This window comes from Ensifer oleiphilus, from assembly GCF_013371465.1.
Taxonomy (GTDB): domain Bacteria; phylum Pseudomonadota; class Alphaproteobacteria; order Rhizobiales; family Rhizobiaceae; genus Ensifer; species Ensifer oleiphilus.
In genome coordinates, this window is sequence record NZ_JABWDU010000006.1 from 285,716 (window position 1) to 343,386 (window position 57,671).

Annotated in this window: 51 protein-coding genes (2 of these 51 running past the window's edge); 29 read left to right on the forward strand and 22 right to left on the reverse strand. The window is 62.7% G+C overall.

What is annotated here, in order from left to right; genetic code table 11:
• Both gltX and lysS read left to right on the forward strand, forming a co-directional pair.
• Positions 1–1,132, forward strand: partial view of a glutamate--tRNA ligase gene (gene gltX, locus HT585_RS22720; protein WP_176355060.1) — the 3' portion only. 326 nt of this gene lie to the left of the window's left edge; the window shows 1,132 of its 1,458 coding nt (coding positions 327–1,458); the start codon falls outside the window, past its left edge; the stop codon is at positions 1,130–1,132.
• 10 nt (positions 1,133–1,142) lie between these two features.
• A complete protein-coding gene (gene lysS, locus HT585_RS22725) occupies positions 1,143–2,639 on the forward strand; it encodes a lysine--tRNA ligase (protein ID WP_176355061.1) in 1,497 nt (498 codons plus the stop codon).
• A 106-nt stretch (positions 2,640–2,745) separates the two neighbouring features.
• Here the strand turns inward: lysS and HT585_RS22730 are convergent, their stop codons facing one another.
• On the reverse strand, positions 2,746–3,399 hold the full coding sequence (locus HT585_RS22730) for a hypothetical protein (protein WP_176355062.1): 654 nt from the start codon (positions 3,397–3,399) through the stop codon (positions 2,746–2,748).
• A 253-nt stretch (positions 3,400–3,652) separates the two neighbouring features.
• Between HT585_RS22730 and HT585_RS22735 the strand changes: the two genes are divergently transcribed.
• The 11 genes from HT585_RS22735 (at position 3,653) to mnhG (ending at position 16,605) form a co-directional block, all read left to right on the forward strand.
• Positions 3,653–4,606, forward strand: coding sequence for a nucleoside hydrolase (locus tag HT585_RS22735; RefSeq protein WP_176355063.1), 954 nt, complete (start codon positions 3,653–3,655; stop codon positions 4,604–4,606).
• A gap of 90 nt (positions 4,607–4,696) precedes the next feature.
• The gene (locus HT585_RS22740; protein ID WP_176355064.1) at positions 4,697–5,707 is read left to right on the forward strand and encodes a ligase-associated DNA damage response exonuclease; all 1,011 of its coding nucleotides are present in this window, start codon (positions 4,697–4,699) and stop codon (positions 5,705–5,707) included.
• Between the two features lie 3 nt (positions 5,708–5,710).
• The gene (locus tag HT585_RS22745; protein WP_176355065.1) at positions 5,711–7,324 is read left to right on the forward strand and encodes a cisplatin damage response ATP-dependent DNA ligase; all 1,614 of its coding nucleotides are present in this window, start codon (positions 5,711–5,713) and stop codon (positions 7,322–7,324) included.
• A gap of 68 nt (positions 7,325–7,392) precedes the next feature.
• A complete protein-coding gene (locus HT585_RS22750; protein ID WP_176355066.1) occupies positions 7,393–7,581 on the forward strand; it encodes a DUF3008 family protein in 189 nt (62 codons plus the stop codon).
• A gap of 103 nt (positions 7,582–7,684) precedes the next feature.
• Complete coding sequence (locus HT585_RS22755) at positions 7,685–10,354, forward strand: EAL domain-containing protein (RefSeq protein ID WP_176355067.1); 2,670 nt, start codon at positions 7,685–7,687, stop codon at positions 10,352–10,354.
• Positions 10,355–10,592: 238 nt separating this feature from the next.
• A complete protein-coding gene (locus tag HT585_RS22760; protein ID WP_176355068.1) occupies positions 10,593–13,499 on the forward strand; it encodes a monovalent cation/H+ antiporter subunit A in 2,907 nt (968 codons plus the stop codon).
• The gene (locus tag HT585_RS22765) at positions 13,499–13,846 is read left to right on the forward strand and encodes a Na+/H+ antiporter subunit C (protein ID WP_173423747.1); all 348 of its coding nucleotides are present in this window, start codon (positions 13,499–13,501) and stop codon (positions 13,844–13,846) included. The genes HT585_RS22760 and HT585_RS22765 overlap by 1 nt, the downstream gene beginning before the upstream one ends.
• Entirely contained in the window at positions 13,815–15,458 is a 1,644-nt protein-coding gene (locus tag HT585_RS22770; RefSeq protein WP_176355069.1) for a monovalent cation/H+ antiporter subunit D, read from the forward strand. Before HT585_RS22765 ends, HT585_RS22770 begins: the two co-directional genes overlap by 32 nt.
• Positions 15,459–15,461: 3 nt before the next feature.
• Positions 15,462–15,947 carry a Na+/H+ antiporter subunit E gene (locus HT585_RS22775; RefSeq protein WP_176355070.1) on the forward strand — a complete coding sequence of 162 codons (486 nt, stop codon included), beginning with the start codon at positions 15,462–15,464 and terminating at the stop codon, positions 15,945–15,947.
• On the forward strand, positions 15,944–16,225 hold the full coding sequence (locus HT585_RS22780; RefSeq protein ID WP_176355071.1) for a K+/H+ antiporter subunit F: 282 nt from the start codon (positions 15,944–15,946) through the stop codon (positions 16,223–16,225). Before HT585_RS22775 ends, HT585_RS22780 begins: the two co-directional genes overlap by 4 nt.
• Complete coding sequence (gene mnhG / locus HT585_RS22785) at positions 16,222–16,605, forward strand: monovalent cation/H(+) antiporter subunit G (protein ID WP_176355072.1); 384 nt, start codon at positions 16,222–16,224, stop codon at positions 16,603–16,605. The genes HT585_RS22780 and mnhG overlap by 4 nt, the downstream gene beginning before the upstream one ends.
• Positions 16,606–16,607: 2 nt before the next feature.
• On the opposite strand, the gene cobM is transcribed toward mnhG, so the two are convergent.
• Together cobM and cbiE are read right to left on the reverse strand one after the other, a co-directional pair.
• Positions 16,608–17,372 (reverse strand): precorrin-4 C(11)-methyltransferase, encoded by a 765-nt coding sequence (gene cobM, locus HT585_RS22790; RefSeq protein ID WP_176355073.1) that lies wholly within the window; start codon positions 17,370–17,372, stop codon positions 16,608–16,610.
• Between the two features lie 107 nt (positions 17,373–17,479).
• Positions 17,480–18,721 (reverse strand): precorrin-6y C5,15-methyltransferase (decarboxylating) subunit CbiE, encoded by a 1,242-nt coding sequence (gene cbiE / locus HT585_RS22795; protein WP_246707849.1) that lies wholly within the window; start codon positions 18,719–18,721, stop codon positions 17,480–17,482.
• On the opposite strand from cbiE, the gene HT585_RS22800 reads away from it, so the two are divergent.
• A complete protein-coding gene (locus HT585_RS22800; protein WP_176355075.1) occupies positions 18,690–19,475 on the forward strand; it encodes a cobalt-precorrin-6A reductase in 786 nt (261 codons plus the stop codon). The genes cbiE and HT585_RS22800 overlap by 32 nt on opposite strands.
• Here the strand turns inward: HT585_RS22800 and HT585_RS22805 are convergent.
• The 6 genes from HT585_RS22805 to ung all read right to left on the reverse strand — a co-directional run bounded on the left by HT585_RS22805 (position 19,454) and on the right by ung (position 24,714).
• Positions 19,454–20,218, reverse strand: coding sequence for a precorrin-3B C(17)-methyltransferase (locus HT585_RS22805; RefSeq protein ID WP_176355076.1), 765 nt, complete (start codon positions 20,216–20,218; stop codon positions 19,454–19,456). The two genes, HT585_RS22800 and HT585_RS22805, sit on opposite strands and share 22 nt — an antisense overlap.
• Positions 20,215–20,952: a precorrin-2 C(20)-methyltransferase gene (locus HT585_RS22810; RefSeq protein ID WP_176355077.1), complete on the reverse strand. Its 738-nt coding sequence runs from the start codon at positions 20,950–20,952 to the stop codon at positions 20,215–20,217. The genes HT585_RS22805 and HT585_RS22810 overlap by 4 nt, the downstream gene beginning before the upstream one ends.
• Positions 20,949–21,581, reverse strand: coding sequence for a precorrin-8X methylmutase (locus tag HT585_RS22815; RefSeq protein WP_176355078.1), 633 nt, complete (start codon positions 21,579–21,581; stop codon positions 20,949–20,951). The genes HT585_RS22810 and HT585_RS22815 overlap by 4 nt, the downstream gene beginning before the upstream one ends.
• Before the next feature lie 2 nt (positions 21,582–21,583).
• Complete coding sequence (cobG, locus tag HT585_RS22820) at positions 21,584–22,954, reverse strand: precorrin-3B synthase (protein WP_176355079.1); 1,371 nt, start codon at positions 22,952–22,954, stop codon at positions 21,584–21,586.
• 134 nt (positions 22,955–23,088) lie between these two features.
• Positions 23,089–23,859, reverse strand: a complete 771-nt coding sequence (cobF, locus tag HT585_RS22825; RefSeq protein ID WP_176355080.1) for a precorrin-6A synthase (deacetylating) — start codon at positions 23,857–23,859, stop codon at positions 23,089–23,091.
• A 144-nt stretch (positions 23,860–24,003) separates the two neighbouring features.
• Positions 24,004–24,714, reverse strand: coding sequence for a uracil-DNA glycosylase (gene ung, locus HT585_RS22830; RefSeq protein ID WP_425513775.1), 711 nt, complete (start codon positions 24,712–24,714; stop codon positions 24,004–24,006).
• Between the two features lie 205 nt (positions 24,715–24,919).
• Between ung and modA the strand changes: the two genes are divergently transcribed.
• The 3 genes from modA to modC all read left to right on the forward strand — a co-directional run bounded on the left by modA (position 24,920) and on the right by modC (position 27,598).
• Entirely contained in the window at positions 24,920–25,726 is an 807-nt protein-coding gene (modA, locus tag HT585_RS22835) for a molybdate ABC transporter substrate-binding protein (RefSeq protein ID WP_176355135.1), read from the forward strand.
• 100 nt (positions 25,727–25,826) lie between these two features.
• On the forward strand, positions 25,827–26,528 hold the full coding sequence (gene modB / locus HT585_RS22840; protein WP_176355082.1) for a molybdate ABC transporter permease subunit: 702 nt from the start codon (positions 25,827–25,829) through the stop codon (positions 26,526–26,528).
• On the forward strand, positions 26,525–27,598 hold the full coding sequence (gene modC / locus HT585_RS22845; protein ID WP_176355083.1) for a molybdenum ABC transporter ATP-binding protein: 1,074 nt from the start codon (positions 26,525–26,527) through the stop codon (positions 27,596–27,598). The genes modB and modC overlap by 4 nt, the downstream gene beginning before the upstream one ends.
• Here modC and HT585_RS22850 read toward each other — a convergent pair.
• Positions 27,573–27,965 carry a winged helix-turn-helix domain-containing protein gene (locus HT585_RS22850; RefSeq protein WP_176355084.1) on the reverse strand — a complete coding sequence of 131 codons (393 nt, stop codon included), beginning with the start codon at positions 27,963–27,965 and terminating at the stop codon, positions 27,573–27,575. The genes modC and HT585_RS22850 overlap by 26 nt on opposite strands.
• A 185-nt stretch (positions 27,966–28,150) precedes the next feature.
• On the opposite strand from HT585_RS22850, the gene HT585_RS22855 reads away from it, so the two are divergent.
• The 6 genes from HT585_RS22855 to HT585_RS22880 all read left to right on the forward strand — a co-directional run bounded on the left by HT585_RS22855 (position 28,151) and on the right by HT585_RS22880 (position 36,002).
• The gene (locus HT585_RS22855) at positions 28,151–29,482 is read left to right on the forward strand and encodes an NAD(P)/FAD-dependent oxidoreductase (RefSeq protein ID WP_176355085.1); all 1,332 of its coding nucleotides are present in this window, start codon (positions 28,151–28,153) and stop codon (positions 29,480–29,482) included.
• A 328-nt stretch (positions 29,483–29,810) separates the two neighbouring features.
• The gene (locus HT585_RS22860) at positions 29,811–31,043 is read left to right on the forward strand and encodes a 3-methyl-2-oxobutanoate dehydrogenase (2-methylpropanoyl-transferring) subunit alpha (protein WP_176355086.1); all 1,233 of its coding nucleotides are present in this window, start codon (positions 29,811–29,813) and stop codon (positions 31,041–31,043) included.
• A 1-nt stretch (position 31,044) separates the two neighbouring features.
• Complete coding sequence (locus tag HT585_RS22865; protein ID WP_176355087.1) at positions 31,045–32,058, forward strand: alpha-ketoacid dehydrogenase subunit beta; 1,014 nt, start codon at positions 31,045–31,047, stop codon at positions 32,056–32,058.
• Between the two features lie 2 nt (positions 32,059–32,060).
• Complete coding sequence (locus HT585_RS22870) at positions 32,061–33,353, forward strand: dihydrolipoamide acetyltransferase family protein (RefSeq protein ID WP_176355088.1); 1,293 nt, start codon at positions 32,061–32,063, stop codon at positions 33,351–33,353.
• Positions 33,354–33,360: 7 nt separating this feature from the next.
• The gene (gene lpdA / locus HT585_RS22875) at positions 33,361–34,755 is read left to right on the forward strand and encodes a dihydrolipoyl dehydrogenase (RefSeq protein ID WP_176355089.1); all 1,395 of its coding nucleotides are present in this window, start codon (positions 33,361–33,363) and stop codon (positions 34,753–34,755) included.
• A 65-nt stretch (positions 34,756–34,820) separates the two neighbouring features.
• Positions 34,821–36,002 (forward strand): acetyl-CoA C-acyltransferase, encoded by a 1,182-nt coding sequence (locus tag HT585_RS22880; RefSeq protein ID WP_176355090.1) that lies wholly within the window; start codon positions 34,821–34,823, stop codon positions 36,000–36,002.
• A 105-nt stretch (positions 36,003–36,107) separates the two neighbouring features.
• Here the strand turns inward: HT585_RS22880 and purU are convergent, their stop codons facing one another.
• From purU to hmgA, 5 genes are all read right to left on the reverse strand, one after another.
• Positions 36,108–36,992: a formyltetrahydrofolate deformylase gene (purU, locus tag HT585_RS22885; protein ID WP_077504882.1), complete on the reverse strand. Its 885-nt coding sequence runs from the start codon at positions 36,990–36,992 to the stop codon at positions 36,108–36,110.
• Between the two features lie 164 nt (positions 36,993–37,156).
• Positions 37,157–37,795, reverse strand: coding sequence for a maleylacetoacetate isomerase (maiA, locus tag HT585_RS22890; RefSeq protein WP_176355091.1), 639 nt, complete (start codon positions 37,793–37,795; stop codon positions 37,157–37,159).
• Between the two features lie 32 nt (positions 37,796–37,827).
• The gene (locus tag HT585_RS22895; protein ID WP_176355092.1) at positions 37,828–38,844 is read right to left on the reverse strand and encodes a fumarylacetoacetate hydrolase family protein; all 1,017 of its coding nucleotides are present in this window, start codon (positions 38,842–38,844) and stop codon (positions 37,828–37,830) included.
• Between the two features lie 12 nt (positions 38,845–38,856).
• Positions 38,857–39,726 (reverse strand): MBL fold metallo-hydrolase, encoded by an 870-nt coding sequence (locus HT585_RS22900; protein WP_176355093.1) that lies wholly within the window; start codon positions 39,724–39,726, stop codon positions 38,857–38,859.
• Positions 39,723–41,090, reverse strand: coding sequence for a homogentisate 1,2-dioxygenase (hmgA, locus tag HT585_RS22905; RefSeq protein WP_176355094.1), 1,368 nt, complete (start codon positions 41,088–41,090; stop codon positions 39,723–39,725). Before hmgA ends, HT585_RS22900 begins: the two co-directional genes overlap by 4 nt.
• Before the next feature lie 282 nt (positions 41,091–41,372).
• Here hmgA and HT585_RS22910 point away from each other — a divergent pair, with 282 nt between their 5' ends.
• Positions 41,373–41,840 (forward strand): MarR family winged helix-turn-helix transcriptional regulator, encoded by a 468-nt coding sequence (locus HT585_RS22910; RefSeq protein WP_176355095.1) that lies wholly within the window; start codon positions 41,373–41,375, stop codon positions 41,838–41,840.
• 24 nt (positions 41,841–41,864) lie between these two features.
• Here the strand turns inward: HT585_RS22910 and HT585_RS22915 are convergent, their stop codons facing one another.
• The gene (locus tag HT585_RS22915; protein ID WP_176355096.1) at positions 41,865–42,344 is read right to left on the reverse strand and encodes an Lrp/AsnC family transcriptional regulator; all 480 of its coding nucleotides are present in this window, start codon (positions 42,342–42,344) and stop codon (positions 41,865–41,867) included.
• A 150-nt stretch (positions 42,345–42,494) separates the two neighbouring features.
• On the opposite strand from HT585_RS22915, the gene hppD reads away from it, so the two are divergent.
• Positions 42,495–43,607 (forward strand): 4-hydroxyphenylpyruvate dioxygenase, encoded by a 1,113-nt coding sequence (gene hppD, locus HT585_RS22920; RefSeq protein WP_176355097.1) that lies wholly within the window; start codon positions 42,495–42,497, stop codon positions 43,605–43,607.
• A gap of 110 nt (positions 43,608–43,717) precedes the next feature.
• On the opposite strand, the gene HT585_RS22925 is transcribed toward hppD, so the two are convergent.
• From HT585_RS22925 to HT585_RS22950, 6 genes are all read right to left on the reverse strand, one after another.
• On the reverse strand, positions 43,718–44,686 hold the full coding sequence (locus HT585_RS22925; RefSeq protein WP_176355098.1) for a glycoside hydrolase family 26 protein: 969 nt from the start codon (positions 44,684–44,686) through the stop codon (positions 43,718–43,720).
• A gap of 1 nt (position 44,687) precedes the next feature.
• Positions 44,688–45,224 (reverse strand): DUF995 domain-containing protein, encoded by a 537-nt coding sequence (locus HT585_RS22930; RefSeq protein ID WP_176355099.1) that lies wholly within the window; start codon positions 45,222–45,224, stop codon positions 44,688–44,690.
• 59 nt (positions 45,225–45,283) lie between these two features.
• Entirely contained in the window at positions 45,284–47,242 is a 1,959-nt protein-coding gene (locus tag HT585_RS22935) for a glycosyltransferase family 2 protein (RefSeq protein WP_176355100.1), read from the reverse strand.
• Entirely contained in the window at positions 47,239–48,222 is a 984-nt protein-coding gene (galE, locus tag HT585_RS22940) for a UDP-glucose 4-epimerase GalE (RefSeq protein ID WP_176355101.1), read from the reverse strand. Before galE ends, HT585_RS22935 begins: the two co-directional genes overlap by 4 nt.
• Position 48,223: 1 nt before the next feature.
• Positions 48,224–49,264 (reverse strand): UDP-glucuronic acid decarboxylase family protein, encoded by a 1,041-nt coding sequence (locus tag HT585_RS22945; protein WP_176355102.1) that lies wholly within the window; start codon positions 49,262–49,264, stop codon positions 48,224–48,226.
• Between the two features lie 632 nt (positions 49,265–49,896).
• On the reverse strand, positions 49,897–50,697 hold the full coding sequence (locus HT585_RS22950) for a LuxR family transcriptional regulator (protein ID WP_077504893.1): 801 nt from the start codon (positions 50,695–50,697) through the stop codon (positions 49,897–49,899).
• 985 nt (positions 50,698–51,682) lie between these two features.
• On the opposite strand from HT585_RS22950, the gene HT585_RS22955 reads away from it, so the two are divergent.
• The 4 genes from HT585_RS22955 to HT585_RS22970 form a co-directional block, all read left to right on the forward strand.
• Positions 51,683–52,666, forward strand: coding sequence for a fibrinogen-binding protein (locus tag HT585_RS22955; RefSeq protein ID WP_176355103.1), 984 nt, complete (start codon positions 51,683–51,685; stop codon positions 52,664–52,666).
• Positions 52,667–52,823: 157 nt separating this feature from the next.
• Positions 52,824–54,980, forward strand: a complete 2,157-nt coding sequence (locus HT585_RS22960; protein ID WP_176355104.1) for a hypothetical protein — start codon at positions 52,824–52,826, stop codon at positions 54,978–54,980.
• A gap of 434 nt (positions 54,981–55,414) precedes the next feature.
• A complete protein-coding gene (locus HT585_RS22965) occupies positions 55,415–57,469 on the forward strand; it encodes a type I secretion system permease/ATPase (RefSeq protein WP_246707865.1) in 2,055 nt (684 codons plus the stop codon).
• Positions 57,470–57,471: 2 nt separating this feature from the next.
• Positions 57,472–57,671: the 5' portion of an HlyD family type I secretion periplasmic adaptor subunit gene (locus HT585_RS22970; RefSeq protein ID WP_176355105.1), read on the forward strand. It continues 1,150 nt past the right edge of the window; only the first 200 of its 1,350 coding nucleotides appear in the window; its start codon is at positions 57,472–57,474; its stop codon lies beyond the right edge, outside the window.

A 57,671-nucleotide genomic window follows, 5' to 3' on the forward strand; every position in this document is an offset into this window, starting at 1 on the left:
TTTCTGCACGCCCGAGCGGCTGGAGAAGATGCGCGAGGCACAGCGCGCCGCCGGCAAGCAGCCGAAATATGACGGCCACTGCCTGACGCTCTCAGCCGAAGAAGTGACCCGCCGCGTCGATGCCGGCGAGCCGCACGTCGTGCGCATGAAGATCCCGACCGAGGGTTCCTGCAAGTTCACGGACGGCGTCTACGGCGACGTCGAGATCCCGTGGGATTCGGTCGATATGCAGGTTCTGCTCAAGGCCGACGGCATGCCGACCTATCACATGGCGAACGTCGTCGACGACTATCTGATGAAGATCACCCACGTCGCGCGCGGCGAGGAGTGGCTGGCGTCGGTACCGAAGCACATCCTGATCTATCAGTATCTCGGCCTGACGCCGCCGGTGTTCATGCACCTGTCGCTGATGCGCAATGCCGACAAGTCGAAGCTGTCGAAGCGCAAGAACCCGACGTCGATCTCCTATTATTCGGCGCTCGGCTATCTGCCGGAAGCGTTGATGAACTTCCTCGGCCTGTTCTTCATCCAGATCGCCGAAGGCGAGGAACTGATGACGATGGCCGAGCTGGCCGAAAAGTTCGACCCGGACAACCTGTCGAAGTCGGGCGCGATCTTTGACATCCAGAAGCTCGACTGGCTGAACGGCCGCTGGATCCGCGAGAAGCTGAGCGACGACGAATTCCTCGGCCGGGTGCTGGCCTGGGCGTCGGAGAACGATCGCCTGAAGCAGGGCCTGAAGCTGTCGCAGTCGCGCATCTCCAAGCTCGGCGAACTGCCGGCTCTTGCCGACTTCCTGTTGAAGTCCGACCTCGGTCTCGAGCCCGCGGCCTTCGCCAAGATCAAGTCGAGCCCGGAAGAACTGGTCGAGATCTTCAACACGGTTCAGCCGGACCTGGAAAAGATCCTCGAATGGAACAAGGAAACGATCGAGGCGGAACTGCGCGCGATCGCCGACCGCATGGGCAAGAAGCTCAAGGTCGTGCTGGCACCGCTGTTTGTCGCGGTCTCCGGCTCGTCGCGGTCCCTACCGCTCTTCGACAGCATGGAACTGCTCGGCCGTTCGGTCGTGCGCCAGCGGCTGAAGGTTGCAGGCCAGGTCGCCGCCTCGATGGCCGGCAGCGGAAAGTAAGGACAGGACGATGAACGACAAGACCGAGACAACAGCCCTCTCCTCCGACGTGACGGAAGTGCGCGCGCAGAAGCTGAAGCTGCTGCGCGAACAGATCGGCGACGTCTATCCGGCGCATTTCCACCGCACGATGACCAATGCCGAACTGGCAGCGAAGTACGAGAACCTGGAGCTGGACACCGAGACGCAGGACGTGGTCACGGTCGCCGGCCGCGTCTACTCGTCGCGCAACTCCGGCATGTTCATGGACATCCATGACGCCTCCGGCAAGATCCAGATCTTCAGCCATAAGGACACCACGCCGGAAGACGCACGCGCATTGCTGCCGATGATCGACATCGGCGACATCATCGGCGTGACCGGCGTCGTGCGCCGCACCAAGCGCGGCGAGCTGACGATCAACGCGCAGGCGATCACCATGCTGACGAAGTCGCTGCTGCCGATGCCTGAGAAGTGGCATGGCCTCTCCGACATCGAGCTGCGCTACCGCAAGCGCCACCTCGACATCATGACCAATGAGGAATCCAAGCTCCGCTTCCAGCAGCGCAGCAAGATCGTCTCCGGTATCCGCCGCTTCATGGAAGACGACGGCTTCATGGAAGTCGAAACGCCGATGCTGCATTCGGTCTATGGCGGCGCCACGGCCGAGCCGTTCAAGACCCATCACAACACGCTGAAGCTCGACATGTACCTGCGCATCGCGCCGGAACTGTACCTGAAGCGCACGCTGGTATCGGGCCTGACCGACAAGGTATTCGAGATCAACCGCAACTTCCGCAATGAAGGCGTGTCGACGCGGCACAATCCCGAATTCACCATGATGGAGTGCTACTGGGCCTATGCCGACTACGAGGACATCATGGACCTTGTCGAGCGGCTGTTTACCAAGCTCGCTCTGTCGATCCACGGCTCGACCGAATTCATGTTCGGCGACAAGGAAATCTCCTTTAAGGGTCCGTTCCGTCGCGTGCCGATGCCGGATGCCGTCAAGGAAGCGACCGGCATCGATTTCCTGGCGATGAAGACCGACGAGGAAGCCCGCGCTGCCGCCAAGGCTGCCGGCTTCGAAGTCGAGAAGGACTGGACCTGGGGCGAGTGCCTCGCCTTCGTCTTCGAAGAGAAGGTCGAGCCGACGCTGATCCAGCCGTCGCACGTCACGCACTTCCCGAAGGACATCTCGCCCTTCGCCAAGGAAGTGCCGGGTGAGCCGCGCCTTGTCGAGCGCTTCGAGACCTATTGCAACACCTGGGAACTCGGCAACGCCTTCTCCGAACTCAACGATCCGGAAGAGCAGCGCGCCCGCATGGTCGAGCAGCTCGAGCAGGCGCATGCGCGCGGCGAAAAGTCCAAGCAGCTCGACGACGAGTTTCTTGACGCCATCGACCAGGGCATGCCGCCGGCCGGCGGCCTCGGCATCGGCGTCGACCGCCTGATCATGCTGCTCACCAACGCGCCGTCGATCCGCGACATCATCCTGTTTCCGGCGCGCCGCAACAAAGCCGACTGATCAGGCCCACAACGGCACAAAGCAAAAAGCCCGGCGCGATAGCGGCGGGCTTTTTCGTTGACGATGGTGAATGTCCGGCGACGCGTGCGATCGTCTCGACGGCCTCTCAGTGGCCGGCCGGCGCCTCGGCGCTGTCGACCTTGTGCTCTGCCGCTGCGGCCTCGGGCGCTGCCTCGCCCTCGACAGCAATTGCGTTCGGATCGATGCAGGGCGAACGATCCTCCATGCCGGCCATCATGTCACGGATATCGCCAACAGAGAGATCAACGGTGCTGCCGTGGAAGAAACCGGCCGAGTTGGCCTTGCCGTCATTGTAGGACGCGCGGAAAGGCTCGTCCATGCCCGGCACGCTTTGCGGACCCGGTGCGAAAAGAACTTGCGCCCCGATCGCGGCGCCACGCACCGCAGCCCGCTCTTCCGGCCCGGCGGCATCGAGAACGACCACCTGATAAAGATCGGCCTTCTCCGACTTGGACAGCGCACCGACCACGCGCAGCGCCGTGCGCATACGCGCCTCGCCATCGGCCCGGTCCGTCTTGATGTGCATGCGAACCCAGCGCTGGCCGTGATGGCCGAGCTTGACAGTTCTGACCAGCGTGCATTCGAGACCGGAGGTGGCAGGCTTCGACATCCGCTCCATCAACGCGTCGCGGCCGACATAGACGGCGGCAGCACCCGAGGCGGCCGACACGCCGAATGCAGCGGCAAGGATGACGACCAGCCTCTTCGATGGGCGCAACTTGCCGAGAATAGCCTTCACGAGAATGGCTCCGCTGTCATGACAGGAACTGAAACAATAGCCCGAAGGCGCCTGGCAAGGATAAGCGCTCGACCTTTCGGAAAGTTTAAGCGGGTTCGGCGGCTGGGTGATCGAAAAGAACACAGTTCATGTCGGAGGCTTCACCAGCTTTGCCGTCAGGCATGTCCGGCTGGGATCGATCACCGATTGACTTTCGCGGGCATCTTGCCTCCATTGCGACCCGTCAAACGCAAGAAAAAGAAAAGAAGAACACATGCACAAAGTTATCTTTGATACGGATCCGGGCATCGACGATGCGATGGCCCTGCTCTTCCTTCACCGCCACCCGGATATCGATCTCATCGGCATTACCACGGTCTTCGGCAACGCCTCCGTCGAGACGACGACGCGCAACGCGCTGTTTCTGAAGCGTGAGTGGGGCATAAAGGCGCCGGTGGCAAAAGGTCTCGACAAGACCTTCAATCCGGATCGGCCGCATGTCGGCTGGCCGACCTTCATCCACGGCGATGACGGCCTCGGCAATATCGACGTGCCCGAGACGATCGACCTCCCGGTCGATCCGCGTTCCGCGCACCGCTTCATCATCGACACAGTGCGCGCCAATCCCGGCGAAGTGACGCTGATTGCCGTCGGCCGCATGACCAACCTGGCGCTGGCGCTGCGCGAAGATCCGGACTTTGCGCCGTTGGTGCGCGAAGTGGTGATCATGGGCGGCGCCTTCGACGTCAACGGCAACATCACGCCGGCTGCCGAAGCCAATATCCATGGCGACCCCGAGGCGGCCGACGTCGTCATGACCGCGCCCTGGCCGGTCACGGTCGTCGGCCTCGACGTCACCACCAAGACGGTGATGACCAAGGCGATGCTCGCCGACATCGCCGAGCGCGGCGGAGCGCCGGCGAAGCTTCTCTCCGACATCTCGCAGTTCTATATCACCTTCTATGAGCAGCATGTGCCCGATGGCATGGTGGTGCATGACAGTTGCGCCTGCGCCTATGTCGTGGCGCCTGATCTGTTCAAGGTGCGTAGCGGCGTCATCCGTGTCGTCTGCGGCGGCATTGCCGATGGCCAGACGATCCAGAAGCCCGACAGCCGGCTGTTCCCGCCGAGCCCATGGGACAACCTGCCGAGCCAGAAGGCCTGCATCGACATCGATGCGGCAAAGGCCCTGAAGCTGATCGGCGACACGCTGGCACTGCACGACTGATGCCAGCCCGGACGGATCGGCATTGCCGACCGCTCGAAAACTTTGCACCCATGGCTGGCGGATCTGTTTTCGCCAGCTATCTCTAAGGGCATGAAACCAGACGCCCTGCTCTATCCCGCCCCGAAAGGTCTCTATTGCGAGATCGGGGATTTCTACATCGATCCGGTCCAGCCGGTCGATCGCGCCCTGATCACCCACGGTCATTCCGACCACGCCCGTGCCGGCCACGGCCAGGTGCTCGCCACCCGCGAAACCCTCGACATCATGCGTATCCGTTATGGCGAAGGCTTTTGCGGTACGAGCCAGGCCGTAGCGCTGGGCGAGACGATAATTGTCAATGGCGTCGAGGTGCGCTTTCACCCGGCGGGCCATGTGCTCGGCTCGGCGCAGATTTCGGTCATGGCCAAGGGCACGCGCATCGTCGTCTCGGGCGATTACAAACGCCGGCGCGACCCGACCTGCCTGGCCTTCGAACCGGTCCCCTGCGACGTCTTCATCACCGAGGCGACCTTCGGCCTGCCGGTCTTCCACCACCCTGACGACCGCGCCGAAATGCAGAAACTGCTGACGTCGCTGAAGCAATTCCCCGAGCGCACCCATGTGGTCGGCGCCTATGCGCTCGGCAAGGCGCAGCGGGTGATCGCGCTTCTGCGCGAGCAGGGTTACGACGAGCCAATCTACATCCATGGCGCCTTGCAGAAACTCTGCGACTACTATCGCAGCGAAGGCATCGACCTCGGCGAAATCCGCCCGGCAACGCTTGCCGCCGACGACAAGCAGGATTTTGCCGGCACCGTCGTCATCGGCCCGCCAGCGGCTTTCGCCGACCGCTGGGCGCGGCGCTTCGTCGATCCCCTTGCGATCTTCGCCTCAGGCTGGATGATGATCCGGCAGCGCGCAAAGCAGCGAGGGGTCGAATTGCCGCTGGTCATCTCCGATCATTGCGACTGGCCTGAACTGACGCAAACGATCCGCGAGATCGGCCCGGCGCAGGTCTGGGTCACCCATGGGCGCGAAGAGGCGCTGGTGCGCTGGTGCGAGCTTGAGGGCATCGCCGCGCGGCCCCTGCATCTCGTCGGCTACGATGACGAGGGGGAATGAGCGATGAAGGCCTTCGCCGAACTGCTGGATCGCCTCGTTCTGACGCCACAACGCAACGCCAAGATCCGGCTGCTTGCGGACTACTTCGTAACTGCGTCCGATCCGGACCGCGGCTACGCGCTCGCGGCCATCGCCGGCACGCTGTCGCTTGCCACCGTCAAGCCGGCGATGATCCGCGACCTCCTGCTCGAGCGCATGGACGAAGTGCTGTTTCGTTATTCCTACGATTATGTCGGCGACCTCGCCGAGACGGTATCGCTGGTCTGGGAACCGCCCTCAGGCGTCGTGCCGGACGACATTCCGCTCGGCGACGCCATCGAGAAGCTGCAGACGACCGGCCGCGCCGATGTGCGCAGCGTCGTCCGCGACATGCTCGACCGGCTCGACACTTCGGCGCGTTTCGCTTTCCTGAAGCTCGTGACCGGCGGCCTGCGCATCGGCGTCTCCGCCAAGCTTGCCAAGCAGGCGCTGGCCGAAATGGGCGGCAAGGACGTCACCGAGATCGAGACCCTCTGGCATGGGCTCGCGCCACCCTACCTGCCGCTGTTCCAATGGCTCACGGGTCAGGCGGAAAGGCCGGTGCTGTCGACGCCCGCCGTCTTCCACTCGGTGATGCTTGCCACGCCCATCGGCGAAGGCGACCTCGACGGGCTGGATCCCAAGGATTTTGCCGCCGAATGGAAATGGGACGGCATCCGTGTGCAACTCGCCAATATCGGCGGGACCAGGCGGCTCTATTCGCGTAGCGGCGACGAAATCTCGGGGGCTTTCCCCGACGTGCTTGAGGCCGCCGACTTTTCCGGCATCATCGACGGCGAACTTTTGGTCGGCGGAACCTCCCGCACCAACCGCGCAACCCGGACGTTTTCGGACCTGCAGCAGCGGCTCAACCGCAAGACCGTCAGCCGCAAGATGCTCGACGAATACCCCGCCTTCATCCGCGCCTATGACGTGCTCTTTTCGGGAGAAACCGACGTGCGGCCTGAAGGCTTCCTGGCGCGGCGGGCAATGCTCGGTGATCTCATGGAACGCGCCTCGCCGCAGCATTTCGACCTCTCGCCGCTCGTACCGTTTTCCTCCTGGGAGGAGCTCGACCAGTTGCGGTCCGATCCGCCCGATCCCGTCATCGAAGGCGTCATGCTGAAGCGGCTGGATTCGCCCTACACCGCCGGCCGGGCCAAGGGCCCCTGGTTCAAATGGAAGCGCGCACCCTACAATGTCGACGCCGTGCTGATGTATGCCCAGCGCGGCCACGGCAAGCGCTCCAGCTATTATTCGGACTTCACCTTCGGCGTCTGGACCGAGATCGATGGCAAGGAGACACTGGTGCCGGTGGGCAAGGCCTATTTCGGCTTCACCGATGCCGAGCTCGAAATCCTCGATCGCTTCGTCAGGGACAATACCACCGAGCGCTTCGGCCCGGTCAGGGCGGTGCGAGCGGAACCGGATTTTGGCTTCGTCGTCGAGGTCGCCTTCGAGGGCCTCAACCGCTCGACGCGGCACAAGTCCGGCGTTGCCATGCGCTTTCCTCGCATCGCGCGGCTAAGGCAGGACAAGCTCCCCCATGAGGCCGACCGACTGGAGACCTTGCAGGCGATGATCGAGAGTAAATCGTGATCGAAAACGGGGAACCCGCTGGCCTGGCCAACGTTTGACCTGTTCAAAAGCGCACGAGGAGATGCGACATGCCTGCAAAATCCAAGGCACAGCAGAAGGCGGCCGGTGCAGCCCTTGCCGCCAAACGTGGAGACATGAAGAAATCCGAACTCAAGGGTGCATCGCGCGAAATGGAGAAATCCATGACCGAACGCGAACTCGAAGACCTTGCCGAAACCAGACGCAAGAACCTGCCCGAGCGCAAGACGGAAAAATGAGCCTCGGCAGGCATAAAAGCCGGAACTAAAACAATAATTGTTAATACCAATTTGGGATCATCCCGGTCGTTTCTTATCCTTCTGATGCCGCCGGGGTGATCTTGTGCCTGCCAGACATGCCTTCGATCTCGGGAAAAAGAAACTCTCCGGGTTTCTGACGCCGAACTACCTTCCCGCGGTCATCGCCTCTCTCGTCGTTCTGGTGGCCGGCATCCTCGCAGACAACCAGAACCAGGTGGTCTCCGAAGCGCGTGTGCGCTCACAAGTCGCCGGCGAACTCAACCCGATCCGCTCCAAGCTCGAAGCCAGCATCAACGGCAATATCCAGCTCGTGCGCGGCCTGATCGGCACCATCGTCACCGAGCCGGGCATGGGTCAGCAGCGCTTCGCCGCGCTCTCCCGCAGCATTTTCACCGAACGCTCCCAGCTGCGCAGCATCGCCGCCGCACCCGACCTCATCGTGCGCATGGCCTTCCCCATGCAAGGCAACGAAAAGGCGATCGGGCTCGACTACCGCAAGAACGAGGCGCAGCGCGCCGCCGTCATGAAGGTCAGGGACACCGGCAAGATGGTTCTGGCGGGTCCCGTGGACCTGGTGCAGGGCGGGCGCGGGCTGATCGGTCGTTTTCCGGTCTCGATCGAAGCCGGCGGCGGCAGCAATCGCTTCTGGGGCATAGTGTCCGCCGTTATCGACGTCGATCGTCTCTATCATGACAGCGGCCTCTCCTCCCCTTCGCTCGGCATCGATATCGCCATCACCGGCCGCGACGGGACAGGCAGTGACGGCACGGCCTTCTACGGAAATGCCAGGATATTCGATCAGGCGCCGGTGGAGATGACGGTTTTGCTTCCTGGCGGTTCCTGGCACATCGCCGCGGTTCCCAAGGGCGGTTGGCCGCAAACGGCGCGCAATGCCTGGTTCATCCGCGCGCTGATTTTCGCCGGCGGCCTGATGATCGTCCTGCCGATGCTCTTGACCGGACGGTTGATGAGCGAGCGCCAGAACAACATCCGCGCCCTCAGACAGAGCAAGGCACAACTGCAGGAACTGTCGCATCGCCTGAAGATTGCCCTCGACACCTCGGAGATCGGCATCTGGGAACTCGACGTCGCCAGCGGCAAGCTGCTCTGGGACGAGCGCATGAAGGAACTCTACGGCAAGACGGGATCGATCCGCCAGGCCTATGACGACTGGAAGTCCAGCCTGCATCCCGACGATGTCGCTCATGCCGAGCAGGAGTTTGCCGAAGCACTTCGCTCGGGCGCCCCTTACAACTCCGAGTTTCGGGTGCGACTGCCGGATGACACCATCCGCCACATCCGTGCCATCGGCTCGACCTATGACGGCGCCGATGGGCGCAAGAAGATCGTCGGCGTCAACTGGGACGTCACGGCCGACATCCAGACCCGCGCCACGCTGTCGGAAGCCAAGCGGCAAGCCGAAGCGCATAGCGCCGAACTGGAAGCAGCTCGCCACCGCATGGAGTTCAATGCCCTGCACGATCCGCTGACCGGTTTGCCCAACCGCCGGTTCCTCGACCAGGTACTCGCCGACAGAAGCCATCACTTCGATGCCGAGGCGAGACTCAGCATTTTCCACATGGATCTCGATCGGTTCAAACAGATCAACGATACGCTCGGTCACGCCGCAGGCGACGAAATCCTGCGCCACGCCGCGGAGCTGCTGCGCACCAACGCGAACGAGAAGGACTTCGTCGCCCGCATCGGCGGTGACGAGTTCGTCATCGTCCGCCCGGAAGACAGCGCCGAGCCCGACGCGCGGCTCGCGTCCTGCATCATCGAGGCGATGAGCATTCCCGTTCGCTACAAGGACCAGGAATGCCGCATCGGCGTCAGTATCGGCATAGCCGCCCAGGCCAGGCCGACCGACGATCTATCCCAGATCCTCGTCAATGCCGATATTGCCCTCTACGAGGCCAAGCGCCGCGGTCGCAACCGGCACGAAACCTTCACCGGCGATCTGAAGACCGCCGTGTTCAAAACCAAGCAGACTGCCGACGAGATCCTTCGCGGCTTGGAACACAAGGAATTCATCGCGCATTTCCAGCCGCAGTTCTGTCCGAGCACCCTTGAGGTCATCGGCGTCGAAGCGCTCGCGCGCTGGGACCATCCGACCAAGGGGCTGCTGGGTCCGCACACCTTTCTCAAGACCGCCGAAGACATCAATGTCGTCGCCTCCATCGACCAGGCGATCCTGGAGCAGGCGCTGTTCCAGATTTACCGCTGGGAGGCCAACGGCATCCATATCCCGAAGGTTTCGGTCAACCTCTCCTATGCGCGTCTGCACGATGAGGGGCTGATCGACCGTCTCGAAAAATTGCAGATCCCACGCGGCCGCGTGTCCTTCGAGCTCCTGGAATCGATCTCCTTCGACGAGAGCGACATCACCGTGTTGTCGAACATTCGCCGGATCAAGGAACTCGGCATTGATATCGAGATCGACGATTTCGGCACCGGCTATGCCTCGATCCTCAGCCTCTTGAAGCTGACCCCAAGGCGCCTGAAGATCGATCGCCAGTTGATTCTGCCGATCCTGAATTCGCCGACCGAAAAGCGCCTTGTCGAATCGATCATCGATATCGGCACCTCGCTCGGCATCGAAGTGATCGCAGAGGGTGTCGAAACGCTCGAGCATGCCCGGATTCTGCAGGAGCTCGGCTGTCACGGCCTGCAGGGCTATGCCTTTGCCCGGCCGATGAGCGCCAACGATCTCGCCACCTTCATTTTCGAGCGCAGGTGGCAGGCGGCCTGACATCGCCTCTATCACCGCCGAGCTGGTCAAAAATGACGCAATCTCACATTTTTCCCACCATCGAGGCTTGGCAGCCCTCGGGAAAATCGTCATAAAAACATATGCCTGTTACCCCTATGCGGGACTATGACGGCATCGTCTGCGACCGTTGCGTCAGCGATGGTCCTTGAGGGGCTTCGGCACCCAATCTCCATTATGCCCAAGAGAAGGGAACGGTACGATCGAATACGCGGGGAAATTGCTTTCTGTCTTCATCCTAGCCCCGTTCGCGGGAAGCCTCATTGCAATCTTCTTTCCATCCGATCAACGCGGCGCAACGGCCTGGTTCGCAGGCGCGATCGCGCTTCTCTGCTTCCTGATTGCGGCCGGCCTCTACCCGTTCGTCACCTCCGGCGGCGTTCTTCGCTATGAACTGGCCTGGATGCCGGAACTCGGTCTCAACTTCACCTTGAGGATGGATGGTTTCGCCTGGCTGTTCACGGTGCTGGTGACCGCGATCGGCGTGCTCGTCGTGCTCTACGCCCGCTATTACATGGCGGCTGAAGATCCCGTCCCGCGCTTCTTTGCGCTGTTCCTCGCCTTCATGGGGTCGATGCTCGGCGTCGTCCTTTCCGGCAACCTGATCCTGCTTGCGGTTTTCTGGGAACTGACGAGCATCGTCTCGTTCCTGCTCATCGGCTATTGGCATCACAATGCCCACGCCCGCGACGGCGCGCGCATGGCGCTGACGATGACGGGCATGGGCGGGCTCTGCATGCTGGTCGGCCTGCTGATCATGGGCCGCATTGTCGGCAGCTACGATCTCGACGTCGTGCTCGCCTCCGGCGACACGATCCGCGAACACCCGCTCTATCTGGCGACATTGGTGCTGATCCTGCTCGGCGCCCTGACCAAGAGCGCGCAGTTCCCGTTCCATTTCTGGCTGCCGCACGCCATGGCGGCACCAACCCCGGTCTCGGCATACTTGCATTCGGCGACCATGGTGAAGGCAGGCGTGTTCCTGCTCGTGCGGTTCTGGCCGGTTATGGCCGGCACCGAGGCCTGGTTCTGGATCGTCGGGCTTGCCGGCCTGACGACGCTGCTACTCGGCGCCTATTTCGCGATCTTCCAACAGGACCTGAAAGGGCTTCTCGCCTATTCGACCATCAGTCATCTCGGGCTGATCACGGTGCTGCTCAGCCTCGGCAGCCCGCTGGCTGCCGTCGCCGCCGTCTTCCACATCGTCAATCACGCGACGTTCAAGGCATCGCTGTTCATGGCCGCCGGCATCATCGACCATGAGACCGGGACGCGCGACATGCGCAAACTCGGCGGGTTGATACGCTACATGCCGGGAACCGCCATGCTCGCCATGGTCGCGAGCGCCGCAATGGCCGGGGTACCGTTGCTGAACGGCTTCATCTCCAAGGAGATGTTCTTCGCCGAGGCGATCGAGACGCATCAGGCCAACCTGCTCGATACGATCACGCCCTACGTCGCCACCCTGGCCGGCATGTTCGCGGTGACCTACTCGCTGCGCTTCATCCACAGCGTCTTCTTCGGCAAGACCCCGGACGATCTGCCAAAAATCCCGCATGAACCGCCGCGCTGGATGCGTGCGCCGATCGAGTTCCTGGTTCTTGCCTGTCTCGTCGTCGGCATCATCCCGGCAATCACCATCGGCCCGTTCCTGCACACCGCCGTCGTGTCGATCCTCGGGACCAGCACCCCGCAATACAGCCTGTCGGTCTGGCACGGCTGGAACCTGCCGCTGATCATGAGCTTCGTGGCGCTTCTCGGCGGCATCGGCCTTTATTTCCTGATGAAGAACTATCTGGCGACCAGCACCGAGGGACCGCCGGTCTTCCGCCTGCTCCACGGCCAGCGCATCTTCGAGCGCGTGCTGGTGACACTCTCATGGAAATGGGCGCGCTGGCTCGAACAGCGGCTCGGCACGCGCCGGCTGCAGCCCCAGATGCGCTTCCTCGTCTTCGTCGCGATCATGGCCGGCGCCCTGCCGTTGCTGCTCAACCAGTTCGAACTGCCGTCGCTTCTCGTGCGCGGCATCGATCCGGCCTTCGCGCTGCTCTGGGCGATCGGCATCGCCTGCGCCGTGGGCGCCGCCTACCAGGCGAAGTTCCACCGGTTGGCGGCTCTCGTGCTTCTCGGCGGCGCCGGTCTCGTCACCTGCATCACCTTCGTCTGGCTGTCGGCGCCCGACCTCGCCGTCACCCAGCTGCTCGTGGAGATCGTTACGACAGTGCTGATCCTGCTCGGCCTGCGCTGGCTGCCAAAGCGCATCGAGGACACCCAGGAATCCGAACTTCTGTCGCTGCGGGTTCGCCTGCGGCGCCTGCGCGACTTTGTGCTTGCCCTTGTGGCAGGCGGCGGCGTGGCGCTGATCGCCTATACGGTGATGACCCGACCGATGCCGGAAACCATCGCCAGCTACTTCCTCGAGCGGGCCTACACGGAAGGCGGCGGCACCAATGTCGTCAACGTAATCCTCGTCGACTTCCGCGGCTTCGACACACTCGGCGAGATCGCGGTGCTGGCCATCGTCGCACTCACCGTCTTTGCCCTTCTGCTCCGCTTCCGTCCGCAGGCCGACAGCCTGGAGGCGCCGGAACAGCAGCAGGTGCAGAACGCCTTTGACGACGATCATCCCGATCGCGCCAAGGGCGACAGCGTCGCCGAGTATCTGTTCGTTCCCTCGGTGATCATGCGCTGGATGTTCCCGGTCAGCGGCATGTTGGCGGCCTATTTCTTCCTGCGCGGCCATGACCTGCCAGGCGGCGGCTTTGCCGCCGGCATCGCCATGTCGATTGGCTTCATCCTGCAGTATATGTCGGGCGGCACCCGCTGGGTCGAGGAGCGGCTGCGCATTCATCCACTGCGCTGGATGAGCATCGGCATTCTCGTCGCGGCGGCAACCGGCATCGGCTCGTGGTTGTTCGGCTACCCGTTCCTGACCTCGCATGCGCAGTACGTTACCCTGCCGATCGTCGGAAAAATCCCGCTGGCAAGCGCGATCTTCTTCGACCTCGGCGTCTTCTCGCTGGTGGTCGGAGCAACGGTCCTCATCCTGATCGCGCTCGCGCACCAGTCGATCCGCGCGCCGCGTGCCCATGCCCGCGCCCTTCGCGCCGCAAAGGAGGCGAAGTAATGGAGATCATCCTGTCCGCCGCCATCGGCGTGCTCACCGCTTCGGGCGTCTACCTCCTGCTTCGGCCGCGCACCTACCAGGTGATCATCGGCCTGTCGCTGCTCTCCTATGCCGTCAATCTCTTCATCTTCAGCATGGGGCGGCTGCGTGTGAACGCGCCCCCCATTCTGGAACCCGGCGGGGTCGGCGATCTCTCGCGCTACACAGACCCGGTGCCACAGGCTCTGGTGCTGACTGCCATCGTCATCGGCTTTGCCATGACGGCACTCTTCCTCGTCGTGCTGCTCGCCTCGCGCGGCTTCACAGGCACCGACCATGTCGATGGAAGGGAGCAGCGCAGTGAGTGATTGGCTGCACCACCTGATCATCCTGCCCATCCTCATACCGCTCATGGTCGGCGCAGCGATGATCCCGATCGACGAGCGCAACCGCATGATCAAGGGCGTCATGGGCTTCGTCTCGACGCTTGTCCTCTTCGTGCTCTCGATGGTGCTCATGCGCGCGAGCGCCTCGACGGAAGGTTTCCTTGCCGGCACGAGTGTCTACCAACTCGGCAATTGGCCGGCACCGTTCGGCATCGTGCTGGTGCTCGATCGGCTGTCGGCGCTGATGCTGTGCCTGACGAGCGGCCTGGCGCTCGCAGCCCAGGTCTATTCGATTGCCCGCTGGCACACCGCCGGCCATCACTTCCATTCGCTGTTCCAGCTGCTGATCGCCGGCCTTAATGGCGCGTTCCTGACGGGAGACCTGTTCAATCTCTTCGTCTTCTTCGAGATCATGCTGGCGGCATCCTATGGTCTGTTGCTGCACGGCTCCGGCCCTCTGCGCGTCAAGGCCGGCCTACACTATGTCGCGATCAACCTTGCCGCCTCGTCGCTTTTCCTGATCGGCGTCAGCTTGATCTATGGCGCGACCGGCACGCTGAACATGGCGGACCTTGCCATCAAGCTCGCGACCATCTCGCCGGAAAACCGGCAGATGGTCGAAGTCGGCGCCGGCATCCTTGGCGTCGCCTTCCTGGTCAAGGCCGGCATGTGGCCCCTGAGCTTCTGGCTGCCGACTGCCTATTCCGCGGCGACACCGCCCGTTGCGGCCGTCTTTGCCGTGCTGACGAAGGTCGGCATCTACGTCATCCTGCGTCTGTCTCTGCTCGTCTTCGGCGCCAATGCCGGCGTCTCCGCCGGCTTCGGCCAGACGCTGCTGGTGGTGGGCGGCATGCTGACGATCGCCTTTGGCGCAATCGGCGTGCTCGCCTCGCAGGCGATGGCGAGGCTTGCCGCCTATTCGGTGCTCGTCTCCTCGGGCACCTTGATGGCGGCGATCGGCCTCGGGCATTCGAGCATGATTGCCGGCGCGCTCTTCTATCTCGTCAGCTCGACCCTGACGATCTCGGCGTTCTTCCTGCTGATCGAACTGGTGGAGCGCGGCCGCGACGCCGGCGCCGACGTTCTGGCGGTGACGATGGAAGCCTATGGTGACGCCGACGAGGACGAGGAAGTCGATGAAGCGGGTGCAGCCATTCCGGGCACCATGGCGGTGCTCGGCCTCTGCTTCTGCCTCTGCGCGCTGCTGCTTGCCGGCCTACCGCCGCTCTCGGGGTTCGTTGCCAAGTTCGCGATCCTGAGCGGTCTCTTCGGCCTCTCCGGCGCTGAGCCCGCGCCGGCACTCTCGGCCGCCGACTGGACCTATGTCACCTTGCTGATCCTGTCGGGCCTTTCCGCCATGATCGCGATGAACCGCGTCGGCATCCGCACCTTCTGGGCGTCGATCGAAAACACCGTTCCGCGGGTCTTCGTCATCGAGATCGCGCCGGTGGTGGTGCTGCTCGGCGCCTGCATCTTCCTGAGCCTGCAGGCAGGCCCGACAATGCGCTACATGCAGGCGACGGCGGATTCCCTGCTCGATCCCTCAGGCTATACACAGCGCGTCCTGACGGCGCCCCGCGTGGGAGGGCAGTAGCCGATGCGCACCTGGTTCCCCTACCCACTCCTGTCTCTCGGCCTCCTCATCATCTGGATGCTGCTGAACCAGTCGGTCGCCCCCGGCACCATCGTCATGGGCACGATCCTCGGCGTGGCACTCGCCTGGGTGACGCTGAAGCTCACGCCCGCCCGCTCGCATCCCCGCCGGATCCTGCGCACGCTCGCCTTCGGCGCCAGCGTGTTCCTCGACGTCATCCGCTCCAACATCGCCGTCGCGCGCGTCATCCTGCGCGTCGGTCGCCGGGCGCCGAACTCGGGCTTTCTGACGGTCGATATCGATATCGAGGATGAAAACGCGCTCGCGCTGCTCGCCTGCATCATGACCGCGACGCCAGGTACCGCCTGGCTTGAATATGATCGCGGCCGCAAATCGCTGCTTTTCCACGTGCTCGACATGGAGAACGAGGAGGTCTGGATAAGGACCGTGAAGCGCTACGAAGCCGGTTTGAAGGAGATGTTCGGATGACGGAGCTTGCAATCATCTGGTCGATCCTCGCAGCCCAGATCATGATCGGGCTTGCCATGGCCTTCGCGGCCTACCGAATGGTCAAGGGACCGCGGGCACAGGACCGCATCCTCGGCCTCGATACGCTGTACATCAACGCCATGCTGATGCTGCTGACCTTCGGCATCCGCACCGCCAACAGCATCTACTTCGAGTCCGCTTTAATCGTTGCGCTGATCGGCTTCGTTTCGTCGATCGCCTTCGGCAAGTTCCTGATGCGCGGGGAGGTGATCGAATGAGCCATCTGACCGACCTTCCGACCTGGGCCGCCGTTATCGTCTGCGGGTTCGTTCTCCTCGGCGCAGCAATTGCGCTGATCGGTTCGATCGGCCTGCTCAGACTGCCGGATTTCTATACCCGCTTGCATGCGCCCACACTTGCCACCAGCGGCGGCGTCATCCTCATCTGCACCGCCTCGATGGTGTGCTTTGCCGTGCTGCAGAACCGCTGGGTATTCCACGAAGTCTTGATCATCGTCTTCGTGATCATGACCACGCCGGTCACGCTGATGCTGCTCGGCCAGGCTGCACTTTACCGCGACCGCGTCGAGGAACGCCGCGGCGTGCCGCTGAAGCAGAAGCCGCTTCGCGAAGAGACCCCGGACGAAACCAAAGAGTAGATTTAGAGCGCGTCGCGCCCGCGAAAACGGCGCTGGTAGGCCGGATCGTAAAGCGAGCTTTCACGGAAATCCGACGCTTCGAGCCCCGGGCCGACAAAAATCAGCGCCGTGCGCTCGATCGGCTCTTCGGCCACCTTGGCCGCGATCGTGCCGAGCGTGCCGCGCACCACCCGCTCATCCGGCCATGACGCCTTGACGATGATCGCGACAGGGCAATCGGCACCGTAGAGCGGCGTCAGTTCCTCCACCACCTGATCGAGCGCATGGATGGCGAGATGAATGGCAAGCGTCGCTCCGGTGGCGCCGAAGCCGCTAAGCGTCTCGGTGTTGGGCATCGGCGAGGCGCGGCCGGAGACCCGCGTCAGCACCAGGCTCTGGGCGACGGCCGGAATGGTCAGCTCGCGACCGAGCGCTGCAGCGGCCGCCGCGAAGGATGGGACGCCCGGCGTCATCGTATAGCCGATGCCATGTTTCTCCAGCCGGCGGATCTGTTCGGCAACCGCGCTCCAGACCGAAAGGTCGCCCGAATGCAGTCGGGCGACATCCTCGCCGGCTTCTTGAGCGCGCACATATTCCGCTTCGATCTCATCCAGCGACATAGGTGCGGTATCAACGATACGGGCGCCGGGGGGGCAATATTGCAGCAGTTCGGGCGAAACGATGGAGCCGGCATAAAGGCAGACCGGGCAGCGTCCGATGAGGTCGCGACCGCGAACCGTAATCAGATCCGCAGCTCCGGGGCCAGCGCCGATGAAATGTACCGTCATGTGTCTCTCCGAACGTTCCAGGCCTGTTCGCCGCGTAGCTGAACCGCGCCAATCTCTTGTCTCATGCAAATCCCGCCGGAGAACGACTCCCCCACTGCGGAGTTGCTCTAGCTCTTCGTCCAGGACCATTGCGTCACCGGCATTGCCGGCCGCCAGCCGGTCATGCCGCCGATCGGCAGCGCCCGGGCGATATCGATGCGGATCAGCGAGCCTCCGAGTTGCGCGTGGCGTTGCAGCAGCACCGCTTCCATCTCCGTGGTCACGGCATTGGCGACCAGCCGGCCACCCTCGCCGAGTGCGGCAACCGCCGCATCCATGACGCCCGGCTCGCTGCCGCCACCACCGATGAAGATCGCATCGGGACGCGAAAGGCCCGAAAGCGCGGCCGGGGCCTTGCCCTGAACGACCATCAGGCCGGGCACGCCGAAAGCCTCGGCATTGCGGCCGACACGCACCGCGCGCTCGGGCGAAGCTTCGATGGCGATCGCCCGCATGGCCGGATCGGCCAGCATCCATTCGATGCCGATCGAGCCGGAGCCCGCACCGATATCCCAGAGCAGCTCACCCTTGCGCGGCGACAGCGCCGAGAGCGTCAGCGCCCGCACCTCCCGCTTGGTGATCTGGCCGTCGTGTTCGAACAACAGGTCGTCGCGCCCGGCCGAAAGCGGCAGCACCCGGCCCCCCTGGTCGGCTGCCACTTCGATGGCGCAGACGTTGAGCGGGTGGACGACACCGAGCATGAAGAGCGAGGCAATCTGCGTGGTCACGCGTTCGCCCGCGCCGCCGAGCGCCTCCAGAACCGTCAGCCGCGACTGACCGAACCCGTTTTCCGTCAGGAGTTCGGCGAGCGCCTTCGGTCCGGTTCCATCAGACGTCAGCGCCAGCACCCGGTTGCCCGGCTGCAGATGCGGCCGAACCAGATCGATTGGTCGGCCGTGCAGCGACACGAGCGTCGCCTCCTGCAGCGCCCAGCCGAGGCGCGATGCGGCAAGGCTGAAGGAGGAAGGCGCCGGAAGCGTACGGATCTCAGATGCGGCGACGCGGCGCGCAAGCGTGGCGCCGACACCGAAGAAGAACGGGTCGCCGGAGGCGAGCACGACCACCGGGCTGCCGCGTCGCGCGACGATCTCCTCGACCGAGCGGCCGAACGGGCTTTGCCAGACGCGGCCTTCGCCCTTGATCAACGCATGCGTGAGTTCCATGTGGCGAGCGCCGCCATAGACGACCGGAGCGGCCGCAATCAGCCGCTTGGCCTCGTCGCCGAGACCAGCTACACCATCCTCGCCTATGCCGATGATGGTCAACCAGGGGGAGACGATGGCCGGATCGCTGTTCGACACCTCAGCCATGGAAAAACCTCGCATTCTCATTCTTGGCGGGACGACCGAAGCCCGCGAACTGGCATCTCGCCTCGCCGACGACACGCGTTACGACACCGTGATCTCGCTTGCCGGCCGCACGGCCGATCCGCGCCCGCAACCGGTCGCGACCCGGATCGGCGGTTTTGGCGGCGCCGAGGGGCTCGCCGCTTTCCTCATTGCCGAAAAGGTTGCGCTGGTCGTCGACGCGACGCATCCCTTCGCCGCCCGCATTTCTCACAACGCCGCCGCAGCAGCAAACACCGCGCAGGTGCGCCTCTTGGCCCTGCGTCGCCCGGAGTGGCAGGCGCAAGCCGGCGACCAATGGACCGGTGTCAGTAGCGTTGCCGAAGCGGTGACCGCGCTGGGCGATCTTCCGCGCCGCGTCTTTCTTGCCATCGGTCGGCAGGAGGCCTTTCATTTCGAGGCAGCACCGCAGCACAGCTACGTCATTCGCAGCGTCGACCCGGTGACCCCGCCCTTGAAACTGCCCGACGCGACGGCAATCCTTGCCACCGGCCCGTTCGCCGAAGCGGACGAGATCGAGCTGCTGAAGGCCCAGCGTGTCGACGTGATCGTCGCCAAGAACAGCGGTGGAGCAGCGACTTACGGAAAGATCGCTGCTGCACGCCAGTTGGGGATCGCGGTGATCATGGTCGAGCGCCGCAAGCCCGCCGACGTCCTGTCGGTCGGCGACTGCAATGCGGCGCTCGAACGCATCGATCACTGGTTGTCTCCGGTGTAAAAGCGCGGCGTGTAGACCAGATCCGGCTTGCCTTCGCGCGTAACGATGCGCGTTTCCGGCGAACCGATGATGACGCAGGTCGCCATGTCGGCGCGGCTGGCATCGGCTTCACCGAGCGGCATCACCGCAATGCGCTCGTCCGGCCGGCCGGCGGCACGGCCGAAGATCACCGGCACCGACGCCGGCAGCACGCCGCGCAGGATCTCGAAGGCTTCACCGAGCTGCCAGGGCCTCGCCTTGCTGATCGGATTGTAGAGCGCGATCACCAGACCCGCTTCCGCCACAAGCCTCAGCCGTTTGGTGATGACCTCCCAGGGCTTCAGGTTGTCGGAAAGCGAAATGGCGCAGAAGTCGTGGCCGAGCGGCGCGCCGATGCGCGCGGCAACGGCGAGCATCGCAGTCACGCCAGGCGTCACCACCAGATCGACGGACTTCCATTCCGCAGGTCCCTTGTCGATCGCCTCGCAGACGGCAGCCGCCATGGCAAAGACACCTGGGTCGCCGCCCGAGACCATGCAGACCTTGGCGCCGGCAGCAGCCCGCGTCAGTGCCGCCTGCGCACGGTCGAGCTCCTCGCGATTGTCCGACGCGATGCGGACCTGGTCGGGCCTGAGGTTCAGGCGGTCGAGATAGGGAAAATAGCCGAAGAACTCCTGCGCCTGCGCGACCGCCTCGGCCGTCTCCGGCGTCATCTGCGCGGCACTGCCGGGACCGGTGCCGACGACGTAGAGCGTACCGGTCATGGCCTGTCCTTCCAACCGGGGACGAGCACCAGCGAGAAATACGGTGCCTCGTCATCGGGCTTTTCCGCAAGCGCCGTCATCGCCGCATTCTTCATCGTGCCACGCTCGACATAGACGGCCTGGTCGAGCCGGCCGGAAGCGGCAAGCGCCCGGCGGATCTTCGGCAGGTTGCGCCCGACCTTCATGATCACGGCCGCCTCGGTATCGGCGAGGCGTCGACCAAGCTCACCTTCAGCCATGGTGCCTGGCAGCACCGACAGCACGTCGTCGCCCTGAACCAGCGGTAGGCCGGCGAGCGACCAGCAGCCGGACATGGCAGTGATCCCCGGGATGACCTCGACCGGGAAGCGCCCGGCAAGCCGCACATGCAGGTGCATGTAGGAGCCGTAGAACAGCGGATCGCCTTCACTCAAAACGGCGACGGTGCGACCGGCGTCGAGATGGCCGGCAACCGCTTCAGCGGAAGCGTTGTAGAAATCGGTGATCTGGCTCTTGTAGGCGCCGTCGTCCTTGTCGATCTCGGTGGTGACGGGATAGTAGAGCGGCAGCTCGAGAAGACCCGGCTTCAATAACCCCTCGACTACAGCGCGCCCGTTGCCGCTGCGCCCGGCCTTGGCGAAATAGGCAAGCACGTCCGCCTCGCCCAACGCCTTGACGGCCTTGACCGTCAAAAGCTCCGGATCGCCGGGACCGGTTCCGACGCCGATCAACCGGCCCACACCCGCGCCGCTCACAGGCCCGGCCTCGCGAGCGAATTGAGCGCGGCGGCCGTCATGGCGCTGCCGCCGAGGCGCCCGCGTACGATGGCAAACGGCACGCCATAGGAATTTTCCGCCAGCGCATCCTTCGATTCCGCCGCACCGACGAAGCCGACCGGCATGCCGATGATCGCGGCCGGCTTCGGTGCTCCATCGCGCAGCATTTCCAGCAGGTAGAACAGCGCCGTCGGCGCATTGCCGATGGCGACGACGGAGCCGGCCATATGCTCGCTCCACAACTTCAGCGCTGCAGCCGAGCGCGTATTGCCGATCTCGGCGGCGATGTCCGGTGTGCGTGGATCGCGAAGCGTGCAGATGACCTCGTTGCCGGCAGGGAGGCGCGCCCGCGTCACGCCGCGCGCCACCATCTCGGCGTCACAGAGGATCGGCGCGCCGTTCTGAAGCGCGCTGCGGGCAGCGCTGACGAAGTCGGGAGAGAACACGAACTGCTTCGACGCCTCGACGAGGCCGCAGGCATGTACCATGCGCACCGCGAGGTCGGCTTCCTCGTCGGAAAAGGCGGAAAGGTCGGCTTCTGCCCTGATGATGGCGAAGGAACGCTCATAGATGGCGTTGCCATCCCGGATGTAATCATACTCAGGCATTTCTATCCCTGTTCGAACGCAGCCGAGACGCGCGCGGCACCCAGCCGTGTAAGACAGGAGCGCGCCGATTCGCCAGCGTCTTTGTTTTTTCGCACCAGTTCGGCCAGCCGTTCCAGCGCGGATTTCATTACATTTTCATCGGTGTAGGCATTCGCGCCGTCCTTCGCCGCCCCATTTACGACAAGCGCGTATCCTGATGACGCACCCACCAGCGTCAATGCCGACGCCCTCGGCCGGGCACAGCCCTTGAGGCAACCGGAGAGATGCACGGTCAATGAGCCGTCGAAGAGATCCGGCACCATTTCCACCCATAGCCGCGCCATTGCCTTGGTGTCCATCCATGCGGATGCGCAGCCGGTGCTGCCGGCGCAGGTGGCAATGTGGTTTCGCGGGTCATCCGCTGCGATCCGCAAGCCCTGTGCCAGGGCCAGACGCCGGACGATTGCGGCCGCCTCGCGCTCAAGGCCGAGCAAGAAGAAGCCATGCTCGGGCGCCAGTCGGATTTCGCGGGCGCCGAGCTCGCTTGCTTGCTGCAGAAAGGCGATGAGGTTGGAGGCGTCGATCTGGGCGAAGGCGAGCCCGAGGCCAAGGGCGGTGCCGGCCGAGCCGAGATCGTGCAGGCCGGCAACCGGAGATGCCGACGTCAAAGCCGGAACGGACGGCACAGGGCAGGCGTCCAGCGGACAGAGCGCCCGCACCGCATCGATGTCGAGATCCCGACCACGCGCCGCCGGGCCGATGGCCGTCAAGGCCTCCAGAATCCGGATAAAGACCGGCACGACAGCCTCGGTTCGAAGCGCGCAAACGGATTGAGCCGTTGCCTCTGTCCCGGCAACCGACAGTCCCCACCAGGCATCGTCGCTGCGTCCAAAAGCCTGCAGGCGCAGATCGGCAACCGTATCGCCAAGATGGAACCGGCCGCCGCCATCGATGATAATGGCGAGCTTCGGCGCCAGCTTCAATGCGGCTCCTCGCGCGGCGATCGCTTCCCGCAGCATCGCCGCGATCACGCGTGGGTCGATGATTTCTTCCGGATCGATGCCGGCAAGCGGCGGCGTCTCGATCGCCACGTCGGGAACCACGATTGCGGCTTCACCGATCGCTTCGGCAAGCCCCGGAACGCTCGACGCCTTCAGCCCGCGGACCTGCAGGTTGCCGCGCGCGGTAATTTCCAAAATACCGTTGCCGAACTGGCGCGCGGCTTTAGCGACATCAGAGAACTGCGAAAGCGTAAGACTGCCGTCGAGTGGTCGCAACCGCACCAACAGGCCGTCGCCGGTCTGCATCGGGGCTGCCAGCGACGGACAGGCACCGCGCCGCATGGAGGCGGCAGCATCCGTCGTTTGCGATGTCGGCACGGCACAACTGGTCATCGGCAGGTCTTGGTCGCTCCCGGCGTTCGCTCTCTCGGTGGGACTCTTTTCCACAGACGCTATAGCACAGGGACAGACGTTGAGAGAGATCAAAGACGACGGGAAAAGCTTTGAGAAAGCAAACGCAAGGTCGCCTACTCCTCGAAATCGGCACCCTTGCGCAGGAGATAGATATCCATGATCCACCCCATGCGCGCGCGCGCCTGCGCACGTGTCGCCAGGATCTTATCCTTGACGTCGGCAAGACGACCCGAAATGACGATTTCGTCCGGCGTTCCGAGATAGGCGCCCCAATAGATTTCGGCATCGGGATCCTCGATCCGGCGAAACGCCTGCTCGCCGTCGAGCATGACGACAGAGGTCTGGCTGCGCGCGGGAAAGCTTTCCGCAAGCCGGCGCCCGGTGGTGATCTCGACCGGCTTGCCGACGAGGTTCAGCGGAATGCGGTGGCTGGCGCAGAGCGCCTGCAGGCTGGTGATCCCTGGAAGAACGTCGTAGTCGAAGACGATCTTGCCGCGCGCCTTCACCCGCTCGACGATGCGAATGGTGCTGTCGTAGAGCATCGGGTCGCCCCAGACGAGAAAGGCGCCGGTGCCGTCTTCCCCGAGTTCGCTGCCGATCAGCCGCTCATAGATTTCGGCGATGCGGGCGTGCCAGTCGTCAACGCTGCCGTCATAGCTGACGCCCTCTGTGCGGCGGACCGGCACGGCGAATTCGACCGTGCGGCTGTCGGCGCGTGTCACGTAGCGCGCGCAGATCTCGCGGCGCACTTCGGCAAGCTCGGTCTTCTTCTCGCCCTTGGTCGGGATGAACAGCGCGTCGGCACGGTTGAGCGCGTTGATCGCCTGGATGGTCATATGCTCGGGATTGCCCGAACCGATGCCGATGATCAGAAGTTTTCGCACGCGCGCCCCTGCCGTTCGTCAAAATGTTGCAGCAACCGTTGCGCGTCTGAGCCGGCGCGTGGGCCTAGCCTGTGTCTTTGGCGGATCGGCGGTTGAGACGCAAGCTCCACACGCGACAGCGTTTCGGCCGCCAGCGCCATGGCATCAAGGCGACGAAGGCGCTTCGGGATTTTCGGGCAGCGTCCAGTCGATCGGCTCGAAGCCCTTGGAGACGAGGAATTCATTGGCCTGAGAGAAATGCCGGCAGCCGAGAAAACCGGAATGCGCAGACAGCGGCGATGGATGCGGCGCCCGCAGCACCAGGTGGCGCGAGCGGTCGACGAAGGCAGCCTTTTTCTGCGCGTAGGAGCCCCAGAGCAGAAACACCACAGGGTGATCGGCCTCGTTGACGGCGCGGATGATCGCGTCGGTGAAGCGCTCCCAGCCGCGTCCCTGATGCGAGGCAGCCTGCCCGCGCTCGACGGTCAGCACGCTGTTGAGAAGCAGCACGCCTTGCTTTGCCCAGCTTTCGAGAAAGCCGTGACGGGCCGGCGCAATGCCGAGATCGGTCTTCAGTTCCTTGTAGATATTGACCAGCGACGGCGGCGTGCGCACACCCGGGAGCACGCTGAAGCAGAGCCCGTGCGCCTGGCCGTCGCCGTGGTAGGGATCCTGTCCGAGGATGACGACACGCACCTTGTCGAGCGGCGTCAGGTCGAGGGCGCGAAAATACTCGGATCCTCGCGGAAAGATCTGCCGTCCCTCGTTGCGCGCGGTGAGAAGGAACTGCTTGAGATCGCCCATGTAGGGGCTGGAAAATTCCGGCTCCAGTGCCGCTTTCCAGCTCTCTTCGAGCTTCATTGCCGTTTCCATCATGCCTCCGGTCCGGTTCGTTCGCGTACCGCCCGGAATTTAAGCCGATCGGACGCCACCGCAAGCATCAATCCCGCGCCGAGCCGCTGGGTTCACGGCTTTTACTAGCGCGTTCCAACAGCATTGTATTTCAATGGATAAAACGCTAATCAGAAGGCGATATCGTTATATCCTGAAAAATATCACGAACTTGATGGAGGCAAGAATGATGAAACAACGCAGACAATGGTTGAAGGGTCTGGGGCTGAAGGCTCTGGCTCTCGCCCTCGGCGTCGCCTGGGCCGGCGTGACCTACGCGCCGAGCGCTGCCATGGCCGAAGACAAAGTGACCGTCTTTGCCGCCGCAAGCCTGAAGAACGCGCTCGATGCGATCAACGCCGAATGGCAGAAGGAAAGCGGCAAGGAAACGACCGTTTCCTACGCGGCAAGCTCAGCCCTTGCCAAGCAGGTGGAACAGGGCGCGCCCGCTGACGTGTTCATCTCCGCCGATCTCGCCTGGATGGACTATCTGGCAGAGAAGAAGCTGATCAAGGACAACACGCGCGCCAATCTGCTCGGCAACCGCATCGTGCTCGTCTCCGGCAAGGCGGACGCGCAACCGGTCGACATCAAGCAGGGCTTCGACCTGGCAGCGCTGATCGGCGACGACCGCCTGGCGATGGGCGCGGTCGATTCCGTGCCGGCCGGCAAGTATGGCAAGGCAGCGCTTGAAAAGCTCGGCGTCTGGTCGAGCGTTGAACAGAAGGTTGCCGGCGCCGAAAGCGTGCGCGCAGCCCTGCTGCTCGTTTCGCGTGGCGAAGCGCCCTATGGCATCGTCTACCAGACCGACGCCGCTGCCGATCCGGGCGTCAAGGTCGTCGGAACTTTCCCCGAAGACAGCCACCCGCCGATCATCTATCCGATCGCGATCACCACGGACAGCAAGAGCGCCGATGCAGCCGCCTATGTCGACTTCATCAAGTCCGATAAGGCAGCACCGCTCTTTGAGAAGCAGGGCTTCACCATCCTCAAATAACGTTCGCCTTGCCTGTGCAGAAATAGGCGAAGCATCTATCCTTCTCCAACGCCGCGCGCAGGCTGCGGCGTTGGGCATTTCGACCGGAGGCGGCAAGACTTTGGATTGGTTGGAATTGAGCGACGCGGAATGGGCGGCGATCCTTTTGAGCCTGCGCGTGGCAACGGTTGCGATGGTCGGCAGCCTGCCCTTTGCGCTTGGGGTCGCCATGCTGCTCGCGCGCGGCCGCTTTTGGGGCAAGACGGTGCTGAACGGCCTCGTGCACATGCCGCTGATCCTGCCACCCGTCGTCACCGGCTTTCTGCTGCTGCTGCTGTTCGGCCGTCGCGGACCGATCGGCGCGTTTCTGGCCGAGAATTTCGGCCTCGTCTTTTCCTTCCGCTGGACCGGCGCTGCCCTAGCCTGCGCCGTCATGGCCTTTCCCCTGATGGTGCGCAGCATCCGACTGTCGATCGAGGCGGTCGACCGCAAGCTCGAGGATGCAGCAACCACGCTCGGTGCCGGACCTGTCTCGGTGTTCTTCACCGTCACCCTGCCGCTGATCCTGCCGGGCATCATCGCCGGCATGGTTCTCGCCTTTGCCAAGGCGATGGGCGAATTCGGCGCGACGATCACCTTCGTCTCCAACATCCCCGGTGAGACGCAGACGCTGTCGGCCGCGATCTACACCTTCACCCAGGTGCCGGGCGGCGACGCCGGCGCCATGCGCCTGACGATCATCTCGGTCATCATCTCCATGGCGGCGCTGATGCTCTCGGAACTGCTGGCAACCGCTGCCGCCAAGCGGACGATTGCCGCATGAGCCTTCTCGTCGAAGCCCGCCACCGGCTCGGAAATTTCTCCGTCGACGCCGCTTTCACCTCCGATGGCGGCGTCACCGCGCTGTTCGGCCGTTCTGGCTCGGGCAAGACCTCGCTCATCAACATCATCGCCGGCCTGATGAAGCCTGAAAGCGGCCGCGTGGTGCTCGACGGCGACATCATCGCCGACAGCGAGCGGCGGATCTTCACACCAGTGCATCGCCGCCGTTTCGGCTACGTCTTTCAGGAAGCCCGCCTGTTTCCGCACTTGAGCGTCGCCAGTAACCTTGCCTATGGCCGCTGGTTTGCCGGCAAGCAAGGCAAGGCAGCCGACACGACACGCATCGTCGAGATGCTCGGCATCAGCCATCTGCTCGAGCGCAACCCCTCGGCCCTGTCGGGCGGCGAACGGCAACGCGTCGCCATCGGCCGTGCTTTGCTGGCCGCGCCGCGCCTGCTTCTGATGGACGAACCGCTCGCAGCGCTTGATGAGGCCCGCAAGGCCGAAATCCTGCCCTATCTCGAACGATTGCGCGACGATGCCGGTATCCCGATCGTCTATGTCAGCCATTCCGTCAGCGAAGTCGCGCGTCTCGCGCAGCGGGTCGTGGTGCTCGAAGATGGCCGCGTGAAGGCCTCGGGTGCGGCTGCCGACGTGCTGAGCGCGCCGGCAGCGACGGTCGCCACCGGTCGGCGCGAAGCGGGCGTTCTGCTAGAAGGCGTGGTCGAGACGCACGACACCACGCATGACCTGACGACGGTGCGCGTCGGCGAGCGGTTGATCCGGGTGCCGAAAATCGACCTCGCGCCGGGGCACGCCTTGCGCCTGCATATCGCCGCCCGCGACGTCATGCTGGCGACGGCCCGCCCTGAGGGCATCAGCGCGCTCAACGTGCTGGAGGGGACAATCGTCGAAATGACACCGGGCGAGAATGGCAGCGTCGATATCAGGGTCGATTGCGGCGGCACGACGATCGCATCGCGCATCACCAGCTTTTCACGCGATGCGCTTCAACTGCATCAGGGAAAGCCGATCCACGCCATCATCAAGTCCGTGGCGATCGATCACTGACCGGCGTCTGATCGGGATCGCGCGCGTCTTCCAGCCAGGCGAGATCGTCGGCGATAGCCGCCCGCGCCTTTGCCTCCATCTCGCGATAGCGGCGGATCAGCGTCTCGCCGAAAGGGGTCAGCGCCGCGCCGCCGCCCTGCTTGCCGCCACGCTGGCTTTCGACCGACGGCTCCTTGAACATCCGGTTCAAGGCATCGACCAGCAACCAGGCCCGGCGGTAGGACATGTCCATGGCCCGGCCGGCCGCCGAGATCGATCCGGTCTCGCGGATGTGTTCCAGAAGCATGATCTTGCCGCGCCCGAGCCGGTCCTCGGGCGGGAAGTCGATGCGCAGGATCGGGCGGAGGTCGTCAGGGCGGTCGTTCATGCGCGAAACATAGAAGCTTGCGCGGCAAACCGAAAGACTACCCACGGCCAAAGCCGGGCAGATTTAACGCCTTCCAGTTCAGGCAAACTTCGAATTGATGAGAAAGCAAGAATCCGGGCCTTGATCTGGCAGTGCCGGCATGCACCGATGGCGCGTCCGCAAACCCCGCCTGAAAGCTCCCTCCCATGCCCGGTCCCACTCTCGATATCGTCGAAACCGATCAGAACCTGCCAGCGAAAGCCGATGTCGTCATCGTCGGTGGCGGCATCATCGGTATCAGCACCGCGCTGTTTCTGGCAGAGCGCGGCATCGACGTCGTGCTTTGCGAGAAGGGCGTGCCCGGAGCCGAACAGTCGAGCCGCAACTGGGGCTGGGTGCGCGTCATGGGCCGCGACGAGCGTGAGATACCGCTGGCGATCGAAGCGCTGAAGATCTGGGATACGCTCGATGCCCGCGTCCGCGGCGAGACCGGTTTTCGCCGCAGCGGCATCCTCTACATTTCCGAGAATGAGACCGACATCGCCAACCGCGATGCCTGGCTGGCGATGGCGAGACCCTATGGCGTCGACAGCAGGCAGATCGGAGCGGAAGAGACGGAAGCGTTGATGCCGGGCGCCAACATCCGCTACCAGGGTGCCCTGCACACGCCGAGCGACGGCCGGGCCGAACCGCAAAAGGCGGTACCGGCGATCGTTGCCGGCGCGCGCCGCGCCGGTGCCCGCATTCTTTCGGGCTGCGCTGTCCGTGGCATCGAGAGACAAGCCGGGCGCATCAGCGCCGTCGTCACCGAAATGGGTCGGATCGAAACCTCTGGTGTCGTCGTGGCCGGTGGCGCCTGGTCGCGATTGTTGCTCAAAGGGCTCGGCATCCGGTTACCGCAACTGAAGGTCCGCAACACCGTGCTCCGGACCAGTGCGGTCCCGGGCGGGCCCGAAGGCGCGGGTGCCACGGGCAGCTACGCCTATCGCAAACGGCTCGACGGTGGCTACACGATTGCCGATGGCGGCGCCAACCTGCATCCTGTCGTGCCCGACAGTTTTGCATTCTTCCGCGATTTCCAGCCGGCGCGAAAGGCCGAAGGCGATTCCGTACAGGTCGGCCTCAGCGCCCAGAGCTGGCGCGAACTCTTCGAGATCGGCGCCGTTCCGCTCGACCGCCCGGGTGCTTTCGAGCGGCACCGGGTGCTGGATCCGCAACCGGATCAGCACTCCGTCCTGCGCGCATTCGATGCAGCGAGAGAGGCGCTGCCGTCGCTACGCGAGGCGCGGGTGCAGCAGGTCTGGGCGGGCCTGATCGACGTCACGCCCGACGCGGTGCCGGTGATCTCGACGATAGAAACCCAGCCTGGTCTCATCATCGCCACAGGATTTTCCGGCCATGGTTTCGGCATCGGCCCGGGTGCCGGGCATCTGGTCGCCGACCTCGTCACCGGCCAGAAACCGATCGTCGACCCCGCCCCTTTTCGTTTCTCCCGCTTCTCCGACGGCACCCCGATCACCATCGCACCGCCGGTTTGAGCACCTGAACGGCAAGCTGTCGCGCAAGAAAATTACGCGCGGAGCCGACCGAAAATCGCAGCGACACCGGCAGCCGCCATCGCCACTGCAGGATTCTGTCTTTCTTCAGCTGCAAGCATCGCGAGCGGCCGAAAGGCCTTCATAAGCCCCTGAACTCGTGGCAGTCTGTGTTCATCCCGTCGGGAGAACGGGGCTGAGGAGGAAGGCGTGACGATCCGGGGCGGAGGAGCCTGCAGGTAGTCCCGCCCACTTTTGCCATCTGCGACACCCCGTTTTCCCCATGCTTGTAGGTGCGCGTCGCGCACGCCGGAGGGAGGCCGGAAACCGCATGAGCGATCCCGATCGACTTAGCCTGCATGTGCCCGAACCGGCGGTCCGCCCGGGCGGCCAGCCGGACTTCTCCAACGTCAAGATCCCGAAGGCCGGCTCTGTGCCGAGGCCCGAGATCGACGTCGCCCCGGAAGAGATCCGCGACCTCGCCTATTCGATCATCCGCGTCTTGAACCGTGATGGTGAAGCCGTCGGCCCGTGGGCCGGGCTGTTGTCCGACGACGAGCTGCTTGCCGGCCTCAAGCACATGATGACGCTGCGCGCCTTCGATGCGCGCATGGTCATGGCGCAGCGCCAGGGCAAGACGTCGTTCTACATGCAGCATCTGGGCGAAGAAGCGGTCAGCTGCGCCTTCCGCAAGGCGCTGAACAAGGGCGACATGAATTTCCCGACCTATCGTCAGGCGGGTCTGCTGATCGCCGACGAATACCCCATGGTCGAGATGATGAACCAGATCTTCTCGAACGAGAGCGACCCGTTGCGCGGCCGGCAACTGCCGATCATGTATTCTTCCAAGGAGCATGGCTTCTTCACCATCTCCGGCAACCTCGCCACCCAATATGTGCAGGCGGTCGGCTGGGCGATGGCGTCAGCCATCAAGAATGACACGAAGATCGCGGCCGCCTGGATCGGTGACGGCTCGACGGCGGAGTCGGACTTCCATTCCGCCCTCGTCTTTGCCTCCACCTACAAGGCGCCGGTCATTCTCAACATCGTCAACAACCAGTGGGCGATCTCGACCTTCCAGGGCATCGCCCGCGGCGGCTCCGGTACCTTTGCCGCCCGCGGCCTCGGTTTCGGCATTCCTGCGCTGCGTGTCGACGGCAACGACTATCTCGCCGTCTATGCGGTTGCCAAATGGGCAGCCAAACGCGCCCGACGCAATCTCGGCCCGACGGTGATCGAATACGTCACCTACCGCGTCGGCGCACACTCCACCTCCGACGATCCGAGCGCCTACCGGCCGAAGACGGAATCGGAAGCCTGGCCACTTGGCGACCCCGTCCTCCGGCTGAAGAAGCACCTGATCCTGCGCGGCGCCTGGTCGGAAGAACGCCACACCCAGGCGGAAGCCGAGATCGTCGATGCGGTGATCCAGGCGCAGAAGCAGGCCGAAGGCCACGGCACCTTGCATGCCGGCGGCAGGCCGTCGGTGCGCGACATCTTCGAAGGCGTCTATGCCGAGATGCCGCCCCATATTCGCCGCCAGCGCCAGAAGGCAGGATACTGATATGGCCAGAATGACAATGATCGAGGCCGTGCGCAGCGCCATGGACGTCTCCATGGGGCGCGACGACAATGTCGTCGTCTTCGGCGAGGACGTCGGCTATTTCGGCGGCGTCTTCCGCTGCACCCAGGGGCTCCAGGCGAAATACGGCAAGACCCGCTGTTTCGATGCGCCGATCAGCGAGAGCGGCATCGTCGGCACGGCGATCGGAATGGCCGCCTACGGGCTGAAACCCTGCGTCGAGATCCAGTTCGCCGACTACATGTACCCGGCCTACGACCAGATCACCCAGGAAGCGGCCCGCATCCGCTATCGCTCCAACGGCGACTTCACCTGCCCGATCGTGCTGCGCATGCCGACCGGCGGCGGCATCTTCGGCGGGCAGACGCACAGCCAGAGCCCGGAAGCACTGTTCACCCATGTCTGCGGCCTCAAGGTCGTCGTGCCGTCCAACCCGTATGACGCCAAGGGCCTGCTGATCGCCTCGATTGAAGATCCCGATCCGGTGATGTTCCTGGAGCCCAAGCGCCTCTATAACGGCCCGTTCGACGGGCACCACGACCGTCCCGTCATTCCCTGGTCGAAACACGATCTCGGCGAAGTGCCGGAAGGCCACTACACCATCCCGATCGGCAAGGCGGAAGTACGCCGCAAGGGCTCGGCCGTCACTGTGATTGCCTATGGCACCATGGTGCATGTGGCGCTGGCCGCCGCAGAAGAGACCGGCATCGACGCCGAGGTCATCGACCTTCGCAGCCTGCTGCCGCTCGATCTCGACGCCATCGTGCAATCGGTCGAAAAGACCGGGCGCTGCGTCGTCGTGCATGAGGCGACGCTGACCTCCGGCTTCGGCGGCGAAATCGCCTCCCTCGTGCAGGAGCACTGCTTCTACAATCTCGAAGCCCCGGTCGTGCGCGTCGCCGGCTGGGACACGCCCTACCCGCATGCCCAGGAGTGGGACTATTTCCCCGGCCCCGCGCGCGTCGGACGCGCGCTCGTCGAAGTGATGGAGGCCTGAGCATGGGCGAATTCGTAATCAAGATGCCGGATGTCGGCGAAGGCGTGGCCGAGGCCGAACTGGTCGAATGGCATGTGAAACCAGGCGATCCCGTGCGCGAGGACATGATCCTTGCGGCCGTGATGACCGACAAGGCGACGGTCGAAATCCCCTCGCCGGTCAACGGTACGGTGCTCTGGCTCGGTGCCGAGATCGGCGATACAGTCGCGGTCAAGGCGCCGCTGGTACGCATCGAAATTGCGGGCGAAGGCACGGAGCCAACTCCAGTCGAAAAGCCGGAGGCCAAGACCGAAGAGAAAGCAGCGCCGAAGGCCGAAGCCCCGGTTGCCACGCCGAGCCAGCCGGCAAAGGTCGAAGCAAAGGCCGAGACAAAGACACCGGCACCGGCCAGCAACGGCGTACATGTCGCGCCCGAGCGTCTGGAGAAGGCCCTGGCCTCACCCGCCGTGCGCCTACGCGCCCGCGAAAGCGGCGTCGACCTGCGCCAGGTGACAGGTACAGGCCCTGCCGGCCGCATCACCCATGACGACCTCGACCAGTTTCTTGCCCGCGGCGCCCAGCCGGCCGCGGCGCCTGCCGGCCTCGCGCGCAAAACCGCCGTCGACGAGATCAAGGTGACCGGCCTTCGCCGCCGCATAGCCGAGAAGATGACGCTGTCGACCTCGCGCATCCCCCACATCACCTATGTGGAGGAGGTCGACATGACCGCGCTCGAAGACTTGCGCACGATGATGAACCGCGATCGCAAGCCGGATCAGCCGAAGCTGACGATCCTGCCCTATCTCATGCGCGCGATGGTCAGGGCGATCGCCGATCTGCCGGGTGTCAACTCCACCTTCGACGACGGCGCCGGCATCATCAGCCGTCACCACGCCGTTCATATCGGCATCGCCACGCAGACGCCTGCCGGCCTGACCGTGCCGGTCGTGCGCCACGCCGAAGCGCGCGGCATCTGGGACTGCGCCATAGAACTCAACCGGCTGGCGGAAGCCGCCCGCACCGGCACTGCCACCCGCGACGAACTCACCGGCTCGACCATCACCATCTCCTCGCTCGGCGCACTTGGCGGCATCGTCTCGACGCCCGTGATCAACCACCCCGAGGTGGCGATCGTCGGCGTCAACAAGCTGGCGGTTCGCCCTGTTTGGGACGGCACGCAGTTCGTGCCGCGCAAGATCATGAACCTGTCGTCGAGCTTCGACCATCGCGTCATCGACGGCTGGGATGCGGCCACCTTCGTGCAGAGGGTGAAAACCCTGCTCGAAACGCCGGCACTGATTTTCGTGGAGGCATGAGGCGATCATGAAGGAAATTTCCTGCAAGCTGCTCGTCATCGGCGCCGGCCCCGGCGGCTATATCTGCGCCATCCGCGCCGGCCAGCTCGGCGTCGACACCGTCATCGTCGAGAAGGCGAAGGCCGGCGGCACCTGCCTCAATGTCGGCTGTATCCCGTCGAAGGCGCTGATCCACGCCGCCGACGAATTCCATAAATTGCGCTCGGCGGCCTCCGGCCGTAGCCCGCTCGGCCTGTCGCTTGCCAACCCGACCATCGATCTCGCCCGCACCGTCGCCTGGAAGGACGGCATCGTCGGGCGGCTGAATGGCGGCGTCACCGGCCTTCTGAAGAAAGCCGGCGTCAAGGCCGTCATCGGCGTCGCTCGCTTCGTCGACGGCAAGACGGTGGACGTGGAAACCGAGACCGGCCTGCAGCGCATTCGCGCCGAGGCAATCGTCATTGCCACCGGCTCCGCCCCCATCGAGCTTTCAGACATGCCCTTCGGCGGCTCGATCATCTCGTCGACCGAGGCACTGTCGCTCAAAAGCGTGCCGGCGAGCGTCGCCGTTATCGGTGGCGGCTATATCGGGCTCGAACTCGGCACCGCCTTTGCCAAGCTCGGCGCCCATGTCACCGTGCTCGAGGCGCAGGCGCGCATCCTGCCGCAATATGACGCGGACCTGTCGAAGCCGATCGCCAAGCGCCTCGGCGAACTCGGCGTCGAGGTCTTTACCCAGACGGTCGCCAAGCGGCTCTCCGCCGACGGCAAGACCCTGCTCGCCGAACACAACGGCCGCCCCATCGAGGTGCCGGCCGAAAAGGTGCTGGTAACGGTCGGCCGCAGGCCGGTGACCGACGGTTTCGGGCTCGAGGAAATCGATCTCGACCGCGCCGGAAAATTCATCCGCATCGACGACCAGTGCCGCACCTCGATGCGCGGCATCTATGCGATCGGCGACGTTACCGGCGAGCCGATGCTGGCGCACCGCGCCATGGCGCAAGGCGAAATGGTCGCGGAGATCGTCGCCGGCAACAAACGCGCCTGGGACAAGCGCTGCATACCCGCCGTCTGCTTCACCGACCCGGAGATCGTGACGGCAGGTCTTTCGCCGGACGAAGCCCGCGCCACAGGCATCGAGATCAAGGTCGGCCAGTTCCCCTTCCAGGCGAACGGTCGGGCCATGACGACATTGTCGGAAGACGGCTTCGTGCGCGTCGTCGCCCGCGCCGACAACCATCTGGTCCTCGGCATCCAGGCGGTTGGCCATGGGGTCTCGGAGCTTTCGGCGAGCTTCGGTCTCGCGATCGAGATGGGCGCGCGCCTCGAAGACATCGCCGGCACGATCCACGCCCATCCGACCCAGTCGGAAGCATTCCAGGAAGCAGCACTCAAGGCGCTGGGACACGCGTTGCACATCTGAGCGGTGCGCGGGTGAATGGCGCCCGCCAGCGTCAACCGTTGCCTTTTGCCGTAGGGGAGAAAGACATGAGCAGAACTGACCCGATCGTCATCGTTTCGGCGGCACGCACCCCGATGGGCTCCTTTCAGGGCAGCCTGAAGGATCTGACGGCGCCGGAAATCGGCGCAATAGCGCTGAAGGCAGCACTCGACCGCGCTGGCCTTGACACTGTCGACGAGGTGCTGATGGGCAATGTGCTGCCGGCCGGCGTCGGCCAGAACCCGGCGCGCCAGGCAGCTCTCGGCGCGGGCCTTGGCAAGGAAACGCCATCGACAACCATTTCCAAGGTCTGCGGCTCCGGCATGAAGGCCCTGATGCTCGGCCACGACGCACTCCTTTCGGGCAGCGTCTCGGTGCTTGCCGTCGGCGGCATGGAGTCGATGACCAACGCCCCCTATCTGTTGCCAAAGGCGCGTGGCGGCTTCCGGCTGGGGCATGGCGAGGTCAAGGATCACATGTTCCTCGACGGCCTTGAGGACGCCTATTCCGGCCGGCTGATGGGCACCTATGCCGAAGACACGGCCGAACACTACCAGTTCTCGCGCACCGACCAGGACGCGTTTGCGATTCGCTCGCTGGAGCGCGCAACCCGCGCAGCGGAAGATGGTTCCTTTGCCGAGGAAACGGTGACAATCAGCGGCGCCGGCAAGCGGCAAACCGCCAATCTTGATCGCGACGAGCAGCCGACCAAGTCGGATCCGGCAAAGATCCCGAAGCTGAAAGCCGCCTTCCGAGACGGCGGCAGCGTGACGGCGGCGAATTCGTCGTCGATATCAGACGGGGCTGCGGCGCTGATCCTGATGCGGGCGAGCGAGGCGGAAAAGCGGGGGCTCACGCCCCTTGCCATCGTCGCCGGCCATGCCGGTCATGCGCAGGAACCGGCCTGGTTTACCACCGCGCCGATCGGCGCGATCGACAAGTTGATGGCCAAACTTGCCTGGGAGAAAGGCAGCGTCGGCCTCTACGAAATCAACGAGGCCTTCGCCGTGGTAGCGATGGCCGCAATCCGCGATCTCGGGCTTTCCGACGAAATCGTCAACATCAATGGCGGCGCATGCGCGCTCGGCCATCCAATCGGCGCATCTGGCGCCCGCATCATCGTGACGCTCCTGCACGCCATGCGCGCCAAGAACGTCAAGCGCGGCATTGCCTCGCTCTGCATTGGCGGCGGCGAAGCGACGGCGGTCGGGCTGGAGCTGTTGCACTGACAAAAGAGCGCCACCGGTCGAACCGGTGGCGCCTCTCGTTTTCAGGGGGCGATTGTCCCTCGGTCTCTCCCCGCTTGGCGGCGAGAGACCCAATCACACCGTTGCTTAACCCATGCGCTCGGAAGCGTAGGAGCCCGGGCTCGCCGGGAAGACGACGACGCGGTTCCCGTTGATGAAGCAGCGGTGGTGGATATGGGCGTGAACGGCCCGCGCCAACACCTGGCTTTCCACGTCGCGGCCGATCGAGACGTAATCCTCGGCGCTCTGGGCATGTGTGATGCGGGCGATGTCCTGCTCGATGATCGGACCCTCGTCGAGATCCTCGGTGACATAGTGCGCCGTCGCGCCGATCAGCTTCACGCCGCGCTCATAGGCCTGCTTATAGGGGTTGGCGCCCTTGAACGACGGCAGGAAGGAGTGGTGGATGTTGATGATCCGGCCCGACATCTTCTTGCAGAGCTGGTCGGAGAGAACCTGCATGTAACGGGCAAGCACCACCAGGTCCGCATCGGTCTGCTCGACGATCTCCAGCATGCGCGCTTCGGCCTGCGGCTTGTTGTCCTTGGTCACCTTGATGTGGTGGAAGGGTATGTCGTGGTTGACGACCACCTTCTGGTAATCGAAGTGGTTGGAGATGACAGCGACGATATCGATCGGAAGCGCCCCGATCTTCCAACGGTAGAGCAGGTCGTTGAGGCAATGGCCGAAACGCGACACCATCAGCACCACCTTCATGCGCTCTTCGCTGTCGCGGATCTCGCAGGTCATGTCGAAGCGCTTGACGACGGGCGCGAAGCCTTCCCGCAGTTCCTCGATCTTTGCGCCTTCCTGGCTGATGAAGGTCAGCCGCATGAAGAACAGACCTGTCTGCAGATCGTCGAACTGCGAACTGTCGGTGATGTAACAGCCTTTTTCCGCGAGATAGCCGGTAATGGCAGCAACGATGCCGCGGGTGGACTTGCAGGTGACGGTCAGCACATAGCTTTTCATCGGTATCTGTCTCTCGCTCCAGAGGTTTTTCCGGCCCCCCTTATACGGCCAGTCACGGCGAAAACTAGCGCGGCCTTTGGCCTCCTGTCGATCCATTCGCGACATCGGCTGGACGGAACCGGCCAGACGGCGACGGAGCGGCTTGGCAACAGGGGCTCAGATGCCTAATGCGGGGTTCGGTCAGGGTGGGCGCGGGCGAAGGCGTCGATCTCGGCGCAGCGCTGATCGATGGCAACGAGTTTCGGGCAGGCGGACAGATCGACGTCCCAGCGGCGGGCATTGTAGACCTGCGGCACCAGGCAGAAATCCGCCATCCCGGGCCTGTCGCCGTGGCAGAAGTCGCCCGTGGCAGGGTGGTCGAGCAAGCGCTCGAAGGCAGTCAGCCCGTCGCCGATAAACTTGCGCATCCAGTCGCGGCGCGCCGTCTCGCCATCCTCTGAATTGGCCATGACGTAGGAGACGACGCCGAGATTGCAGACGGGGTGAATGTCCATGGCGATTGCATAGGACAGCGCTCGCACACGTTGTCGCTCGGTTGCACCGCCGGGCAGGAAGGTGGCCTTTTCCCGCGTTTCCGCCAGGTATTCGATGATGGCGAGCGATTGCGTCAACCGCTCGCCGTCGATGTCGAGCACGGGCAGCAGCCCCTGCGGATTGCGGTCGAGGTGCTCGGCCTGGCGATGAGCCTTGGCCAGCAGGTCCACCGGCACGGAGCGATAGGGCTCGTCAAGGCTGTTCAGCGCAATGCGGACCCGGTAGCTGGCCGATGACCGCCAATAGTCATAAAGAACGGTCTCGGCCATGCGGCTTTCCTCGTCGCGTGCGCTGGCCACGATCAGGCCTTTTCGTAAGGCCCGACCAACTGCTCGATCGCACCGAAGATCGAATGGCCGGCCTTGTCCTTCATCTCGATGCGCACGATGTCGCCGAAGCGCAGGAAATGCGTCTTCGGCGCGCCACCGACAATCGTCTCGATCATGCGCAGCTCGGCAATGCAGGAATAACCGGCGCCACCTTCCGAGACCGGCTTTCCGGGGCCGCCGTCGAGCTTGTTGGAGACCGTGCCCGAACCGATGATCGTGCCGGCTGCAAGCGGACGCGTCTTGGCCGCGTGCGCGATCAGCTGGCCGAAGTCGAAGGTCATATCGACACCGGCATCGGCGCGACCGAACGGCTTGCCATTGAGGTCGACATGAAGCGGCAGATGCAGCTTGCCGCCATCCCAGGCATCGCCCAGTTCGTCCGGCGTGACTGCAACCGGCGAAAAGGCCGACGACGGCTTCGACTGGTAGAAACCGAACCCCTTGGCGAGTTCGGCCGGGATTAGGCCACGCAGCGACACGTCGTTGACGAGCATCACCAGGCGGATGGCAGCGCGGGCCTCCTCCAGCGAGGCGCCCATCGGAACATCGTCGACGACGACGGCGATTTCGCCTTCCATATCGACGCCCCAGCTTTCGTCCGCCATCAGGATCGGATCGCGTGGCGCAATGAAGCTGTCGGAGCCGCCCTGGTAGATTAGCGGATCTGTCCAGAAGCTTGCCGGCATCTCGGCGTTTCGGGCTTTTCGCACCAGCTCGACGTGATTGACATAGGCCGAGCCATCGGCCCACTGATAGGCGCGCGGCAGCGGCGAAAGCGCGTCGTGTTCATGGAAGCGGATCGTCGGCTGAGCGCCGGTCTCTATGCCTTCGGCCACGCGTTCGAGCCGCGGGCTGGTATGTGCCCAGTCGTCGAGTGCAGCTTGCAGCGTGCGGGCGATGTGCCCGACTTCGGAGCAGCGGGTGAGATCGCGGGAGACGACCGCGAGTTTTCCATCACGCGAGCCGTCCTTAAGTGTCGCCAGTTTCATGCAATCCTCCCTCTACGCAGACGAATCGTCCGCAAGTTCCACAACAAGGCCGTCGGACGCGATCGTCAAGGCACCAGCCCAGCTTTTGCGCGTGGCCGCGATCCAATGAAGCTCGGTGATCTCCGGGTCGTCGGCCGGAATGAGATGGTGCAGCACCAGCCGGCCGACGCCTGCGACCGTGGCGATTTGCCCAGCCTCGTCGGCAAAACTGTGGCTCGCAAGCAGGTGTTCCTTCAGCCGCGCGCCGTTGCCGGTGCGCGCCACCAGCCGATCGACACCCTCGGCCAGCATCGCCTCATGCACGAGGATGTCGGCACCTGCTGCGAAATCGGCGAGTGGTGGGAAATGGGCGGTGTCCGCAGAAAAGACGACGCTTGCCCCCGCATGATCGAACCGTAGGGCGAAACAATCGGTCACGGGCGGATGATCGACCCGCAGCGCCGACACTGACAGGCCGCCTTCGGACAGAACCGCGCCTTCGCCAAATTCGGCGATGTCGACGAGTTGGCGCAGATCCGGGCGGCCCTCGTCGATGATGCGGATATCGATATCGAATTTCATCGCCTGCAGAAAGCCGTGCCAGTAGTCGCGGGTTCCAGGCGGGCCGAAGACGCCCACAGTGGTCGCAAGGCCGGCAGTCCAGGCGGTGTGGATCAGCGGCCCGAGTTCGAGCACGTGGTCGGAATGCAGATGGGTGATGAAGATGAGATCCAGCGCCTTGAGATTGACGCCGGCATCTGTGAGGCCGCGGGTAACACCGAGGCCGCAGTCGACGACAATGGTGCGGCCGCCGATCTCAAACAGTGAAGAGCTCGGCGAAGGGCCGCCCGGACGGATTGCCGGGCCACCCTTGCTACCGAGCAGAACCAGCCGTGCCCTCAAGACCAATCGCCTTCCGGCGTGCCGTTGAAGCGCTTTTTCAGGTCGGTCCAGCAGTCGATATAGTTATCCTGCAACGTCTCCAGTTCGGCGGCGAAGCGGGTCAGCTGCTGCGGGAAGCGGGTCTCGAACATGAAGGCCATCGTATGGTCGAGCTTCACCGGTTTCAACTCGCTGTTTGTCGCTTTCTCGTAGCCGGTCGCATCCGGCCCATGCGCCAGCATCATGTTGTGCAGGCTCATGCCGCCAGGCACGAACCCTTCTTCCTTGGCATCGTAGCGGCCGTAGATCAGGCCCATGAACTCGCTCATGATGTTGCGGTGGTACCAGGGCGGACGGAAGGAATGTTCGGCCACCAGCCAGCGCGGCGGGAAGATGACGAAGTCGATATTCGCCGTTCCTTCTTCGCCCGAAGGCGCCGTCAGCACCGTGAAGATTGACGGATCAGGGTGGTCGAACAGGATGGCTCCAACAGGCGAGAAGGTTCTGAGATCGTATTTGTAGGGCGCGTAGTTGCCGTGCCAGGCGACGACATCGAGCGGCGAATGGCCAATCTCGGTGACGTGGAATTGGCCGCACCACTTCACATGCACGCGGCAGGGCGTTTCCTTTTCTTCATAGGCCGCCACCGGCGTCTTGAAGTCGCGCGGATTGGCAAGGCAGTTGGCGCCGATCGGACCACGGTCCGGCAGCGTGAACTTGGCACCGTAGTTTTCGCAGAGATAGCCGCGCCAGACCTTTTCCTCGCCAAGGCGGGTCACCTTGAACATCGTGCCGCGCGGCACCAGGCAGATCTCGGAGGGCTCGACATCCATCTTGCCGAGTTCGGTGAACACCTGGATGGCACCGCATTCCGGCACGATCACAAGCTCGCCATCGGCATTGAAGAAGTAGTCATCGACCATGTCGGCATTGAAGGCATAGGCGTGCGCGGCCATGCCGCCCTGTGTCAGCGCGTCGCCGGCCGTCGTCATCGTGCGGATGCCTTCGAGGAAGTTGAGGTTCTCAGAAGGCTCCGGCAACGGCCCCCAGCGCAATTGCCCTAGCGCCAGCGAATGGTCGGCCACGTGCGGCGCGGTCTTCCAGTGCGGGTAGTCGATCTTCTGGAAGCGCCCGGTGTGGCGCACGCTCGGACGAATGCGGTAGAGCCAGGAACGCTCGTTGGTTCCGCGAGGTGCTGTGAACGGCGAGCCGGAAAGCTGCTCGGCGTAGAGACCATAGGCGCATTTCTGCGGACTGTTCTGGCCCTGCGGCAAGGCGCCGGGCAGGCTTTCGGTCTCGAAATCGTTGCCGAACCCCGGCATGTAATCAAGCATTTGACCGGCAGTCGACCCGGCGCCTGTCTGTTTCTGTGCCTTGTCCAACATGACCTGAACCTCCTCCTCAGGTGCCTGCCCCACCGGCGATCACGGCTGATCCCGTAAGGCGAAGGCACGTTCAATGCGTTTGGGCGTCACCTGAAGTCCGAGTGGACGGTGGCGCGCTTTCGGGCCTAAAAACGCGTCGCGATCTTTCAGATAAGCTTGGCGCGCTTTAAGGTCTTGTTTTCACGCATGTCGCTATCGCAAAACCGCTGCACACTTTTGCGCGACATGCTTTAATAGTTGCAATCGTAACTATCGATTTTGTAACTATCAAGGATGTCACGGATGGCGGTCGACGGCTTCGAGCTGAATGCATTCCTGCCCTACAGACTGAACCGCGCCGCCGAGTTCGTCGCCGTGCGCTTCGCCGCCGAATACAAGGCGCGCTACCAGTTGACGCGTCCGGAGTGGCGCACGCTGGCGGCGCTTGGAAGCTCCACCCACGCGATGACGGCAACGGATGTCGGCACCCATTCGGCCATGCACAAGACCAAGGTCAGCCGCGCCGTCTCTGGCCTTGAGGAGCGGCGCTGGCTGAAGCGCAGCGAGGACCAGGACGACCGCCGGCTGGAACATCTGGAACTGACGAAGGCGGGCCGCACCGCCTATCGTGAACTGACAAACCTCGCGAGCGCCTATCAGGCGCAACTCCACGATCTGATCGGTGTCGGAGGCATGAAGGCGCTCAGCGCCGGCCTCGAAGCGATCGAACGTGCGATCGACAAGGCGGAAAAGCGTCCTTCCCGCACATAAGCTTTATGCCAACCCACGCCGGTATCAACCCTTCATGCGCTCCGGGATCGGCACCCCCTGAAAGCTCTTCAGGGTATCAAGTACGATCGAAGTCTTAACGTGCTGCACGCTGTCATGCGGCAGTAGCACATCGTTGACGAAGCGCGAGAGCCCGGCAAGGTCTGGCGTCACCACCCGCAGGTGATAGTCCATCTCCCCGGTCAGCGCGTACGCCTCCAGCACCTCGGGCAAGCTTGCGATCAGCTTGCCGAAACGCTTGGCATTGTCGCGGTTGTGGGTGGCAAGCGTCACAGAGATCACCACCATCAGGTCGAGCCCGAGCTTCTGCCGGTCGATCTGCGCCTGGTAGCCGGTAATGAACCCCTCCGCCTCCAGGCGTGTTCGCCGGCGCGAGCATTGGGAGGGCGAAAGGGCGATACGCTCCGATAGCTCGTTGTTGGTGAGATGCCCGTCGCGCTGCAGTTCGCTGAGGATCTTGAGATCGAACCCGTCAAGCTGCTCCATTCATGCATCCTTATACAGCATTTCGCACGTTTCGTGCGGCATCCTGCCCAAAACACGCAAGAATACAAGCATCATGCATCGGATTTGCGTCATACTCCAGCGAAGTTTGGAGGCCAGAGAGATCTGGAGAGCTTGAAGAGGAGACTTCCGATGGGCCCGTTCCCACATGACGCCCCGCCCGCAACGATCACGGCAGAAAACCCGGCCGGCACGGATGGCTTCGAATTCGTCGAATTCGCCCACCCGGAACCGGAGAAGCTCGCCGAGCTCTTCGCCCGCATGGGCTACAGCCCTGTCGCGAGGCATAGAACCAAGAACATCACCGTCTGGCGACAGGGCGACATCAACTACATTCTGAATGCGGAGCCGGGCTCGCATGCCATGCGCTTCGTCGACGAGCACGGCCCCTGCGCCCCGTCCATGGCCTGGCGCGTGGTCGATGCCAAGCATGCCTTCGACCACGCTGTTTCCAAGGGTGCCGTCCCCTACGAAGGCACCGACAAGTGTCTCAATGTGCCGGCGATCGTCGGCATCGGCGGATCTCTGCTCTATTTCGTCGAGACCTACGGCGCCAAGGGTTCGGCCTATGATGCGGAATTCGATTGGACCGGCGAGCGCAATCCGAAGCCGGAAGGCGTCGGCTTCTATTATCTCGACCACCTGACGCACAACGTCTATCGCGGCAATATGAACAAGTGGTGGGCCTTCTACCGCGAGCTGTTCAACTTCGCCCAGATCCATTTCTTCGACATCGACGGCCGCATCACCGGCCTCGTCAGCCGCGCGATCACCTCGCCCTGCGGCAAGATTCGTATCCCGCTGAACGAGTCCAAGGACGATACCAGCCAGATCGAGGAATATCTGCGCAAGTACAAAGGCGAAGGCATCCAGCACATCGCCGTTGGCACAGACGGCATCTACGACGCCACCGACAAACTGGCGGCCAATGACCTGAAGTTCATGCCCGGCCCGCCGGAAACCTACTACGCCATGTCACACGACCGGGTGCATGGCCATGACGAACCGATCGAGCGGATGAAGAAGCACGGCATCCTGATCGACGGAGAAGGCGTGGTGAACGGTGGCATGACGAAGATCCTGCTGCAGATCTTCTCCAAAACGGTCATCGGACCGATCTTCTTCGAGTTCATCCAGCGCAAGGGTGATGAAGGGTTCGGCGAGGGCAATTTCCGCGCCCTGTTCGAATCGATCGAAGCAGACCAGATCCGTCGTGGCGAACTTGGGCCGCAAGCGGCCGAGTAACAAAGGGCAGCGCCTCCGTTCTCTGGCAGTGGCGCATTTCTGACTTTCATAAAAGCCTCTCGCCGCTGGCGAGGGGCTTTTTTGGGTTCAGGCACTGTCACGCCCCGCAATCAGTTCGTTGCGTCGTCGACCACACGCCAATTCGGCCGGCCGAGGTTGTGCGGCCATTCATGCACGTCCCGATCGTTGAAATAGACGACCTCGACCAGATTGGGGAAGGCCGGATCGGGCTGCGTCGCCGTATCGATCCATGGCTGCATATAGGGCTTGCCACCCTCCCATCCGAGTTCGGCAACCCAGATCGGCTTGTTGTATTTGGCGACGAGATCGTAGCCGGGTTTCAGAGCTTGCTTGAAGGTCTGCGGCCCGCCATGCTCGATCGCGTCGTACGGTTCGAGACCGAACACCGAAAGTCCGACGAGATCGACATAGTCGTCACCGGGATAATATTCACCGAGGTTCGGCAAACCCTTCGGCGACCACATCAGCTGCGCGTTCGGGACGCGCTTGCGCACGATATCCATCGCGTGCCGGTAGGCCTTGACGTAGTCCTGCGGCACCCATCCGGCCCAGGAGAACCGTCCGGATGTGTCTTCCATCTCCTGCCCCCAGCGCACGATAACAGGGCTCTTCAACTCTGCCAGCATGGCGGCGATCGCTTCCATGTTGGCATCGTAGTCGCCCGCGAGCGTGCGGTCGCGCAGCTGCGTGGGTGTCAGCTTCCAGTCGAGCGACCAGGACCACGGCTCGATGGTGACGAGCAGCTTGCGCTTGCGCTGAAGCGCGTAGGCGTCAGCCATGCGCAGCGATTCCAGATCCACGTCCTCCCACGGCAGGAACAGATGCTCCGTCGATACATCGGCCTGGTCGCCGAAATCGCCGTGCGGATCGTAGGCGCCGAACCGCGTTCCGCCGGGGTGAATGACGGGGCGTTTGTCGGCCGTTGTCTGCGCCTGACCTGCACGGCCATTGGCGGCAATATCGGCCTTCTCCTGTGCCAACGCGGATACGAGACCTGCGCCGGACCCCAGATGAAGGGCGAGCGCCGTGCAGAGGGCGAATGCCAATTTGCGTTTCATGTCATCCTCCTGTGGGGTTGCGACCGCTCTTCTTGACCAGGAATTGGTCCTTCAGGCGCAACGCCTTTTCCGTGATTGCGTCGGAAGCGACGAGCTTCCTGTATTCGTCGCCGGGCTTCGGCTTGGCATGCTTGAAGACGTACCACTCACCATTCGGCACGCGCCTTTGGTAGATCGTGTCGCCGATCTTGCTGTGCCCGAAGCAGGTGCGCGCCGGACCGGACCCGTCGGCTGCCGTCCACCTTGCCTGCATGCACATCATGCCGAGGTCGCTGACATACCAGCTGCCTTCGGCAAACGAGCGTTTGCCCTTATCGTCGACGAAGGCGACGAGCTTCCTGTCATGCGCGGTAAAGCGAGCGCCCCCCGTCGGCCATTGCCAGGTCTTGTTCCGGTAGAGGGAATAGACCTCGTAGGCGCTGAGCGGGATCGGCTTGATTTCCATCTTCGCCCTGGCCGGTTGCGCGCCCGTATAGGCCGCAAAGGCTGCGAGAGGCAGCAGAAGCGGCAGAAGAAATACATTCATGGACCGTTTCATTACTTTTTCTCCTCGCTTGAGGGCCGTTTGCGGTGCGAGAGGCCCGAGGCAGGCTGCATTTACAGCGATGCCTGAAGCCGCCCCACCTTGCTGGTAACCCTCGTCTCCGTCACCTCCGGCACGCCGGAGCCTTTCCTCAGCCCGTCTGTTGTGGCTGGCGAAAACCCTTTCCATTTCAAACGAAACCGCACGACCCTGAGGTCCGACCCGCCCTGCCCGGCACCGGCGACGGAAAACTTCGCTTCGGTCAGCCCGACGAAGCCGAGCCCCTGTGACAGGGCTTCGGTAGCCTCCGCCCCATGGCGAACGGCCGACTGCCCCGACAGCACCGAGATGATCACCAGGCAGCCGCCGGTCAGTGCCGTCATCGCTGTGCGTGGGACGAGCGCAAGCCGGTTTTCACGCGCGTGTTGGATATGGATGGTGGCCGCCAGTCCGGCATAAACAAGGGCATTGATGCCCGTAAAGACGTAGAAGCCGCGTGCCGTTCCGGCATCGCTGACGAGCCAGAGCGCAAGGGCAGAGCCGAGCGAAAGCAGGAGGTAGGGCATCATCACGCGCAACGGCAAAGGTGCTGCCGGCCCGGTGCCCTTGGGCGTGATACGGAAGTCGACGAACGAGCCGCTGATGTGATCACGCACGGCCGCCACGCAGCCAAGCAGCGACCATGGCCAGCGGGCGAAGAGAAAGAGCATGCCCTCCCAACTGAGCACCCGCGCATCAAAAGGACGGAACGTGCCCGTGGACCGCCAGAAATAGGCGAGGCCGACCAGAACCAGCGACAGGGGCGCAAAATGCAGCACGAAGTCGGGATAGGTGGCGGCAACGAAGCTGCGCCCCGTGACCAGCGCGATGATCGGCAGGAGGAACATCAGCGCCATGAACAGGGAAAACAGCGGATACCAGAGCTGCGAAAAGACGAACTGGAACTTCAGCCGCAGCGGCAGTTTCGGCACGTAGATCGGCGAATATTTGAGCAGGATCGTCACCAGACTGCGCGACCACTGGAACTCCTGGATGACGAGATCCGCAAACGTTGCCGGACCGTCGCCGTGCGCGATCGCGTGAAGTGCGTGCACGCCCTTCCAGCCGCCGGCATTCATCAACAGCGTGGTCGAATGGTCTTCGGCAAGCTCGGGCCCCAGACCGCCGACTTCTCTCAGCGCCCTGGTGCGCACGGCGTAATGCGAGCCGATGCAAAGCGGCGCCCAGCCGTTGTTGTAGCCGGCTTGCAGCGAGCCGTGCAGGCTCGCCTCGGCGTGAAGGCGGCCACGCGCAGACCAACTGCGCTTCGCATTGGCATCGCAGATGCTCGGCGCCGAGACGTAACCGACCTTCGGATCGCTGAACGGCCGCAGAACCTCGACGAGATAGGTCGGTTCGGGCACGTGATCGGCATCGAACTGGGCGACGAAATCGTAGCGGTCGTAGCCGTAGTGATCATAGAAGTAGGCGAGGTTTCCCTCCTTGCAGCGGGTGCGCCGCGGCCAGGTGGCACGGTGATAGGCAGCCACACCCCTGCGCGTCGAAATGAACACGCCCTGCCGCGCGCACCATTCGACCGTCTCGAGCGACGGATCTTCATCCGCCAGCCACACATCGTAGTCGCAGCCGATCTGGTCGAGCATCGCCAGCAGCGTCTTGCGAACGACGGCGAAAGGCTCCGACGGCGCCTTGGTCACCACCATCGCGATACGACCCTGCGGAACGGCCCGGCCGCTCTTCTCTGCCACCTTGGCGCCTGCGAAAATGAAGATGAAATAGGCGGGCAGCAACGTGATCCAGCCGACCACGATCGTAATCATGACGTAGGATGGCCAATGGGTGACATGGGTAGGATCGAGCCACCAGGCCCAGAAGTACAGGAACGCAGCACCCCAGGCTGCGATGCCGAAAGCGTTCGCAATCCGCATGCGTTTGGAAAAGAGCGCGACGAGCGGCACCGGAGCATCCCCTGCTGGCGCACCTGTCGACGCGTCGGCCCCTGCAAATTCGGCCGATGAGAACCTGTGCGTCATGACCGCACCTCCAGCCCGAAGCCGGGGGCTGCCGTTTTGATGATGGTTTCGATATCGGACAGCTGCGGCCGGAAGCCGAGCGTCCGGCGTGCCCAGGTGGTGTCGGCATATAGTACCGGCGGATCGCCGGCCCGACGCGGCAGAAGCTGGACGGGGACCCGCCTGCGGGTAACCTGGTGAATGGCGTCGATGACCTGCCGGACGGATGTGCCGCGGCCCGAACCGAGGTTGGCCTTGAGCGGATCGCCGCCGTCGCGCAGATAATCGACGGCAGCAACATGCGCCTCTGCCAGGTCCACGACGTGAATGTAGTCGCGGATGCAGGTGCCGTCCGGCGTCGCATAGTCGTCGCCGAAGACGTCGAGCCGATCGACACGGCCGGCCGCGGCCAGCAATGCCCGCGGGATCAGGTGGGTCTCCGGGTCATGCCGCTCGGTCAGCTGCCCTTCAGGGTCGGCGCCTGCAGCATTGAAATAACGCAGGGCGACGGACCGGAACCCGTAGGCCCGGGCATAATCGCCAAGCATCAGCTCGATCATCAGTTTTGTGCGGCCGTAAGGATTGACCGGCAGCTGGACGGTGTCCTCGGTGATCGGCAAACGCGGCGGCACGCCATAAGTGGCGCAGGTGCTGGAAAAGACGATACGGTTCAGCCCCGCCTGACGGCAGGCCTCCAGCAAGGAAACGCTGCCGGCGACATTGTTGCGGTAGTACTTTCCGGGATCCTCGACCGATTCTCCGACATAGGCGGAGGCGGCAAAATGGATCAGACACTCGGGCCTGAAGGTCTGGATCGCCTCGACGATCCGTCCCGTGTCCTCAAGCCCTCCCTCGACCAACGGTCCCCAGCGAACGTTGGTGCGATGCCCCGTCGACAGGTTGTCGAAGACAACAGGCAGGATGCCGGCCGCAGCGAGACGTTTGCAGGTATGGCTGCCTATGAAGCCGGCTCCGCCGGTGACAAGAACGACGCGCGACATCTCATACCGCCTCTCCCGCCACGGCGAGATCTGGCGTGCCCAGGCGGCTATCAAAATAGGCAATGGCGCGATGAAGCCCTTCGCGAAGCGCGACCTTCGGTTCCCAGCCGAGCTCCGCCATGGCCTGGGAAATATCCGGTCGGCGTTGACGCGGATCATCGACGGCCGCTGCGCGATGAACGATGCGCGAGCGCGAGCCGGTCATCGAGCGGACCATCTCGGCAAGCTCGAGAACCGTGAACTCGCCCGGGTTTCCGAGGTTGATCGGACCGATGCAATTGTCGTCCGAGATCGACAACCGGATGAAGCCCTCGATGAGATCGTCGACATAACAGAAGGAGCGTGTCTGCTGGCCGTCGCCATAGATCGTCAGATCCTGGCCGAGCAGCGCCTGGACCACGAAATTCGAGATCACACGCCCATCGTCGGGGCGCATGCGCGGCCCATAGGTGTTGAAGATCCGCGCAACCTTCGTCTTCACCCCATAGGTGCGGTGATAGTCGAAGAACAGGGTTTCCGCCGATCGCTTGCCCTCATCGTAGCAGGCCCGCGGCCCGATGGGGTTGACGTTGCCGAAGTAGCTTTCGCGCTGCGGGCTGTGCAGCGGATCGCCGTAGACCTCCGATGTTGAGGACTGCACGACCGTGGCTCCGGTGGCCCGAGCATTCTCCAGAACGTTCATGGCGCCGAGCACGTTGGTCATCAATGTTCCCACCGGGTCGGCCTGATAGTCCGGCGGCGACGCTGGAGAGGCGAAGTTGAAGATGACGTCGACATCGAAAAGGAACGGCTTGCGAACGTCGTGTTCCACAATGTGGAAGCGGCTTATCTCGCTGAGGTGGGAAAGGTTCTCCCGACGCCCGGTCGAGAAATTGTCGAGGCAGACGACGCTGTGCCCCAGAGAAAGAAGTCTTTCACAAAGATGTGACCCGAGAAATCCGCCGCCTCCGGTCACCAGTATTCGTTTGGGTATGCCTGCAACTTTTTTGAGAAAATCCTGTCTGTCGACGACCGACAGCTCACCGCGACCGACCTTACGCATTACACACCTCCAATTATTATACACACCATTGCATCTGGTGATTGGAGACGAGCCATGAATGAAAGCTACAATAAGGAATTATTCTTTATCAAGAATTCAAAACACAACCCGACACTATAAATGAAAAAATAGAAGAACCACGAATTCTTCCAGAACATTTACCGCATGAGTAAATTAGCAAATAATTAATCAATCGTCAATGCTAATGCAGAATAATAAAAATAATATTCCTGAAATAATCAAGTTATAATAGTATACTTGCATCAACATGATACAAATATACGCAAATGCAATCACGGACACAGCCGAGAGTTAAGAAGTATAGTGCATTTCACCAATTCAGGACAAATGTAACCACCACCATAGAAAGGCAGTTATTTCCTGGGCCGGCTATCCCGCTTCGGCTCTCTATACGTCCATGCTTTCTCTGTCTGTAGGCGGGACACCGCGGCCGCAGCACGACGCCCTTGTTAGCGGCCACGACAAAACCTGTCGCGCCCGCGTGGATCGCCACACCAAACATCAAAACGGCCCTAGAGCGTCGGAGCCAAGCACATGACCTGGCCCGCCATCGCCCACATTCGCCGAAAGACGAAGAGCGATGGAATCCTCAACTCCGATGCCTTACGGCGTCAATTTTTCCAGCGCGAAGAAAACGGTCCTGCCGCATGTTCGGAATCCGCGTCGGTGGTGAAATAGCGCGATGCCGCTTCGGTGCGGTTGCGCACGTTCATCTTCTTGTAGATGTTGCGGACGTGAACCTTCACGGTGTTTTCCGACAATCCAAGACGATCGGCGATGATCTTGTTCTGGGTCCCCATGCAGATCAGATCGAGGATCTGCACTTCGCGCGTCGTCAACCCACCCAGACTGGCTTCCCGGCGCCGCTTTGCGGCATTGGCATAGACAGCCGCATCGGATACTTCCGCCTGCCGACCATAATGCTTGGTCGAGGCAAAAGGATCCACCGACAGCCGTCGCAACAGCGCAGCGGGGAAATGTTCGCCCCCCTTCATCAGCAGATCGATCGCCGCAAGGCAGACATCGAGGTGCAGATTGAGAGGAAGAACGCCATGAATCAGCCGCTCTTCGACGAAGCCGGCGATCGACGGATCGAGCTCTTCGGCATTGTCCACCACCAATCCGATCGAGGCCTTGGGATGGAACTCGTGGATTGTCCGAAGAATGGTCGGAAACGTTTTGGGGGACATGCGGTAGAGCATGATCAGACTTACATCGACGAGGTTGCCGTCGAGCAAGTTGTCGGGGTCGGAAAGACTGACGACGTCATGCCCAGGAAACCGCGAGCCGACCGCCTGCATGAGGCACTCGGCGAACAGGTCGATCTTGGCAAGCATGACAATCTTTTTCTTTTGCGACAAAGCTTTATTGTTATCTTCAAAATCGCCCACGTTGGAGCCTTCAGGATGCATTACGCCCTCCTTGGGTTTTCCCATTTATTTTTATGGGTGCGCCAGCCTGACTCGGAGTTACGCCCATCTCAGCAAATTTATTCATAACCAGTGAAATATTGCGAACTCGCCCCACAGACGGAAAATTCGCACTAGCTAATGTATCGTAAAGAGCAGAGGGGTGGAACAACCCAAAAGGATTAGAAGCCCTCCGGAATCGCCCTTAAATCGTTCTAAATAGAACCATCTTTGGGTCATTCCTTAACCAAATGTATAGCAATGGCCTATTCGAACGGCTGAAGCAGCCCTAAACCCAGGCTAATCAACCGTTCCATCTGTTACGTTTCCTTCGGCTGCCTAAGCCCGAAGCCCCTCTCCAAGGCCGCGTCAGGCGCTAGAAATAGTGCTCCATCAGACGACGCCTCCAGAAAATACCTAATAATACTTCCTAATAGCTATCCTCTGAGATGAGCATCCCACTTCACGTGGTGCCTGGCAAGACCTCGCTCCACCCTAAGGCGCACTTGTCGAGCCAGCGCCAACACCAGTTAAAGACACCAATTCATAAAGCTTAACAAAACCTTACGATGCGGAAAATCCAGAAAAACCGCACGATATTCGCCCAGAAAAGGGCCTAATAGCTCCAATTGATGTCTATCGCCTCACCGCATTCGGAGCGAAACTCCTGACATCGCACTTGAGTTTCGTGCGATCCGAGCCAGGGAACTGTGTGTGCGTTCTGGTTCGCGGACCGTGTGAATGCGTAAGCGTATAGACGCGTAAACCAGTATTAAAAACAACGACATTATCACACGTAATGATTGAGTGCGGGAATTAAACCGCCAAAAAGATATACTTAAAATAACACTGAAATATATCGAAACCCGACAGATGAATATCCCGCGGGAGCATCATCTGAACTTCAAAAAAAGAGCCAGCCCCGGATAAAAACCCCATAAAAGATGTAGGGGTTTCGGTGCTGGCTCCTTCTCAGGAGGAGAACCACATGTCCGCATTGCTCGACGATAGCATTAAGGCCGATGATGACCTGAAAGTCGGCGCTCTCGCCGATGGGCTGGCAACCAGTGCCGCCAATGATCTTGACGTAGACGATGGCTCGACGAGTAACGTTGGTATCGGCAACGGCAACCACTCCACCGACAATTCGCAGGACAACGACACCAAGACGGACGTCGACGTTGATGTCGATACCGACATCAAGACCGAAGCCAACGAAAACGGCGACAACCGCAACAACTACTCAGACAGCTCGACCGACTACGATTACGACTACGATTACAAAGACAACAGCAAGGTCGAGACCGACATCGACCAGAAGAACAACGGCGATAACCGCGATAATTCCTATGAATGGGATTACGACAGCAAGGTTACCACCAAGACCGACATCGATACCGACATAAAGACCGAAGCCAACGAAAACGGCGACAACCGCAACAACTACTCGTCATCCGACAACGACATCATCACCAAATCGGACGACGACTTTGCGACGCTGAAGGACGTCAAGGACTTCGACAACCTCGGCATCGCCGGTGGCGACCTCACCTTCAATCTCGGTGACGACTTCTCGTTCAACCTGAACGTCGACAACATCCTGAACAACTCGCTCGAAGGCGCCGGCAACGACACCGGCTTCAGCGTGGTTCAGGCCAACAATCTTGCTGACCAGGATCAGGCCTACGACTTCAGGATGAACAACAGTGATGCCAACAACGATCTGCGCGCAGATGGCGGGCACTCGGATGGCGGTGACGGTCTGAACTTCGATACCAAGTCGGATTGGGATCTGAAGGCCGGCGACGGTATCAACGGCAGCACGACGTCGGACTCGTCTGCGATCCTCGCCAATTCCGGCTTCCATCAGGAAATCGTCCAGGGCGCGAACCTCGTCAGCAATTCTGTCGACTCCAGTGTGATTGGCGGCAACTCGCATACCACCGATGTCGGACACGACACCGACGGCTGATCGATCCATTTAACAAGAGAAGACTGCACCGGCCCCTTGTGGCCGGTGCAGTCGCGGAAACTTGATTTCGGATCGGTTCGTTTCTTTTACCGGGGCATGTCTGCCTAAGCCCGCCGAAGTCTCCCTTTGACGCGGAAAAAAGGGAAGGATCGGGACGATGCATACGGAAAAAGTCAATGAAGTCATCGCACACTTTATCGGGATGTTCGAAGCGGACACCGATGAATCACGGCTGAGACAAAAGCAGCTTGATGGCGGCGATCTCAAGGAGAGCCTCCCGCAGCTCGACGACGGCGAAACAAAGCTGACCGACTTCGCCTCCTCGTTCCAGTTGATCGACTACGATCCTGAAGTGCTCTACCGGGGCCCCTCCCATGACATTGCCGATGTGGATCTCTTCGGACGCATCAGAGGCTTCGGCGACCATTTTGCCGATGCGGTCGCGCAGTACGGCAACACCGTCCCAGTGAAATTGTTCGGCAACTTCGGCCAACCGGATGATGTCCCCGTCGAAGACAAACTTGTTGTCCACGATGGACCCGGCTCGGTCATTGCCCATGTCGTCCAGGCCAACATGGTGCGCGACGACGATGTGCTGAACATGACCGACTCGACGGAGGCTGCCCGCGACACGACCTACGTCACCTACAAGCTTGCCGAATTCAGCGAGCAAGCCACGGAGGCCACGCCCTTCGCGCACTATACCCGCGTCGATACCTATGAGGGCCTTTCGAAAATCGCCGACGATCTGTCGAGCTATGCCGCAGAAAACCGGCCACCGGAGCCGCCGGCATCGGGCAGCGACCCGGAAGCCAGCGCCGATGCCGGTACGACCGCTACGCTCACGGAGCAGCCTGCCGACACCGATCCGCTCGATGATACGATCACGCTTCCCGTAACGGTGTCTCCCGACACTTTGCCGCTGGACGACAGTGGCAACTTCGCCTTGGCCGCCGACAGCATCGAGGGGGTTTACGTCAACGGCTGCCGCGTCGATGAAGCCCCGGATCTTGCCGATTTCATGCCCGATCGCGGACTGGCGCAACCGGTCGCCGATCCCGAAGGTTCCGAGGGCCCGCTGCAGGAGGAAGAGGACACGAGCGGCAACTCCGTCTATGTCGAGGCCGGTTCCAACATCGTCGCCAACATCGTCAGCATCGTCGAGACCGGTATCATCGCCCCGGTAACCGCCGTGATGGGTGGCTACCACCAGATCGACGTCATCTCTCAATCCTACGCCTATGCCGACGGTGACAAGCTGGACAAGGTCCTGCGGGAAAACTCGGCAGAGTCAGCCTCGCGCACGGTCGCGATGAACATCGCCAATTTCGGCCGCGAGGAATATCATTCCGGGTCCTCCGACAACGAAGACGATGCCGTACAGTCCTCGATCTTTCCGAACTCCTGGCGGGTCAGCATGGTCGATGGCGACGTGTCCTTCGTCCATTGGGTCGAGCAATACAACTTCCTCAACGACAACGACACGGTGACCGTTACCAGCAGCGGCGTCCAGACGACGACGCTGACCGGCGGCAACGTGGTGGTGAACCTCGCATCCTTCCTCGGTGTCGGCGATCAATATGACCTGGTGATCGTCGGCGGCAGGATCCTGGACATGAACATGATCACCCAGGTCGCCGTGTTCTATGACAACGACGACGTTAAAGGCATCACCGCCGGCAACGGCATGACGGTAGACCAGAGCGGAAACCTGATCTGGAACCAGGCATCGATCCAGAACATCGGCGCAAACGATCGCTTCGAGGCGATGCCCGACTACATCCAGAAAGCCGTCGACAACATCAACGATCGCGAAAACGAGTTGCCTTCCGGCTTTTCGCGCGACCTCAATTTCCAGGGTTATGAAGGCCTGAACATTCTCTACATCACCGGCAATCTCTATGACGTCAACGTCATCAAGCAGATCAGCGTTCTCGGCGACGCCGACTCGGTCAGCTACGTCGCCAACAAAATCCTGGACAACAACCCGGACGCCGAAGTCACGATCCACACCGGCGGCAACGCTATCGTCAACACCGCTCAGATCATCGATTACGACAGCTTCGGTCACACGACCTATGTCGGCGGGCAGGTCTATTCCGATGCCATCCTGATCCAGGCCGGCATCGTCGACAACGACAGCTGCTCATCGGACGTGACGCCCAAGGGCGACCGACTTGCCAACGAAGTCATCGCCTTCATCGGCGACGACGACACGCCATCGCATCAAACCGACACGGTCATCGACGCCGGCCACGACATGTCCTGGTCCAACGGCCAATGGAATGACGTCATGCACACGGTGCTGACCTAACAAGAAAATGACGGGGAGAAGGCATGAACGATCTTTCGAAATGGCGTGGCGGTGCGGGCAGAACGCCGGTACAGAGCGAGCCGGTTCTGGAAGCGGTCGACGAGCTTGAAGCCGCATTGACCGACAAATGCATCGCCGCGATCAACGAGGCCGTCGAAGGTTTGCGAAAAGTGGGGCTCGATATCCGCATGACGCGGGACGAGGACGCACCGAAACAGGAAGCCGTTTGCGAGCTCGCGAAACGCGCCGAAGCGCCCGTCGCCCACGACGATTCCGATGCCGAATTGCTTGCCGTTACCCATTCCCTGGCAAACCCCATCCGTCATACCGAGAAGAAACAGGCCGGCTATCACTTCGGCCCGCGGCGCGAGGGCGCGCTGTGGCAGAGCCGGGAAAGTGTGCCGCTACAGGACGTCGAACCCAAAGTGCTGCCGATGGAAGCACCGATCGTCGAGGTGCCGGTCGCCAAGGTTGTGGCGGAACAGGTTTCTCCGGCGGAAGCGCCGGCAGCCACACCGCTCGACGGACAAGGAAACCCTGCTCAACCGGAAATCACCGCGCGTCGTGGCAACGACAGCGACCCGGCCGATGAATTGAAGAGCCGACCGGGTCGCCCCCTGCCGCAGACGATCGACAACGATCCCGGGCCGCTGAAGGAGAATGACCGCCGTCCGACCGTGCGCGATGGCGGCGGCAACAACGGTGTTCCAACCGATGGCAATGGTGGCGGCGGTGGCGGTGGCGGCGACAAGCACACGTTTCACAAGCGTATGGGACCGGTCAATTTCGCCGCGAGCCTGCGCAACGGCATGGCCATCGTCCGCCGCAACATGATGATCGTCATCGCCTTCACCATCGCGATCAATGTGCTGGTCCTCGCCATTCCGATCTATCTGTTTCAGATCTCGGACCGGGTGCTGACCAGCCGCTCGCAAGATACGCTGGTGATGCTGACGATCGCCGTGCTCGGCGCCATCGTCCTGCAGGTCATACTCGATTCCATCCGCCGCTTCATCCTGATGCGGACGGCGGTCGAAATGGAGGTCCAGCTCGGCGCGCCCATCCTGAGTGCCGCCGCACGAGCATCATTGCACGGCAACGGTCGCGACTATCAGGTGCTGAGCGACCTTCAGCAGCTGCGCTCCTTCATCGTCTCCGGCACCCTGATCTCGTTCCTCGACGCGCCGCTGATGCCGTTCTTCGTCGTGGTGGTCTACATCATCCAGCCGCAGCTCGGCCTGATCGTCATCATGTGCTGCGTGGTTTTGTTCGTGATCGCCTATCTCAATCAGAAGGCGACGTCGCAGCCGTTCAGCGAAGCCAATGCCTTCCTCAGCCGCGCCAATTTCCATCTGGATTCGATGGCGCGCAATTCGCAGATCATCAATGCGCTCGCGATGATCCCGGAAGCGGTAAAGATGTGGGGCCGCGAGACCGCCGGTTCGCTGAAATCGCAGGTCTACGCCCAGGACCGCAGCATCGTCTTTACAGGCGCCTCGAAGGCCGTGCGGATGTTCACCCAGGTCGCGCTGCTCGGCTGGGGCGCGCATCTGTCGATGGACGGGCACCTGACCGGCGGCATGGTCATCGCCGCCTCGATCATCGCGGGACGCGCGCTGGCACCGGTCGAAGGCGCGATCGAAGGCTGGAACCAGCTCAACCATTCGCGTGCCGCCTATGGCCGGATCAAGCAGCTGCTGGTCAATTCGCCGTTGAACTTCCCGCGACTGCGCCTGCCGAAACCCGAAGGCCGGCTCGATGTCGAACGCATCCTGTTCGTGCCGCCACCGCAGAAGCGTGTGATCCTCAACGGCATTTCCTTCTCGCTCAACAAGGGGGAATCGCTCGCCGTTATCGGCAATTCCGGCTCCGGCAAGACGACGCTCGGCAAGATGCTCGTCGGCTCGATCGTCCCGACCTCCGGCAATGTCCGCCTCGATCTCATGGACCTGAGAAACTGGGACCAACGACAGTTCGGCGAAAGCATCGGCTACCTGCCGCAGGACGTGCAGCTCTTTCCCGGCACAATCAAGGCCAACATCTCGCGCATGCGCGACGATGTCGAGGACAGCGCGATCTTCGAGGCGGCGGTGCTTGCCGACGTGCACGAACTGATCGCCTCATTCCCGCAGGGCTATGAGACGATCGTTGCTGCGGACGGCGCGCCGCTCTCCGGTGGCCAGAAGCAGCGGATCGCGCTCGCACGCGCCTTCTTCGGAAACCCGAAATTCGTGGTACTGGACGAGCCCAATTCCAATCTCGACAGCAATGGCGAGGCGGCTCTTGCGCGGGCGCTGGTGCATGCCAAGAAGCAGGGCATCACCACCGTCACCATCACCCAGCGCCCGGCGCTCTTGCAATGCGTCGACAAGATCATGGTGCTGAAAGAAGGCACCGTTGCCATGTTCGGTGCGCGTGCCGACGTGCTTGCGGCCATCGGTGCCAAGCCGAAAGACGAGCAGTCCGCACCCCGTATCGCCGGAGAATGACCATGAGCCGCGACAAAAAGAATGCCGCCGAAGAACATGCCGTCGAGTGGTATTCGGAGGTGCCGCGATCGATCAAGCTGCACAGCATGGCGGGTCTGGCGCTGATCCTCGCCTCGTTCGGCGGCTTCGGCTACTGGGCTTTCGCAGCCCCTCTGGCGGCAGCGATCATTGCCCAGGGAAGCTTCGTCGCCAACGGCAACAA

Bases quoted from the DNA above. Each gene is read 5' to 3' on its own strand.
- lpdA (WP_176355089.1), top strand. From the start codon at position 33,361: ATGAAGGAAATTTCCTGCAAGCTGCTCGTCATCGGCGCCGGCCCCGGC.
- HT585_RS22950 (WP_077504893.1), bottom strand. From the start codon at position 50,697: ATGCATCCTGAAGGCTCCAACGTGGGCGATTTTGAAGATAACAATAAA.
- HT585_RS22955 (WP_176355103.1), top strand. From the start codon at position 51,683: ATGTCCGCATTGCTCGACGATAGCATTAAGGCCGATGATGACCTGAAA.
- HT585_RS22740 (WP_176355064.1), top strand. From the start codon at position 4,697: ATGAAACCAGACGCCCTGCTCTATCCCGCCCCGAAAGGTCTCTATTGC.
- HT585_RS22775 (WP_176355070.1), top strand. From the start codon at position 15,462: ATGCGCACCTGGTTCCCCTACCCACTCCTGTCTCTCGGCCTCCTCATC.
- galE (WP_176355101.1), bottom strand. From the start codon at position 48,222: ATGTCGCGCGTCGTTCTTGTCACCGGCGGAGCCGGCTTCATAGGCAGC.
- HT585_RS22930 (WP_176355099.1), bottom strand. From the start codon at position 45,224: ATGAAACGGTCCATGAATGTATTTCTTCTGCCGCTTCTGCTGCCTCTC.
- HT585_RS22915 (WP_176355096.1), bottom strand. From the start codon at position 42,344: ATGGAGCAGCTTGACGGGTTCGATCTCAAGATCCTCAGCGAACTGCAG.
- HT585_RS22960 (WP_176355104.1), top strand. From the start codon at position 52,824: ATGCATACGGAAAAAGTCAATGAAGTCATCGCACACTTTATCGGGATG.
- HT585_RS22850 (WP_176355084.1), bottom strand. From the start codon at position 27,965: ATGAACGACCGCCCTGACGACCTCCGCCCGATCCTGCGCATCGACTTC.
- HT585_RS22745 (WP_176355065.1), top strand. From the start codon at position 5,711: ATGAAGGCCTTCGCCGAACTGCTGGATCGCCTCGTTCTGACGCCACAA.
- HT585_RS22765 (WP_173423747.1), top strand. From the start codon at position 13,499: ATGGAGATCATCCTGTCCGCCGCCATCGGCGTGCTCACCGCTTCGGGC.
- HT585_RS22735 (WP_176355063.1), top strand. From the start codon at position 3,653: ATGCACAAAGTTATCTTTGATACGGATCCGGGCATCGACGATGCGATG.
- ung (WP_425513775.1), bottom strand. From the start codon at position 24,714: ATGATGGAAACGGCAATGAAGCTCGAAGAGAGCTGGAAAGCGGCACTG.
- HT585_RS22770 (WP_176355069.1), top strand. From the start codon at position 13,815: ATGTCGATGGAAGGGAGCAGCGCAGTGAGTGATTGGCTGCACCACCTG.
- HT585_RS22865 (WP_176355087.1), top strand. From the start codon at position 31,045: ATGGCCAGAATGACAATGATCGAGGCCGTGCGCAGCGCCATGGACGTC.
- cbiE (WP_246707849.1), bottom strand. From the start codon at position 18,721: ATGGCTGAGGTGTCGAACAGCGATCCGGCCATCGTCTCCCCCTGGTTG.
- cobG (WP_176355079.1), bottom strand. From the start codon at position 22,954: ATGACCAGTTGTGCCGTGCCGACATCGCAAACGACGGATGCTGCCGCC.
- HT585_RS22860 (WP_176355086.1), top strand. From the start codon at position 29,811: ATGAGCGATCCCGATCGACTTAGCCTGCATGTGCCCGAACCGGCGGTC.
- HT585_RS22870 (WP_176355088.1), top strand. From the start codon at position 32,061: ATGGGCGAATTCGTAATCAAGATGCCGGATGTCGGCGAAGGCGTGGCC.
- HT585_RS22945 (WP_176355102.1), bottom strand. From the start codon at position 49,264: ATGCGTAAGGTCGGTCGCGGTGAGCTGTCGGTCGTCGACAGACAGGAT.
- maiA (WP_176355091.1), bottom strand. From the start codon at position 37,795: ATGGCCGAGACCGTTCTTTATGACTATTGGCGGTCATCGGCCAGCTAC.
- hppD (WP_176355097.1), top strand. From the start codon at position 42,495: ATGGGCCCGTTCCCACATGACGCCCCGCCCGCAACGATCACGGCAGAA.
- mnhG (WP_176355072.1), top strand. From the start codon at position 16,222: ATGAGCCATCTGACCGACCTTCCGACCTGGGCCGCCGTTATCGTCTGC.
- purU (WP_077504882.1), bottom strand. From the start codon at position 36,992: ATGAAAAGCTATGTGCTGACCGTCACCTGCAAGTCCACCCGCGGCATC.
- HT585_RS22780 (WP_176355071.1), top strand. From the start codon at position 15,944: ATGACGGAGCTTGCAATCATCTGGTCGATCCTCGCAGCCCAGATCATG.
- HT585_RS22880 (WP_176355090.1), top strand. From the start codon at position 34,821: ATGAGCAGAACTGACCCGATCGTCATCGTTTCGGCGGCACGCACCCCG.
- HT585_RS22800 (WP_176355075.1), top strand. From the start codon at position 18,690: ATGGCCGGATCGCTGTTCGACACCTCAGCCATGGAAAAACCTCGCATT.
- HT585_RS22965 (WP_246707865.1), top strand. From the start codon at position 55,415: ATGGAAGCACCGATCGTCGAGGTGCCGGTCGCCAAGGTTGTGGCGGAA.
- HT585_RS22805 (WP_176355076.1), bottom strand. From the start codon at position 20,218: ATGACCGGTACGCTCTACGTCGTCGGCACCGGTCCCGGCAGTGCCGCG.
- hmgA (WP_176355094.1), bottom strand. From the start codon at position 41,090: ATGTTGGACAAGGCACAGAAACAGACAGGCGCCGGGTCGACTGCCGGT.
- HT585_RS22895 (WP_176355092.1), bottom strand. From the start codon at position 38,844: ATGAAACTGGCGACACTTAAGGACGGCTCGCGTGATGGAAAACTCGCG.
- cobM (WP_176355073.1), bottom strand. From the start codon at position 17,372: ATGACGGTACATTTCATCGGCGCTGGCCCCGGAGCTGCGGATCTGATT.
- modC (WP_176355083.1), top strand. From the start codon at position 26,525: ATGAGCCTTCTCGTCGAAGCCCGCCACCGGCTCGGAAATTTCTCCGTC.
- HT585_RS22815 (WP_176355078.1), bottom strand. From the start codon at position 21,581: ATGCCTGAGTATGATTACATCCGGGATGGCAACGCCATCTATGAGCGT.
- HT585_RS22910 (WP_176355095.1), top strand. From the start codon at position 41,373: ATGGCGGTCGACGGCTTCGAGCTGAATGCATTCCTGCCCTACAGACTG.
- modA (WP_176355135.1), top strand. From the start codon at position 24,920: ATGAAACAACGCAGACAATGGTTGAAGGGTCTGGGGCTGAAGGCTCTG.
- HT585_RS22855 (WP_176355085.1), top strand. From the start codon at position 28,151: ATGCCCGGTCCCACTCTCGATATCGTCGAAACCGATCAGAACCTGCCA.
- HT585_RS22750 (WP_176355066.1), top strand. From the start codon at position 7,393: ATGCCTGCAAAATCCAAGGCACAGCAGAAGGCGGCCGGTGCAGCCCTT.
- HT585_RS22925 (WP_176355098.1), bottom strand. From the start codon at position 44,686: ATGAAACGCAAATTGGCATTCGCCCTCTGCACGGCGCTCGCCCTTCAT.
- lysS (WP_176355061.1), top strand. From the start codon at position 1,143: ATGAACGACAAGACCGAGACAACAGCCCTCTCCTCCGACGTGACGGAA.
- HT585_RS22935 (WP_176355100.1), bottom strand. From the start codon at position 47,242: ATGACGCACAGGTTCTCATCGGCCGAATTTGCAGGGGCCGACGCGTCG.